At 34.9% G+C, this 41,408-nt stretch carries 39 protein-coding genes; 27 read left to right on the top strand and 12 right to left on the bottom strand.

The features are described from left to right. From ACKI3D_RS02345 to argS, 9 genes are all read left to right on the top strand, one after another. The coding region (locus tag ACKI3D_RS02345) for a Cna B-type domain-containing protein (protein WP_407391978.1) at positions 1-3,836 on the top strand (3,836 nt) is incomplete at its 5' end. Between the two features lie 283 nt (positions 3,837-4,119). Beyond that, positions 4,120-5,769: a dihydroxy-acid dehydratase gene (gene ilvD, locus ACKI3D_RS02340; RefSeq protein ID WP_407391976.1), complete on the top strand. Its 1,650-nt coding sequence runs from the start codon at positions 4,120-4,122 to the stop codon at positions 5,767-5,769. 7 nt (positions 5,770-5,776) lie between these two features. After that, positions 5,777-7,048: a histidinol dehydrogenase gene (hisD, locus tag ACKI3D_RS02335; protein ID WP_407391974.1), complete on the top strand. Its 1,272-nt coding sequence runs from the start codon at positions 5,777-5,779 to the stop codon at positions 7,046-7,048. 823 nt (positions 7,049-7,871) lie between these two features. Next, entirely contained in the window at positions 7,872-9,191 is a 1,320-nt protein-coding gene (gene aspS, locus ACKI3D_RS02330; RefSeq protein ID WP_407391972.1) for an aspartate--tRNA(Asn) ligase, read from the top strand. A gap of 22 nt (positions 9,192-9,213) precedes the next feature. Next, a complete protein-coding gene (locus ACKI3D_RS02325) occupies positions 9,214-10,407 on the top strand; it encodes an NAD(P)/FAD-dependent oxidoreductase (protein WP_407391970.1) in 1,194 nt (397 codons plus the stop codon). 81 nt (positions 10,408-10,488) lie between these two features. After that, positions 10,489-11,118 carry a cobalt-precorrin-8 methylmutase gene (locus ACKI3D_RS02320; RefSeq protein ID WP_407391969.1) on the top strand — a complete coding sequence of 210 codons (630 nt, stop codon included), beginning with the start codon at positions 10,489-10,491 and terminating at the stop codon, positions 11,116-11,118. 9 nt (positions 11,119-11,127) lie between these two features. Continuing rightward, positions 11,128-12,402: a glutamate-1-semialdehyde 2,1-aminomutase gene (gene hemL / locus ACKI3D_RS02315; RefSeq protein WP_407391967.1), complete on the top strand. Its 1,275-nt coding sequence runs from the start codon at positions 11,128-11,130 to the stop codon at positions 12,400-12,402. Positions 12,403-12,407: 5 nt separating this feature from the next. Further along, on the top strand, positions 12,408-12,833 hold the full coding sequence (locus ACKI3D_RS02310; protein WP_407391965.1) for a signal peptidase I: 426 nt from the start codon (positions 12,408-12,410) through the stop codon (positions 12,831-12,833). Between the two features lie 19 nt (positions 12,834-12,852). Further along, positions 12,853-14,553, top strand: a complete 1,701-nt coding sequence (argS, locus tag ACKI3D_RS02305; RefSeq protein ID WP_407391963.1) for an arginine--tRNA ligase — start codon at positions 12,853-12,855, stop codon at positions 14,551-14,553. Positions 14,554-14,629: 76 nt separating this feature from the next. Here the strand turns inward: argS and ACKI3D_RS02300 are convergent, their stop codons facing one another. The 3 genes from ACKI3D_RS02300 to ACKI3D_RS02290 all read right to left on the bottom strand — a co-directional run bounded on the left by ACKI3D_RS02300 (position 14,630) and on the right by ACKI3D_RS02290 (position 17,227). After that, the gene (locus ACKI3D_RS02300; RefSeq protein WP_407391962.1) at positions 14,630-15,163 is read right to left on the bottom strand and encodes a nitroreductase family protein; all 534 of its coding nucleotides are present in this window, start codon (positions 15,161-15,163) and stop codon (positions 14,630-14,632) included. Positions 15,164-15,199: 36 nt separating this feature from the next. Continuing rightward, positions 15,200-16,570, bottom strand: a complete 1,371-nt coding sequence (locus tag ACKI3D_RS02295; protein ID WP_407391960.1) for an MATE family efflux transporter — start codon at positions 16,568-16,570, stop codon at positions 15,200-15,202. Positions 16,571-16,639: 69 nt separating this feature from the next. Next, entirely contained in the window at positions 16,640-17,227 is a 588-nt protein-coding gene (locus ACKI3D_RS02290) for an Ig-like domain-containing protein (RefSeq protein ID WP_407391958.1), read from the bottom strand. A gap of 108 nt (positions 17,228-17,335) precedes the next feature. Here ACKI3D_RS02290 and purD point away from each other — a divergent pair, with 108 nt between their 5' ends. The 3 genes from purD (at position 17,336) to argF (ending at position 20,492) form a co-directional block, all read left to right on the top strand. Then, the gene (gene purD, locus ACKI3D_RS02285) at positions 17,336-18,646 is read left to right on the top strand and encodes a phosphoribosylamine--glycine ligase (RefSeq protein WP_407391956.1); all 1,311 of its coding nucleotides are present in this window, start codon (positions 17,336-17,338) and stop codon (positions 18,644-18,646) included. A gap of 27 nt (positions 18,647-18,673) precedes the next feature. Continuing rightward, a complete protein-coding gene (locus ACKI3D_RS02280) occupies positions 18,674-19,519 on the top strand; it encodes a TMEM175 family protein (protein ID WP_407391954.1) in 846 nt (281 codons plus the stop codon). Between the two features lie 64 nt (positions 19,520-19,583). Beyond that, positions 19,584-20,492 carry an ornithine carbamoyltransferase gene (gene argF, locus ACKI3D_RS02275; protein WP_407391952.1) on the top strand — a complete coding sequence of 303 codons (909 nt, stop codon included), beginning with the start codon at positions 19,584-19,586 and terminating at the stop codon, positions 20,490-20,492. A gap of 26 nt (positions 20,493-20,518) precedes the next feature. Here argF and ACKI3D_RS02270 read toward each other — a convergent pair whose 3' ends face one another. Together ACKI3D_RS02270 and ACKI3D_RS02265 are read right to left on the bottom strand one after the other, a co-directional pair. Next, the gene (locus ACKI3D_RS02270; protein ID WP_407391950.1) at positions 20,519-20,764 is read right to left on the bottom strand and encodes a zinc-ribbon domain-containing protein; all 246 of its coding nucleotides are present in this window, start codon (positions 20,762-20,764) and stop codon (positions 20,519-20,521) included. Further along, on the bottom strand, positions 20,754-21,056 hold the full coding sequence (locus tag ACKI3D_RS02265) for a DUF2085 domain-containing protein (protein ID WP_407391948.1): 303 nt from the start codon (positions 21,054-21,056) through the stop codon (positions 20,754-20,756). The genes ACKI3D_RS02270 and ACKI3D_RS02265 overlap by 11 nt, the downstream gene beginning before the upstream one ends. Before the next feature lie 121 nt (positions 21,057-21,177). Here ACKI3D_RS02265 and ACKI3D_RS02260 point away from each other — a divergent pair, with 121 nt between their 5' ends. The 3 genes from ACKI3D_RS02260 to ACKI3D_RS02250 are packed head-to-tail and all read left to right on the top strand — an operon-like array spanning position 21,178 to position 23,888. Beyond that, positions 21,178-22,872 (top strand): acetolactate synthase large subunit, encoded by a 1,695-nt coding sequence (locus tag ACKI3D_RS02260; RefSeq protein ID WP_407391946.1) that lies wholly within the window; start codon positions 21,178-21,180, stop codon positions 22,870-22,872. After that, complete coding sequence (ilvN, locus tag ACKI3D_RS02255; RefSeq protein WP_407391944.1) at positions 22,873-23,358, top strand: acetolactate synthase small subunit; 486 nt, start codon at positions 22,873-22,875, stop codon at positions 23,356-23,358. Between the two features lie 2 nt (positions 23,359-23,360). Further along, positions 23,361-23,888, top strand: coding sequence for a beta-class carbonic anhydrase (locus ACKI3D_RS02250; protein ID WP_407391942.1), 528 nt, complete (start codon positions 23,361-23,363; stop codon positions 23,886-23,888). Between the two features lie 41 nt (positions 23,889-23,929). Here ACKI3D_RS02250 and ACKI3D_RS02245 read toward each other — a convergent pair whose 3' ends face one another. Beyond that, positions 23,930-25,798 carry a hypothetical protein gene (locus ACKI3D_RS02245; RefSeq protein WP_407391940.1) on the bottom strand — a complete coding sequence of 623 codons (1,869 nt, stop codon included), beginning with the start codon at positions 25,796-25,798 and terminating at the stop codon, positions 23,930-23,932. 169 nt (positions 25,799-25,967) lie between these two features. On the opposite strand from ACKI3D_RS02245, the gene ilvC reads away from it, so the two are divergent. Beyond that, positions 25,968-26,960, top strand: a complete 993-nt coding sequence (gene ilvC, locus ACKI3D_RS02240) for a ketol-acid reductoisomerase (RefSeq protein ID WP_407391938.1) — start codon at positions 25,968-25,970, stop codon at positions 26,958-26,960. Between the two features lie 48 nt (positions 26,961-27,008). Beyond that, the gene (locus tag ACKI3D_RS02235; protein WP_407391936.1) at positions 27,009-28,013 is read left to right on the top strand and encodes a methanogenesis marker 12 protein; all 1,005 of its coding nucleotides are present in this window, start codon (positions 27,009-27,011) and stop codon (positions 28,011-28,013) included. Here ACKI3D_RS02235 and ACKI3D_RS02230 read toward each other — a convergent pair. Beyond that, positions 28,010-28,213 (bottom strand): LSM domain-containing protein, encoded by a 204-nt coding sequence (locus ACKI3D_RS02230; protein ID WP_407391934.1) that lies wholly within the window; start codon positions 28,211-28,213, stop codon positions 28,010-28,012. The two genes, ACKI3D_RS02235 and ACKI3D_RS02230, sit on opposite strands and share 4 nt — an antisense overlap. Positions 28,214-28,289: 76 nt before the next feature. On the opposite strand from ACKI3D_RS02230, the gene ACKI3D_RS02225 reads away from it, so the two are divergent. Further along, positions 28,290-28,433 carry a hypothetical protein gene (locus ACKI3D_RS02225; protein WP_407391932.1) on the top strand — a complete coding sequence of 48 codons (144 nt, stop codon included), beginning with the start codon at positions 28,290-28,292 and terminating at the stop codon, positions 28,431-28,433. Between the two features lie 4 nt (positions 28,434-28,437). Here the strand turns inward: ACKI3D_RS02225 and surE are convergent, their stop codons facing one another. Further along, entirely contained in the window at positions 28,438-29,214 is a 777-nt protein-coding gene (surE, locus tag ACKI3D_RS02220) for a 5'/3'-nucleotidase SurE (protein ID WP_407391930.1), read from the bottom strand. Positions 29,215-29,340: 126 nt separating this feature from the next. On the opposite strand from surE, the gene ACKI3D_RS02215 reads away from it, so the two are divergent. Continuing rightward, positions 29,341-30,264 (top strand): restriction endonuclease, encoded by a 924-nt coding sequence (locus tag ACKI3D_RS02215; protein ID WP_407391928.1) that lies wholly within the window; start codon positions 29,341-29,343, stop codon positions 30,262-30,264. Here ACKI3D_RS02215 and ACKI3D_RS02210 read toward each other — a convergent pair. Both ACKI3D_RS02210 and cfbB read right to left on the bottom strand, forming a co-directional pair. Next, a complete protein-coding gene (locus ACKI3D_RS02210) occupies positions 30,250-31,311 on the bottom strand; it encodes an oligosaccharide repeat unit polymerase family protein (RefSeq protein WP_407391927.1) in 1,062 nt (353 codons plus the stop codon). The two genes, ACKI3D_RS02215 and ACKI3D_RS02210, sit on opposite strands and share 15 nt — an antisense overlap. 1 nt (position 31,312) lies before the next feature. Continuing rightward, positions 31,313-32,668: a Ni-sirohydrochlorin a,c-diamide synthase gene (gene cfbB / locus ACKI3D_RS02205; RefSeq protein WP_407391925.1), complete on the bottom strand. Its 1,356-nt coding sequence runs from the start codon at positions 32,666-32,668 to the stop codon at positions 31,313-31,315. Positions 32,669-32,783: 115 nt separating this feature from the next. Here cfbB and ACKI3D_RS02200 point away from each other — a divergent pair, with 115 nt between their 5' ends. Genes ACKI3D_RS02200 through ACKI3D_RS02190 form a run of 3 tightly spaced genes read left to right on the top strand, consistent with a single transcriptional unit; the run spans position 32,784 to position 36,235 of the window. Next, positions 32,784-34,607 (top strand): threonine--tRNA ligase, encoded by a 1,824-nt coding sequence (locus ACKI3D_RS02200; RefSeq protein WP_407391923.1) that lies wholly within the window; start codon positions 32,784-32,786, stop codon positions 34,605-34,607. A 52-nt stretch (positions 34,608-34,659) separates the two neighbouring features. Then, the gene (locus tag ACKI3D_RS02195) at positions 34,660-35,901 is read left to right on the top strand and encodes a bifunctional 5,6,7,8-tetrahydromethanopterin hydro-lyase/3-hexulose-6-phosphate synthase (protein ID WP_407391980.1); all 1,242 of its coding nucleotides are present in this window, start codon (positions 34,660-34,662) and stop codon (positions 35,899-35,901) included. Positions 35,902-35,953: 52 nt separating this feature from the next. Next, positions 35,954-36,235, top strand: coding sequence for a zinc ribbon domain-containing protein (locus tag ACKI3D_RS02190; RefSeq protein ID WP_407391921.1), 282 nt, complete (start codon positions 35,954-35,956; stop codon positions 36,233-36,235). Here ACKI3D_RS02190 and ACKI3D_RS02185 read toward each other — a convergent pair. Beyond that, the gene (locus ACKI3D_RS02185; protein ID WP_407391919.1) at positions 36,232-37,074 is read right to left on the bottom strand and encodes a phosphoserine phosphatase; all 843 of its coding nucleotides are present in this window, start codon (positions 37,072-37,074) and stop codon (positions 36,232-36,234) included. The genes ACKI3D_RS02190 and ACKI3D_RS02185 overlap by 4 nt on opposite strands. Before the next feature lie 127 nt (positions 37,075-37,201). On the opposite strand from ACKI3D_RS02185, the gene ACKI3D_RS02180 reads away from it, so the two are divergent. From ACKI3D_RS02180 to hisB, 5 genes are all read left to right on the top strand, one after another. Next, on the top strand, positions 37,202-37,786 hold the full coding sequence (locus tag ACKI3D_RS02180; RefSeq protein WP_407391917.1) for a flavodoxin family protein: 585 nt from the start codon (positions 37,202-37,204) through the stop codon (positions 37,784-37,786). A gap of 48 nt (positions 37,787-37,834) precedes the next feature. Further along, the gene (locus ACKI3D_RS02175) at positions 37,835-39,394 is read left to right on the top strand and encodes a flippase (RefSeq protein ID WP_407391915.1); all 1,560 of its coding nucleotides are present in this window, start codon (positions 37,835-37,837) and stop codon (positions 39,392-39,394) included. 124 nt (positions 39,395-39,518) lie between these two features. Continuing rightward, positions 39,519-40,211 (top strand): TOBE domain-containing protein, encoded by a 693-nt coding sequence (locus tag ACKI3D_RS02170; RefSeq protein ID WP_407391913.1) that lies wholly within the window; start codon positions 39,519-39,521, stop codon positions 40,209-40,211. A 9-nt stretch (positions 40,212-40,220) separates the two neighbouring features. Further along, positions 40,221-40,421: a 4Fe-4S binding protein gene (locus ACKI3D_RS02165; protein WP_407391911.1), complete on the top strand. Its 201-nt coding sequence runs from the start codon at positions 40,221-40,223 to the stop codon at positions 40,419-40,421. 39 nt (positions 40,422-40,460) lie between these two features. Then, positions 40,461-41,039 (top strand): imidazoleglycerol-phosphate dehydratase HisB, encoded by a 579-nt coding sequence (gene hisB / locus ACKI3D_RS02160; RefSeq protein ID WP_407391909.1) that lies wholly within the window; start codon positions 40,461-40,463, stop codon positions 41,037-41,039. Between the two features lie 126 nt (positions 41,040-41,165). Here hisB and ACKI3D_RS02155 read toward each other — a convergent pair. After that, positions 41,166-41,408: F420-dependent methylenetetrahydromethanopterin dehydrogenase (locus ACKI3D_RS02155; protein WP_407391907.1), on the bottom strand; the 243-nt coding region annotated here is incomplete at its 5' end.

Here is a 41,408-nt window from a genome sequence, read left to right as displayed (position 1 = left end):
ATAATGTGACTTATTTCAATGGTACTGCGTATATTTTCACTGTTACCAACACTCGTGTGGTTGAGAATGTTACTGTGAATGTTACTAAAGTTTGGAATGATAATGATAATCAAGATGGTGTCAGACCTTTCAATATTACTGTCAATTTAGTTAATCAGTATGGTCTTGTTGAGTCTGTTGTGCTTACTGGTCCTGATTGGAATTATACATTTGAGAATTTACCTAAGTATCTTAACGGTGCTTTGGTTGTGTATAATGTTACTGAGGATTCTGTTGCTAACTATAATGTGACTTATTTCAATGGTACTGCGTATATTTTCACTGTTACCAACACTCGTGTGGTTGAGAATGTTACTGTGAATGTTACTAAAGTTTGGAATGATAATGATAATCAAGATGGTTTCAGTCCTGTGAATATTACTGTTAATTTGGTTAATCAGTATGGTACTGTTAGGTCTGTTGTGCTTACTGGTCCTGATTGGAATTATACATTTGAGAATTTACCTAAGTATCTTAACGGTGCTTTGGTTGTGTATAATGTTACTGAGGACTCTGTTGCAAACTATAGCGTGACTTATTCCAATGGTAGTGCATATATTTTCACTGTTACCAACGCTCACATTCCTGAACTGATCAATATTACTGTTGAGAAAGTTTGGACTGATAATGGTAATCAGGATGGTGTCAGACCTGAAAATGTCACTGTTAATCTGATTAAAAATCAAACTGTTATTCGTACTGCTGTTTTGAATGATGCTAATAATTGGACTTACACTTTCCTTGATTTAGACAAGTATGAGAACAACGGTACTTTGATTGTTTACAGTATTAACGAAACTGAAGTTATTAATTATACTGCTGAAATTACTGGAGATAATGTTAGCTTTGTGATTAACAATACTCACGTCATTGAATTGATTAACGTTACTGTTGTTAAAGTTTGGAATGATGGCAATAATGTTAGCGGTAATAGACCTGCTAATGTAACTGTCGTTTTACTTGCTGATGGCAACGCTATTAGAAATGCTACTTTAAGTGTTTCCAATGATTGGACTTTCACTTTTGAAGGTTTAGATAAGTTCAAACATAATGGTACATTGATTAAGTATTCCATTGATGAAGTCGATGTTGGAGTTCCTGGATATACTACTGAAATTACCAACAGCACTCCTTACTACTGGATTGTTAACAACACCTTTGTCCCTGATCATAATAAGACTGCTAATGAGACTAAAGTCTTCTATAACGAATCCGTGAAATATAACATTACAATTACTAATATCGGAACTGGTGTTTATAATAAGACTTTGATTATTGTAGATAGCATGCCTTATGGTTTAGAGTATAATAAGACTATTAACATCACTGGCGCCCGCGTTATTCAAGAGGGTGTTTATGATAAAGAAGCAAACAATGTTACTTGGATAATTACTGATATCGATCCTGCTACTCCGGCTATAATCACTATTTTAGTCCGTACTTATGATATTGGTAATTTAACTAACAATGTTACTTTGATTGGTCCTAACGGATATAATAAAACAGTTAATGAAACTATTGAAGTTGAACCTATCGTTGATGTGTCTGTTGTAAAAACTGTTGACGTACCTGAACATTTCATTGGCGATGTCGTTGTCTGGACTGTTAAAGTGTCCAACGCTTTCAATGGTACTGATGCAACCGATGTCAGATTGAATGAAACTTTACCAAGTGAGTTCACTTTAATCAATTACACTGTTACTAAAGGTACTTATGCAAACAATGTTTGGACTATTGGTACTATGGGCAATGGTACTGAAGAGACCTTGACCATCTATACCCGTGCAAAAACCAATGGTACATTTACAAACTACGTAAACGTAACCTGTAACGAAACAGAGTGGAACTACACCAATAACTATGACAATGCTACAGTTAACATTATTAAGAATATTCCTATTAAAGAGGTTAATAATAGCAAACCGTTCTACCATGAGAACGTTACATATTATTTAACCGTTGTTAACCCTGGAAATGTGACCTATGTAAATAATTTAACTGTTGTTGATAGTTTGCCTGATGGTGTAGATTATCTTGAAACTCTTTACATTACCGGTGCGGATGTTGTTGTTGATGCTACTGTCAGCGGCAAAAACATTAGTTGGGTGATTACCAACATTTCAGCAGGAACAACTGCTGTTATTGCGGTAAAAGCTCAAGCAAATGCTGTTGGTATTAAAGTTAACAATGAGACTATCATTTATCCTAATGGTTACAGTCAGAAAGTAAATGCTACTATTGATGTGCAACCTATCGTTGATGTATCTGTTGTAAAAACTGTTGACAAACCTGAGTATTTCGTCGGTGACATTGTTGTATGGACCGTTAAAGTGGCCAACGCTTTCAACGGTACAGCTGCGACTGATGTCAAATTGTATGAAGCTTTACCTGGTCATTTCGCCTTAATTGACTACGTTGCAACCAAAGGTACTTACGCAAACGACGTTTGGACTATTGGCACTATGGCTAACGGTACTGAAGAGACCTTAACTCTCTATACCCGTGCATTACTCGATGGTACATTTACCAATTATGTCAACGTAACCTGTAATGAAACAGAGTGGAACTACACAAACAACTATGATAACGAAACAGTTATTATCAAATGGATTCCGGATATTAACAAGACAGTTAACGATACTACTCCATTCACTCACGAGTTTGTGGAATATTACTTAACTGTTTCAAACACTGTTGATATCGATTTCACCAATAACTTAACCGTTATCGATAGCTTGCCTGATGGTTTAGTATATGCTAATGAGTATAAGGTGGAAGGTGCTAAATTACTCAAATTTGTTGTTGACGGTCAAAAACTCTATTGGACTATTACTGACATTTCCGCTAATTCCAGTGCCGTAATCACTGTTAAAGTATTAGCTGATAAAGCTGGAAATCTAACCAACAATGCAACTCTTGTCCCTCCTTCCGGAAACAACATTACTGTAAACTGTACTATAACTCCAATACCTCGTGCAGATTTAGAAATTACAAAATTAGTTTCTAAAAAAGTTTCCCATTATAACGACAGAGTCGTCTGGACAATCATTGTCAAAAACAATGGACCTGATACTGCTGAAAATGCAGTCGTATCCGATAAACTTCCAAAAGGATTAGTTTATGTTTCAGATGATTCAAAAGGTGCTTATAATCATGAATCTGGTATTTGGAAAGTAGGCAATCTTGCAAAAGGGCAATCCAAAACTTTAAAAATTGTATCCATTGTAAGAACTACTAACGCAACAATCATTAACTTTGCGAATGTTACTTCCGATACTCCTGATCCTAATGAAACTAACAATAAATGTAATAATTCAACAACAGTTCCTCCTGAAGCGGATTTAATGCTTATTAAAGATGTTGATAAGTATAATGTTCGCGTTGGAGAAAACTTCACATTTACTATTGTTGTTATCAATTTAGGACCGGATGTCGCTGTAAACACTCGTGCATTTGATGTATTGCCTGATGGACTAAAATTCATTAGTTATAAAGCTTCCAGAGGTACTTATGATCCTGTAACAGGAGTTTGGGATATTGGTGATTTGGAAGAAGGTGATAGCGTTTCCCTTACAATTGTTGCTCAAGCATTGAGAACTGGTCACTTTATTAACGAGGCTTATGTTGTTAGTGACACTTACGATCCTGATTTAAGTAACAACAACGATTCAGCTGAAGTTATTGCTGTTGAACTAGGACCTCCAGTTTCAACAATGCATCCTACAGGTAATCCAATCGTAATGGTTTTATTATCATTACTTGCAATAGTTGGTGTAACTTTAAAAAGAAAACTTTAAACACGTTATGGGAAATTAACTTTTCCCATATTTTTTATTTTTTACTAAAATTTTTCATACAATTTAATGAAATTTATCTTTTAGAATTTAATATTTTCTCTATAAAAGTATTATTTTAATAAGACTTATTTTTAAATATTTTAATTAATCAATACTTTTTTTCCAAAAAATTATTGCTCATCTACATTACTTTATCGAAGTTTAATAATTTTAACATAATTCCAATATTTTAAAAGTTATGAATGAAATATATAATACTGATTTGATTAGAATGTGTGATTAGATGAAAAGTGATAGTGTAAAAAAAGGAATTCAAAGAGCGCCACATAGGTCACTATTGCGTGCATGTGGTCTTGATGATGAAGATTTCAAAAAACCGTTCATTGGTATAGCAAATAGTTTTACAGATATCGTGCCGGGTCATATTCACTTAAGGGACCTTGTGGAATTTGTAAAGGAAGGAATTATTGCCGCAGGAGGTATTCCATTTGAATTTGATACCATGGCAATCTGTGATGGAATAAGCATGAACCATGAAGGAATGAAATATTCCCTCCCTTCAAGGGAAATCATCGCTGCAACCGTAGAAAGCATGACAAAAGGGCACGCTTTTGATGGATTGGTATTGATCCCAAGCTGTGATAAGGTGGTTCCGGGAATGATTATGGGAGCTTCTAGAGTAAACGTTCCATCAATCGTTGTAACAGGAGGCCCAATGGCTGCCGGTTCTTATAATGGTAAGCCTGCTGATTTAATTACAGTTTTTGAAGCTGTGGGTGCTTATTCTGCAGGAACAATGACTGAAGAAGAAGTTTCAGAACTTGAAAAATGTGCCTGTCCAGGTGCGGGAAGCTGTTCCGGACTGTTCACTGCAAATACAATGGCCTGCATTACAGAAACATTAGGCCTATCCCTTCCAACATGTGCCACAACCCATGCGAGAACCAAGGAAAATGATGAAATAGCATATGAATCAGGTAAACAGATTGTTAAACTTGTCGAAGAAGACATCAAGCCTTCCGACATTTTAACTCAGGAAGCTTTCAACAATGCAATTGCTGTTGACATGGCATTGGGAGGTTCATCCAATACAGCTTTACATATCCCTGCGCTTGCAAGCGAAGTTGAAGGTTTAAGTGTTGATTTGGAATTGTTCGATGAGATTTCAAGAAATGTGCCTCATATTGCACTTATCTCCCCGGCTGGTGAAGATTCAATGATGGATTTACACTTGGCTGGAGGTATTCAGGCAGTACTTAAGACATTAGGAGATAAGATTGATACTAACCAGTTAACTGTAACAGGCAAAACAATTGCTGAGAACTTAGAAAATGTTGAAAACAAAAATACAGATGTTATTCATACATTAGACAATCCTGTTCATGCTGATGGTGGTATTGCAATATTAAAAGGCAATCTCGCCCCAAATGGAAGTGTTGTTAAGAAAGGTGCAGTTGCAGAGCATTTGATGCATCTTAAAGGCCCTGCAAAGGTATATGATTCAGAAGAAGATGTTACAAAAGCAATCTTTGACCATGAAATAGAAGAGGGAGACATTGTTGTAATCAGGTATGAAGGACCGAAAGGCGGTCCTGGAATGCGTGAAATGTTGAACCCGACTTCAGCACTTGCAGGAATGAACATCAAGGATGTAGGTCTGATAACAGACGGAAGATTCTCCGGAGGAACAAGAGGCCCATGTATTGGACACGTATCCCCTGAAGCGATGGAAGACGGTCCGATAGCTGCTATTCAAAACGGTGACATTATCGAAATAGATATTGAAAATAGATTTATCAATGTTGAACTTACAGATGAGGAAATTGAAGCTAGATTAAAAGAAGTTAAACACCCTGAAAGCGATGTTACTGGATGGTTGGCAATATATCAAAAATTGGTTCACTCTGCAGATACCGGTGCTATTTTAAGGTAGTGTTAAAATGGAAATACTCAAATATTCAGAGATTGATTTGGCTGAAACCATCAAAAGATCAGAAGAGGATGTAAATAAGGTCTTGGACATTGTATCTGATATTTTAAATAATGTTAAGGAAAATAAGGATAAGTCTATTAGGGAGTATACAGAGAAATTTGACGGAGTTACAATAGAAAATTTGAAAGTATCCAAAGATGAAATTAAAGAGGCTTATGATACTTTAGATGATGAATTGCTTGTTGCTTTAAAGCAAGCCGCATCAAACATTGAAAAATTTCATAAAAAGCAAATTCCACAAGAGTGGGAAATGGAAGTTAATCCTGGAATTGTTGCAGGCCAAATTGTAAGACCAATCAATTCTGCTGGCTGTTATATCCCAGGAGGTCGTGCCGCTTATCCTTCATCAATATTGATGACAGTAATTCCTGCAAAAATTGCAGGGGTTAAAAAGGTTATTTGTGTCACTCCACCTCAAAAGGACGGTAAAATCCTGGATGCAATTTTGGTTGCAGCTGATATTGCCGGTGCAGATGAGATATATAAGGTTGGTGGAGCGCAGGCAATAGCCGGGCTTGCTTTTGGAACAGAATCAATTCCACGTGTTGAAAAAATTGTCGGTCCTGGAAATATTTTCGTTACTGCCGCCAAAAAATTGGTCTATGGTCAAGTAGATATTGAGTTTCCTGCAGGTCCGTCTGAAGTGCTTATTTTAGCGGATGAAACTGCAAATCCTGAATTTCTGGCAACTGACATATTGGCACAGGCAGAACATGACCCGAATGCGTCATGTTTTTTAGTAACCGATTCAGAAAAATTAGCTGTTGAAACTGATGAATTCGTCAGACAATTGACCGAGATTGCGCCAAGACGTGAAATTATAGAGGAATCATTATCAAAAAGTGGAAAAATCATTATCACAGACACATTCACTGAAGCGATTCATGTTACAAATGAATACGCTCCTGAACATTTAATCATATCCACCAAAGATGATGATGAGACTCTATCACACATAAACAATGCCGGTTCAATATTCTTGGGTGCATACTCACCTGTTGCGGCAGGGGATTATGGATCCGGAACAAACCATGTTCTTCCGACAGGAGGAGGGGCTAAAATGTATTCAGGTCTTTCAACCGAAGCCTTTATTAAAAAACCTACTGTTCAAAGACTTACAAAAGAAGGTCTTAATGAATTGTCAAAGACCTCTGTTCCGATTGCCGAATATGAGGGATTCTTTGCACATGCAAACTCATTTAAAAAGCGTTTAGAATAATAGTTAATCATTAACTATTATTTTTTATTTTAAATCAATTCTCTATTTTTATAAAAAAGTTCTTAAAGCATTTCAATTTTATTTTTTGACTTTCTAAGCTCTTTATATAGGATATTAACTAATTATATTTTGTAATAGATAAATTAATAACTTAACTGATAAATAGGGGTTGTAATTTATTTTTAAGTTATAATTTAATTCTCCTATTTCTTAATAGGAGGTGAGGATTTTGAGCATGATATTAATCGTGCTCGATTTAGTCTTGATTATTCTTGACGTTATTGTAATTTATTACCATTTCAATAATTAATGAAATAATCTCGTATGATAGTCGAATATTGTAAGGTTGGTTCGTGATTTTTCAAAGCCCACCATCTGGAAGTTTTGCGTAACTCTTCCCAACCTTATTTTCATTATTTCTTTAAAAAAAGTATTTTTCTATCTTTCTAGTTAACTTTATATATCATGTTAATCTATATTTTATTCAAGAATATGATTTTTCATATTCATCACTTCCTATTAAATTAGGAACTCTATTTATTGGTAAAACAGTTGTCTAATCTGGTGGTAGTTTATAGGTTTTGCCTATAAACTTAGACAACATTAATTTAATGTTTTTATTTAATTTTAATAATTATTTATCTTTATTTTTTAAAAATAAGTATTTTTCTATCTTTTTAGTTAACTTTATATATTATGTTACTTAACATTATAATCAAGAATATGTTTAATTCATATTCAACACTTTCATTAATAGAAAGACACTTTTTTTAAAGTTTAAATTAATTAATTAATTATTTTTACAAACCTCGAGGTGAATAATTTGCAAGGTTTATTAAAAGACTGGAGAAGAACTCATTATTCTAACCAATGCACTCCTGAAATCGCAGGAAGTGACATTACAATCATGGGCTGGATACATGAAATCCGTGATTTCGGTGGAATCATGTTTGTAATCATCCGTGATGTAACCGGTAGAATTCAAGTAACCGCTCCAAGCAAAAAAGTAGATGAAGATATTTTAAAACAATTAAGAGAATTCAGAAAAGAATCCGTTGTAGCTATTAAAGGTGCTGTACAGGAATCAGCAAAAGCACCAAACGGTGTCGAAATCATTCCTAAAGAAGTTAAAGTCCTAAACTTGGCTGACCAACCTTTACCGATGGATCCTACAGAAAAGGTTAAAGCTGGAATTGATACTAGATTAGATTCAAGATTTTTAGATATCAGAAAAGAAAACGTTTCAGCGATTTTTAAAATCAAAGGCCAAATGTTCCACACTATCAGGGACTTTTTCTATGAAAATGGCTTTTATGAAATTAACACTCCTAAACTCGTAGCTTCCGCTACCGAAGGAGGAACAGAATTATTCCCAATCGCTTACTTTGATAAGGAAGCATTCCTTGGCCAATCCCCGCAATTGTACAAACAGATGATGATGGGTGCTGGAATGGACAAGGTATTTGAAATCGGTCAAATTTTCAGAGCAGAAGAGCATGATACCTTAAGACACTTGAATGAAGCGGTTTCCATCGATGCTGAAGCTTCATTTATGGACGATGATGATGTAATGAAAGTCTTAAACGACATGCTTATTCAAGTCTTGAATGATGTTAATGACAACTGTGCTCATGAACTTGAAATCTTAGGTCACGAATTGGAAATTCCTAGTGAAGATTTCCCTAAGGTCGCTTATGACGATGCTGTTGACATGATTAACGCTAAAGGTGTTGAAATGGAATGGGGAGAAGACCTATCCCGTGAAGCTGAAAAGGCTTTAGGTGATGAAATGGGAGGTTTCTACTTCTTGACAGAATGGCCTACAGCAATCAAACCGTTCTATGTAATGCCTAAAGATGGTGATGAAATTCACTCTCATGCATTCGATTTAATGTACAATAACTTGGAGTTATCATCTGGTGCTACACGTGTTCACCAATATGACTTGCTCGTAAAGCAGATTGAAGAAAGAGGATTAAACCCTGATGGGTTTGGAAGCTACTTGACTGCATTTAAATATGGTATGCCTCCTCACGCAGGTTGGGGTTTAGGTGCTGATAGGTTAACCATGGTACTTACAGGCGCTGAAAACATCCGTGAATGTGTACTCTTCCCAAGAGACAGACACAGATTAACCCCTTAATTCTTTTCTTTTTTAGATTGATATGGAAGAATATGATATAGCTATTATTGGCGGAGGTCCCGCTGGAATCATGGCTGCAATTGCAGCCGGTAAAAACTCTTCCAGCGTAATATTGCTTGAGAAAAATTCCTCACTAGGACGTAAATTATTGCTGACCGGTGGAGGAAGGTGCAATATTACAAACAATAAGCCACTAAAAAAGCTATTGAATATTTATCCTCAAAAAAACTTTTTAAAACACTCTTTTTTTACATTTACAAATGAGGACTTATTTTCATTGTTTGATTTTGATTTTATTGAGGAAGAGGACAATAGAATCTTTCCCGAAACAGAGAAATCCATTGATGTTTTGGAAGGATTAATTAATTGTTTGGATGATGTTGTTATAAGTTATAACTTTGAAGCAACATCAATAAGTGATGATTTTGTTATAAATAACAGGATAAAAGCTAATAAGATTATAATCGCTACAGGGGGCATTACATATCCACAAACTGGATGCAGTATCAAAAACTATTCACTGACTTCACAGCCCCTAACAGACATCAAGTATGGTCTCACTCCATTGATTACTAAAAAAGATCTTTCAAGCATTGCTGGTGTAACCTTATATGATGTTGTTATAATCTATAAGAAAACAAAAGTTAAAGGAAATGCTTTATTCTCTCATGTGGGTCTGACCGGTCCGGGAATTATCAATCTGAGCAATGAGATTTCTAAAAGTTTAAGCTATAACTTGTTAGAATCAAATCCTGAAGTCGACCTGGAAATAGCTATTGATTTATGCCCGAAATTTAGTCGTGAAGACCTGCAGGATAAATTCAGCAAAGATTTCCAGGCTAAAGGAAAGACGATGATTAAGAATTACCTTAAGCAATTTTTGACTAACAGTTTCATAGACTTCTTTTTGGATGAAATTAACCTAGATGGCCAGACACAACTGTCTCGAATCAATAAAAAAAGTAAAAATCGTTTGATTGAAAATTTAAAAAGGTTCACCTTTGAAATAACTGGTTTTAATAAAGATTTAGCTAAAATTACAATTGGTGGTATTGATTTAGCCAATGTTAATCCTAAGACAATGGAATCTACAATAATGCCTGGTTTATACTTTGCAGGGGAAGCTCTGGATTTGGATGGGCCTACCGGAGGATACAATTTAAAGATTGCATTTTCAACCGGTTACCTTGCAGGACTTTCAGCCAGTGAAAAATAATTTACTAAATTATCTATTTTTTCAAAATTGCTTTTAAAGATAACAAAATATTTAACTTATATATTTACCAATAGTTATATTATGACAGACAAAATGTTCATGGGTGCATCAACTAAGCAAGGTTTGGATATTGCTAATAAAAGTAGAGAAATTATCCGTGGCCTTATTGGAGATGATGTCAAAGATTTAAATCCTGCTGAAAGAGACATTGTTGAGAGGATTGTTCACTCAACAGCTGATCCTGAATATGCAAAATTGGTAAAAATCAGTCCTGATTTTGTAGATGCAGCTATGGCCTCCCTTAGAAATAAGGAAACCATTTTAACTGATATTAACATGGTTAAATATGGTATTACTAGATATGAAGGGGAAGTTGAGTGTTATATTAAAAATGAAGAAGTAATTGAAATTGCAAAAGAAAATCAAATTACAAGAGCTGCTGCTGCAATGAGATATGCGGCCAGCAATGATTTTGAAGGAATTGTAGTTTCTGGTAATGCTCCAACTGCTGTTTTTGAAGCTATGGATTTATACCAAAAAGGTGAAATGAATCTTAAAGCTATTGTAGGAGTTCCGGTTGGTTTTGTGGGAGCTGCGGATTCTAAAGAAGCGCTCCATAATTCTGATATTCCTAACATAATTGTTGAAGGACCAAAAGGCGGAACACCGATTGCTGTAGCTTGCGTAAACTCATTAATCCAACATTTATAGAGTGATAAAATGTTTTCTGAAGAACTGTTCAATGAATCTAAAAAATATTTCCCGGGTGGAGTAAACTCTCCAGTACGTGCTTTTAAACCTTATCCATTTTTTGTTAAAAGTGCTGGAGGATGCCGCCTAACAGATGCTGATGGAAAAACTTATATTGACCATTGTTTAGCTTATGGTCCATTAATATTGGGTCATGCAGATCCTAAAGTTGTAAGGGAAGTTTCTAATCAATTGACTATGGGTACTGCTTACGGCACTCCTACTGAAAATGAAATAACTCTTGCAAAGGAAGTTGTTGATAGAATTCCTTCAGCTGAAATGGTAAGATTTTGTAATAGTGGAACTGAAGCAACCATGAGTGCAATCAGGCTTGCAAGAGGTTTCACAGGTCGTGACAAGATTGTTAAATTTGAAGGTGCATATCACGGTGCACATGATTATGTATTGGTTAAGGGCGGTTCTGGTGCTGCGACATTGCCGGATTCTCCGGGAATTCCTGAAGATACCACTAAAAATACCTTATCCGTTCCATTCAATGATGAGGAAGCTTTATCTGAGTTAATTGAAAAGGAAGGCGAAAACATTGCATGCATTATTATGGAAGTGGTCATGGGTAATGTTGGTTGTATTGAACCTAAACCAGGATTTTTAGAGTTTATCAGAAAAATCACTGAAGAAAATGGTATTGTTTTAATATTTGATGAAGTCATCACTGGTTTTAGAGCATCACGCGGTGGAGCTCAAGAATATTATGGTGTAACTCCTGATTTGACAACCCTCGGTAAGATTGTAGGCGGAGGACTTCCTATGGGAGCATTCTGTGGAAAAAGAGAGATTATGGAATTGATTGCTCCAAACGGTCCGGTTTATCAGGCAGGTACCTTTTCAGGAAATCCTGTATCCGTTCAGGCAGGTATTTCTACACTAACTCAACTTGATGATGCATTCTATAAGGAGTTAGAGAGAAAAGGTAATTTCTTAAGGGGCAATATTCAATCAATAATAGATGATGAGGAATACAATATTCAACCAGTTGGACTTGCTTCAATGTTTCAAATTTATTTCAATCCTGCACCGGTTTACAATTATGCTGATGCACAGGAGTCTGATAGAAGAAAATTCTTAAGATATTTCAAGGCCTTATTAAAAGAAGGCGTATTTATCCCGCCATCTCAATTTGAATGTAACTTTATTTCAAATGCACATAGCATGGCAGATTTACAAAAGACTTCTGAAGCTATTGAAATTGCTTTGGAAGCTGCATTTAAAAAAAGAAGAAGGTAATTTGAATGGAAATTGACTTTAAGGAAATTGCAACTTATGCAATTATTCTGATAATTGTTTTGATTGCTGCACAACACCTGAATGTTGTTGTTTCAGGGAGTATGGAACCGGCATTTTACAGAGGGGACATCGTCCTCGTTGAAAAAGCGGATTTCTTCGGAATACATGAATTCAATCCCGAAGATGTTCAAGTCGGTGATGTAGTCGTTTACGATGCAGCATGGTATAACCAACCTGTAATCCATAGAATTATAGGCACTGCGGATATTAATGGAACTACGATGTATGTAATTAAGGGAGACAATAATGATAAACCCGACCCATATTATGTTTCTCCAGGCCAAATCAAAGAAAAAGTAGTAACATTTGGCGATAATTTGGTCGTTATTCCAAAAATTGGTTATCTTTCCCTTTGGTTAAGAGGGTTATAATTATTATTAAGGTGAGTTAATGTATTTTGAAATTGAAAAACAAGCGATTGATGCTATTAACAAGGCATTAGATCAATATGATGTAGAGATTGATAGGAATTTCAAATTGGAATTTCCTCCAAACCCGGAGTTAGGTGATTTGGCAAGCACTATTGCATTTGCACTTACTAAAAAATTAAGGACTTCCCCTCCGGAAGTTGCCAAGGATTTGGTTGACAAGATTGAAGTTCCGGAAATTTTCACCAAAGTTCAAAACTTCGGACCTTATGTAAATTTCTTCATTGATTATGATAAATTTTCCAAACTGCTATTGGAAAAAGTCGATGAAAATTACGGACAGCTTCCTGAATATGGTGAAAAAATAATCTTAGAGCACACTTCAGCCAATCCTAATGGTCCGTTACATATTGGACATATCAGAAACTCCATTTTTGGAGATTCCCTTGCAAGACTTTTACGCTTGGCTGGAAGGGATGTTGAAACTCAATATTATGTTAATGATATGGGCCGTCAAATAGCTATTATTGTATGCGGCATAACAGAATGTGGGCTCAACATTGACGATTATGAAGGAGACAAGCTTGACCACAAGATTGGAAAGTTATACTTTGATGCAAATAAGGCAGTTGATGAAGATGAAGCCTTGAATGCTAAAGTCGATGAATTAATCCAAAAATACGAAGAAGGTTCGGATGAAGAGTTAAACAAAGTATTTGAAGATGTTGTCTCTAAATGCATTAGTGGAATGAAGGAATCACTATTGAGAATGAACATTGTCCATGACGATTTCGTATGGGAAGGCCAGTTTGTAAGAAGCGGTGAAGTTGATGATTTAGTCACATACATTCAAAGAGAAGGATTTACAAGAGAAGATGATGTATTGTACATTGACTTGACTGACTTTAACATTGAAAAAGAGTTTGTTTTAAGAAGGTCTAATGGTACTTCACTTTACTCTACACGTGATTTGGCATATCACAAATATAAAGCCACTCTAGGAGATACTGTACTTGACATATTAGGTTCAGACCACAAATTGGCAGCCAAACAAATCAAGGTGATATTTGAAGAAATATTCAGACAAACTCCGCCTGAAGTAATCTTTTATGAATTTATTACATTGCCTGAAGGTTCAATGTCAACAAGAAAAGGCAAATTCGTATCTGTTGATGACCTCATTGATGAAGCGGTTAAAAGGGCAACCGACGAAATCAAATCAAGAAATCCTGATTTGTCAGATGATGAAATTGCACCGATGGCTGAAGATATCGGTGTTGGAGCAGTAAGATTCTTCATTGCTAAATTGTCTCCAGAAAAGCACTTGACATTCAAATGGGATGAAGCTTTAAGCTTTGAGAGAGGATGTGCATCTATTCAATATGCACATGCAAGAGCATGCAAGCTACTTGCCAAATCAGGCAAGGATATTAGTTCCTTAAGTGTTAGTGAGGAATGGAGTCCTAATGAAGCGGAACAGGATTTAATCAGGCAAATCGCTAAATTCCCACAGGTTGTAGAGGATTGTGCAAATAAAAAGAGAGTTCACAATATCACACAATATTCACAGGATTTAGCTAGCTCATTCAATAAGTTCTATAAGTCAGAACAAGTAATAGGTTCTGATGTTGAGGATACTAGACTAGTTTTAGTTGACAGAGCTAAGATAACCATTAAAAATGCTTTAGATATTTTAGGTGTTGCGGCACCTGAAAAAATGTAGATGAGTATAATTTAACTCATCTTTTAATTTCTTTTTTTGAGATAGGTTATTCTTTAAAACACATAAAAAATTAGAATTAATCCACATAGTGGATATAATCTTCTTTTCTTGGCAATGGCTCAGGAGCTTCCATATCAGGATATCCTAAAACCACATGGCCGATTCCTTCGTATGTTTCAGGTATTCCCCATTCTTTTAATAGTGCTTTTCCCTTTTCAGATGCAAATTCATCACGTGCTCTGTGAATCCAACAAGAACCAACACCAACTGCATGAGCCGCATTGACTAGAACTGCCAGCACACTTGCCCCATCTTCAACATATGTTGGAAACTCGCTATTGGCTAAAACGATTAAAAGTGTTTTTGCGCCATATAATGGATCCATATCCTCTGGAACATCGACTGGGAAAAAGCTTCTGTTCCATGCTGAAAATTCCTTGATGGTTTCAGGATTTTGAATTACAACAATTTTAGGTGATTGCGCACCACGTCCTGTTGGGGCGTAAGTTCCTGTTTCTAAGATTATTTTTAAATCTTCATCTGAGATTTGTTCGTCTTTAAACTTTCTGATACTTCTTCTTGTTTTTAAATCTTTGATAGTTTGGTTCATATTAAATCTCCACTAATTTATCATTGCTTCAATTCATCACTCACTGGGCTCTTGACTCCTTATCAGCTTGTTAATGTAAAGCTCTATACATGCATAACATATCAGGGAGCCTATTCCTCCTCCAAGAAGCATTCCACAGTATATTCCAAATTCTCCCAGGTTGAATGTAAATCCTAGAAGATATGCAAAGATTAACACTAGTATGAATTCCCTAAATGTTGTCAATATAAAGGATATTGTTCCTTTTCCGACCCCTTGGAAGACATTACCTGCACTCGCTCCAAATGGAACATATAAGATGAATAGGCTCATTATCTGCAGGAAACTTGCAATTAACGGCTCTAATTGTGCGCTGCTTTCGGAATATGAAAAGATGAATGCAATTTGGTTTGCAAATACATTTAGAATTATACATACTATAATTGAAGCTATTAATGCAACTTTTACAGCATATCTTGCTGTTACTCTTAAATTTTCATATTTTCTAGCTCCATATGCAACTCCAGCTACTGATATTGCTGCGGTCCCAACTCCTATTGCAGGAAGCATTCCGATGTTTACTATTCTCCAACCTGCGGTATAGACAGCTACGGCAACCGGGCCTGACACGATTGTAAGCATGTAGTTTACAAATATTGTCAAGACTGACAATACCAATTGCTCCAGGCTTGCCGGAATACCAACAACTAAAATGTCCTTATAGATTTTAAGGTCATTATGGAAGTCTTTGAAGTTATATGATAGATAGGTGTCTTTTTTAACGAAAATCCAATATAGCATTACTCCTAAGCTTATAAGTGGACCAAGTACGGTTGCCCATGCGGCTCCTTTGATTCCCATTCCTAAAGTGTAGATGAATATTGGATCTAGAATCATGTTGATTATTGCCGCAAGTGCAATTGGGACGGTAGCTCTTTTGATATCTCCTTCCGCTCTAAATGCTCCCCCAACTATCGGAGGAATTAAAATTGCGAATGTACATGAAAATATAATGAATCCGTAGTCTGTAGCATAGTTTATCACGCTACTTGCACCCATCATATTAAGCATCGGTTCCATTACAATAACAAAAATGATTGAAATAATAACAGACACAACAATACTTAAGATAAGATTGTGTATTGCTGCATTATTGGCTGAATTCTTGTCTTCGGCTCCGATATATCTTGATATTAAAGAGTTACCACCGGCTCCCAGACCATTTCCAAATCCGACAATAATCATAAATAATGGGGTGATATATCCAAGTGCAGCTAGTGGTTCTGCACCAAGCCCCGCTACCCATATGCTGTCAATAATGTTATTTGCAAATATTAAAAACATACTTGCTATAATAGGTAGGGATAGTTTGTTTATTGCCTTTTTTGGGTCTCCTGTAATCATTTCAATGTTTTTGTTTTTTTCCATAATCTTCCCATTTCATTAATAAGTAGTGTTAAAAAATAAGTTCAAAATAAAAAAAGAATAAGAAGAGGGTTATACTAAATTACCTTCTTCATCAACTTCAGGCGGGTTATTTTTGATATAATCGTAGCTAGCGCCGTCGTTTTGACCTCCAACTATTTTACCATCTGAATCATAATATACATTTAGTTCACTATCATAGTTTAAGTCTGAAGATGAGTCGGATGATGTGTCGCTGCTGGATTGTGAAGGGGTGTCGGAATAGGAATCGGTACTTTCTGAGTAAACCTCACCGACAGTTACTGTCTGGCTGGCGGAACATCCGTTGTGTTTGTCATCACCGGCATAGGTAACGGTTATGTTATAGCTTCCATATTCTTCATTTTCCAAAAGCAATCCGCCTTTACCTTCTGAATCGGTTACAATTGTGTAATTCTGATTTTCACCGTTAGCTCCGAATGTAATGGTAACTTCTTGATTTGCAAGAACATTACCTTGAGCATCTTTAAGTTCAAATTGGATTTGGTCTCCATTATTCAAAGTACTATTGCTTAAAAAATTTATTTGAGTATCTGATTTAATGCCGTTCGAGAATGCAAGAATTCCTCCAAGAGCTATTAAAACAATCACGATAAGAGCAATTATAATTTTTTTATCCATTAAGTATCACCACTATTTTAAAGTTTGTGTTAAATGATATATTATACTATGTAAATATAGTTTTAAATATTTTTAATTACATAATTTTAATCAATAGGAGAATTTATCATGAAGGTTTTAGTTGTTGGAACTGGTGCTCGTGAACATGCTATTGCTGATGCCCTTAAGGATGATGTAGAATTATACTGTTACATGAGTAAAATAAATCCTGGAATGTCAAAAATTGCTGAATATAAGCAAGGTGACGAAGGAGAAGTTGAAAAAGTAGCGGAATATGCTGTTGAAAATGACATTGACATTGCATTTATTGGTCCTGAAGCTCCCCTTGGAAAAGGAATTGTAGATGAGCTTCAAAAAAATGGAATAAGCTGTGTTGGACCAACTCAAAGTGCAGCAAGAATCGAAACTGACAAGTCATTTATGAGAAAACTGTTTGAAGATTACGAAATTGAAGGATCTTTAGTCTACAAAGTATTTGATAACTCAGAAGACGTATCTGCATTCTTGGATGAATTTGACCGTGATGTTGTTGTAAAGCCGGTTGGATTAACTGGTGGTAAAGGAGTTAAAATTGTAGGTGACCACCTTAAAGATAATGAAGAAGCAAAAGAATACTCATGTGAAGTAATTGACAATGAAATGGGTGGTTTTGCTCAAGTAATTATTGAAGAAAGATTAATTGGTGAAGAATTCACTATACAGGCATTCTGTGATGGAGAACACTTGGCTCCAATGCCTGCCGCACAAGACCATCCTCATGCATTTGAAGGGGATGTAGGTGCAATTACTGGTGGTATGGGTTCATACTCTGATGTAGGAGGATTATTACCATTCTTAAGTCAAGAAGATTATGATAAGGCAGTAGATATAATGCAAACAACTTTAAAAGCTATTGCCGAAGAGGCAGAGCCATACAAAGGAATTCTTTATGGCCAGTTCATGTTGACCGCTGATGGCCCTAAATTAATCGAGTATAATGCAAGATTTGGTGACCCTGAAGCAATGAACGTTTTGCCTTTACTTAAAACTCCATTAGTTGATGTCTGTCAATCTATTGTAGACGGCAATCTAGATTCAGTGGAATTTGAAGATAAAGCTAGCGTATGCAAATACATCGTACCTGACGGATATCCGGAAACTCAATATGCCGGTGAATTAATTGAAGTTGATGAGGAAGCTATTGAAAAATTGGGCGCTAAAGTATTTTATGCAGCTGTCTCAGCCGAAGATGATGGGATTCACCTATCTGGTTCAAGGGCATTAGGCATTGTAGCTAGTGGCGAAAGCATTGAAGAAGCTGAAAAAATAGCTGAAAAAGCATGCGAGTTTGTTAAAGGTAATGTCTACCACAGAAGAGATGTGGGAACAACCGAACTTGTGAACAAACGTATTGAACATATGAAAGAAATTTTAAATTAAATTTCTTTTAAAATTTTTTTGATGTTTATGAGTGATGAAGAAATCGATGAAAAATATGAAAAACTTATAAGAATCAAAAATCATCTTGATGCAATTAAAAATGATTGGGATGATGAGACTTTGGAAGAATTAAGAGAGTTCATGCAGGAGAAATACTCTGGAACAAATCTTCAGGGTAATACTCTTCTTATTAATTCTACTGATGGTGAAAATAGTCAAGGAAACTCTAATAATAGCTTTTTCAGTCGTATTTGGGATGCATTTGATAAGAATGTCGGTATTGACCCTGGAAGGTTGGTAGGTCTTTCCGATGGTATTTTCAGTATCGTAATGACCCTTCTTATATTCGGCATTACCATTCCCGAATTGGCGGAGTATACTTATGAAAATTTTCTATCAACTTTTTTATCATTGCTTCCTACAATTGGAGTCACTTTGGTAAGTTTTGTCATAATAAGCTCTTTTTGGATCTATCACCATGAATATATAAAACTTAAAAATCTGAATATTCTATATCTATGGTTAAATATCATATTCTTAATCTGCATATCATTTATTCCTTTTTCAACCAGTTTAATAGGAAACTATGCTGAATTTTTCGCATCTGAGGTTGTATTTGGAATAAACATTTTGCTGGCAATAATTTCATTTTTATTAATGTATGTTTATGCATATAAAAAAGACTTTTTAGAAAATAAACCTTCAAAAACAGAAAAGAACCATGTTTTACTCACATTAGGAAGTATAATGGGCTTAACAATTATCGTAAATCTCCTGGATTTTAATATTTCAAACAAGTATATATATCTATTCCTATTGATTCCAGTGTTATCCACTATTTTAGATACTTGGTACCAATATAAAAATTCATAGAAAACTTTAATATATATAAATAAAAAATATTTATTTTTCTATATTATATATAAAGGGGATTTGAATGGGTAGTTTATTGTCAGTAAAAGACATCAAAGATGATGTTAAATACATTTTAGATTTAGCTAGCAAAATCAAAGCGGGCAAAATGGAAGAAAGACCTCTTGAAGGAAAAACATTAGCGATGATTTTTGAAAAGTCTTCTACAAGAACTAGACTTTCTTTCGATGTTGGAATGTACCAATTGGGTGGAAGAGCAATCTTTTTGTCTTCCAACGATTTGCAGATGGGTAGAGGCGAACCGATTTATGATACTGCAAAGGTTTTAAGCCGTTTTGTTGATGGAATAATGATTCGCGCTAAAAAGCATTCCGATGTTGAAGAGCTTGCTGAACATGCTGACATACCTGTTATCAGTGGATTGACCGATTTGGAACATCCTTGCCAAGCGTTGGCTGACATGTTAACAATCAAAGAACATTTGGGTGATTGGGAAGGTAAGAAAATCTGTTTTGTCGGTGATGGAAATAATGTATGCAACTCCCTTTTATTGATTGCTCCTCTTTTAGGAATGGACATGTCTGTAGCTTGCCCTAAAGGTTATGAACCTGCTGAAGATATTTTAGAGACTGCAAAAGAATATGCCTCCGAAAACAACACTGAAATTATTGTCAGTGATGATATTGGCGTTGCATTGGAAAATGTTGATGTTGTTTATACTGATGTTTGGGTCAGTATGGGCGATGAGGCTGAAGCGGAACAAAGAGAAATGGACTTTGCACCATTCCAGGTTAATTCCGATTTGATGAATTTGGCTAATGATGGAGCTATTTTCATGCACTGTTTACCTGCAATCAGAGGCCAAGAAGTTACTGCCGATGTAATTGACGGCCCGCAATCCGTTATTTTTGATGAAGCGGAAAACAGAATGCATGCACAAAAAGCTGTTCTATATTATTATATGAAAGATTAGGGTTTTAAACTCTCAATCCCTTTTTTTTAAAATGATCCTATAATTGCAAATACAATAAATATTCCAATTAGGCATAAACAGCAACTTACCCAGTCAGAGTTTCCCTTGTTGGATGAACTGCTTGTGGTAGTGCTTTTGCCTGTATTTTGATTATTGTTTTTAGGTGTTTCAATCACTTCTGTTCTGATAACCTCTTCTTCTAATTTTTTTCCGCAATTTCTGCAATATATAGCTTCTTCAGGGTTTTCTTCACCACAATATCTACAGAACATAAGAAATCCACCTTAAAATTATTTTAAAAAATATTATTAAACCAATCCCACCAATAAAGCCTGTAACAAATCGTAATGGATTTGTACTTTCTCTCGGGCCGAAATATTGTGTTAAACCGTCAACCGCCACCGGAATGATTAAGATTATTGAAATAAAAAACATGGTCAGGTCATAGCTATGGGTGTAAAAACAGCAATATATTAGATATGCAAGTAAACCTGCATAAAATCCGGTACATCTGGCGCAGACTGGGAATTGATGGCCTTTAATGAAAAAACTCCTCTCCGGCATTCTGTGGCAAATAAATTTTGGAATCTCCATATTATCAACTTAAGTACATAATATTATTTCAATAATTATATATATTTTTTTATACATATGTAAATGCATAATAAATTAAAAGGTTTTTACAATGAGAGGCGGAGAAGCGATAATTGAATCCCTTAAAAATATGGGGGTTAAAACTATATTTGGTTATCCTGGTGGACAAACCATACCATTCTATGACATGTTGTATGATTCCGACATGGATCATATATTAGTTAGACACGAACAATGCGCAGCTCATGCAGCTGACGGTTATGCAAGAGCATCTGGTCGTGTGGGTGTGTGTTTGGCAACTTCAGGTCCCGGTGCAACAAACCTTGTAACCGGTATAGCCACTGCATATATGGATTCTTCTCCAATTATAGCTATAACCGGACAGGTTCCTACTCATTTAATTGGAAATGATGCTTTTCAGGAAGCAGACATTATTGGAATAACCATGCCTATTGTTAAACATAGTTATCAACCAAAAAATCCGGATTTAATACCTTCAATGGTCAAATCCAGTTTTGAAATTGCTGCTAGTGGAAGGCCAGGCCCGGTTTTGATTGATGTTCCTAAAGAAGTTCAAGAAGGGGAATTGACAGATTTCGATGATTCTTTGATTGAAACTCCAGGTTATAACCCTACTATTAAAGGGAACATTAGACAAATCAAGAAGGCACGTGATTTAATAAAAGAAGCTAAAAGACCATTGATTTTAGCAGGTGCCGGTGTTATTATATCAAATGCATGCTGTGAATTGAAAAAACTTGCATATACAATTAATGCTCCTGTAATGACTTCACTTTTAGGTAAGGGAGCTATTGATGAAACCGATGATTTATCATTGGGTATGCTAGGTATGCATGGAAGAAAGGTTTCAAACGATTCAGTTAATGAAGCTGATTTATTAATAGCTATTGGAGTTAGATTTTCAGATAGGACTACTGGAAGATTAGACAGTTTTGTTCCAGATACAAAAGTGATTCATATTGATATTGATCCTGCAGAAATCGGCAAGAATGTACCTGTCGATTTGCCGATTGTAGGTGATGCTCGAAATATTTTAACTTCATTAAATAAACTTTTAAACGATTATGAGGTTTCAAATGAAGTAAATGATTGGGCTAACAAAATAAAACAAAGAAAACAAGATTTGCTTCCAAGAGTAACCTACAGCGATGTTCCATTAAAGCCACAGACAGTAATTAAAGAGATTTCTGAAGTCTTAACTCCTGAATCAATTTTAACAACTGATGTTGGCCAAAATCAGATGTGGGCAGCACATTTCTATGACACACAAAAGCCACGCAAATTCATTTCCTCTGGAGGACTTGGAACAATGGGATTCGGTTTCCCATCAGCTATTGGTGCAAAGGTAGCCTGTCCTGATAATCCGGTTGTATCCATTAACGGAGATGGTGGATTTTTAATGGTTTGTCAAGAATTAGCTACTGTTCATGAATATGACATACCGGTCATTGCTGTTGTTTTAGAAAATAGGACATTAGGAATGGTATACCAATGGCAAAGTTTGTTATATAATAATAGACATTCTCAAACCTTACTTGGAAACAGTCCAGACTTTGTTAAATTAGCAGAAAGTTTCGGTGTAAATGCAGTTAGAATTACAAAACCTGGTGAAACTAAAGATGAATTGGCGAAAGCAATTAAAGATAATGAACCAATTTTATTAAATGTCGTAATTGACTCTGAAGAAGCTTTGCCTATGCTTCCTCCTGGAGCAGGAATTAATGAAATGATTGGTGAATATAAACTTGAAAAGGATGTGATTTAAATGGATAGAAAATACCATGTTATTTCTACATTAGTTGAGGACAAACCAGGGGTTCTGCAAAAAGTAGCAGGATTGTTTAATAGAAGAGGATTCAATATTGACGGCATTACAGTTGGAAACTCAGAAGTAGAAGGATTATCCCGTATGGTAATTTCTGTACATGCTGACCAAAAAGGTTTAGAACAAGTCATAAAGCAATTAAATAAATTAGTTGATGTTATCAAGATTAAAGATATTACTAAAAATGCTGTTAAAAGGGAATTATGCCTTATTAAGGTCAATATCCCTAATGCAAATGCAAGAGCAGAGATTTTGCAGTATACTAATATTTTCAGAGCAAATATTGTTGATGTTTCTGAAGAGACATTGATTATTGAGTTAACTGGAGATAAAGAGAAAATTAATGCATTTATATCTTTAGTAGAAAATTATGGAATTAAAAAAATAGCCCGTACTGGCCTTACAGCAATGGCAAGGGGAGTTTAAAAATGACTATATTGGAAAATGTTTTAGAAGATAATAAGAAATTTGTAGAAAACTTTGAAGGCGAAGAGATGTCTCACCATGCAGCTAAAAAATTAGCTATTTTAACTTGTATGGATTGCAGATTAATTGATTTCTTTGAACCTGCATTAGGTCTTGAAAGAGGAGACGCAAAAATTGTTAGAAATGCAGGAAACTCCATTGTTGGTGAAGATGCAATTAGATCCATTGGAGCTGCTCTTTACAATTTAGGTTGTGAAGAGGTATTGGTTGTTGGTCACACAGAATGTGGTATGGCCGGTGCAGATGCTGAAGCTTTAAAAGAAAAAATGCTTGCTAGAGGCATTAAAGAGGAAGACATTGCTAAATATGATTTGGCAGAATGGATTGGCGGATTTGAAGACGAAGAAGAAAACGTTAAAAACGTTGTAGAAAAAATCAAAAACCATCCATTAATCCCAGACGTACCAGTGCACGGTCTTATCATTGATATTGTAACTGGTGAGTTGAAAGTTTTAGTAGATGGCTACTAATATTTGAAAAAAAGTTAAAGAGAATATTATTTAAATAATATTCACTTTTTTATTTTTATAACTGATTTTGCGGAAATTTTAATGTTCTTATTTCCAGAAGAGATTGCAACCTTATGCTTACCTATTTTTAAGGATTTTGTGTTTAATTTAGCTATTCCCTTTTTATTTGTTTTGACAGTAAATGTTTTGTATTTTTTGCCAGTATAAACTTTGATTTTAACTTTAACATTGGAAATGGCTTTTTTGGTTACTTTATTTTTGACACTAACTTTGAAATATTTGGATTTTTTGAATTTATTGTTCACTTTTTTTGCTTTCACTGTTGTTTTGATTTTCTTTATTTTTAAATCTACAGTCATGCCATGTTCAATATCCCTATATGTGAATCCAGGTGTTTTATAAGAGATATCGAATGATCTTTTTCCGGTGACTTTAAGTTTATAGGTAGCAATTCCCTTTTTATTTGTTTTTACTTCATGGGTATCGTAGCTGTGCAGGTCTAGAATATATAATGTTTCATCTGCAACAGGGTTTCCCTTATAGTCTTTTAACTCAATAATCAGCTTATCCCCATAATTATAGACTTTTTTATTTGAGACTATAATTTCATTAAGGGTGTCTATTTCGATATCTTCATCATTGATTAAATATTTCCCGGTTGAATTTACCAGATATGTGTTTGTGCTTGTATAATTTGTTTTGACAAGACATGGGACTGTTGTAGGTTCCTCTTCATAAACGAAATGCTTTTCAGTATAATTTTTTGTTTTGATTATGTCTTCAAGACTTCCAGAATCATAAAATGTGGAGTTGTTTAGGGCCAGATCTGAAAAGAAAAGGAGCATCTGTGCATTTTTCAATTCGCTATTGTCAAGTGAAACGATAGTGTCTGTTGTATTTATTTCAGCATTTTCTATTGTTGAGTCTATGGAGGTAAATATTGATTTTTGGGAGTATATTGAATTTGGAAGCATGGTGATGTTAGTGTTGTTCAATATGGATTCTTTTAGATAAACTGTTGAACCTAGTGAGAAGTAACCTGCATAGGTTTGGATATTGGAATTGTTGATGGTGGAATTGTCAACAGCCATTTTTGACATTCCCAATTCAATGTTTGGATTGTATAGCTCACAGTTCTCAATTCCAATTAAATTAGAATAGAAGTATAAATCAGTATCCTTCAGTTCTGATTCTGCAATGACTATCTTATTGCTGCTCAGTTCCATTTTTGAATCATATAACTTTGAATTTATTAGATTAAGGTAATTGATGATTTCAAAACGGCTACCGCCGATAAGTGCAATATATGTTGAGGTGTAGATGGATTTTGATTTGAGAACTGAGTTGTAGAAAACACATTCGCTGATATTGAATCCTCGTGAAACGCTGCTTCCGTATAGTACGCAGGATTCCAGTTGGGTGTTGTTAAAGATGCAGTCGTCGAAAGAATTGTTGAGTTCATAGTTTGTATAGTTTGCATTGATGAATGTACAGTTATTAAAGACCATTTCATGCCATGTAATCATGTTGATGTCTTTGAATGTAATGTCCTTAAAAGCAAGGGTTTTGCCTGTATCCTTAACATTGTATCCGTCTCTCCAACCAATATAGATAATGTTTCCATCGTCTTTTTTGGGTTCCTCGCAGTCAAGATATAGTGTATTGTTTTTCCCATCGATTGTTGTTTTCCCGTTAATTCCTTCAAATGTTAATGACTTGTTGATTAGGATATGTGTTTCGTTGCTTTGCTCTTTTGGAACAATATCATAGGTTTTTTCATCTAATTGGATGTTATCGTTTTCATCGGCATTATTAATCAGTATTTCAAGGTCATCATTGGAATCTGTTGAATTTTCACTGGCAGATGCCGCACCAACGATTAAAAATAAGATAAATAACATTATTGTCATTTTAATTAATCTTTTCTTAATAATATCACCTTATACTAATGTTGTATATTATAAGTTAAATAGATTTAATCTTTTAAGTTACTTTTATTAATATAGAAATTCATAAGTATTATGTGATATTTTATTAGATATCTTAATATTTACAAAATTATTTAAGAGATGATTTTAAATGAAAATGTATTACGACGACGATGTAAATACAGACGCTCTTGAAGGAAAAACCATTGCTGTAATCGGTTATGGTTCTCAAGGAAGAGCACAATCAAGAAACATGGCTGATAGTGGAGCTAATGTTATTGTTGGTGTAAGAGAAAACGGTAGTTCTTGGAACTTAGTTCAAGAAGATGGAATGACTGTAAAAACTATTGAAGATGCGGCTGCTGAAGCTGATATTATTCACATTTTGCTTCCTGACGAAATCCAAGAAAAAGTGTACAACGAACAGATTGCACCATATGTTGAAGCTGGAAACACTATTTCATTCTCTCACGGTTACAACATACACTTTGGATTAATCCAACCTGGCGAAGATGTAAACATCGTAATGTTTGCACCAAAAGGACCTGGATCCATGGTAAGAAGAACTTTCGAAGAAGGATTCGGTATTCCAGGTTTAGTAGCGATAGAACAAGACGCAACCGGTGATGCAATGCAACTTGCATTAGGCATGGCAAAAGCATGCGGTTTAACCAAAGCGGGTGTTTTAGAAACTACTTTCCAAGAGGAAACAGAAACTGATTTATTCGGGGAACAAACAGTTTTATGTGGAGGTATCACTGAATTAATCAATGCCGGATTCACCACTTTGGTTGAAGCAGGATACCAACCTGAAATCGCTTACTTTGAAACCTGCCACGAAGTAAAACTTATCGTTGATTTAATCTACGAAAAAGGTTTTGCTGGAATGTGGACTGACGTAAGTAACACTGCTGAATATGGTGGATTGACTAGAGGAAAAAGAATCATTACTCAAGAAGCTAAAGATGGTATGAAAGCAGTTTTAAAAGAAATCCAAGATGGAACCTTCAAAAAACAATGGGCAGATGAAAACGCTACTGATGGAGCTAACTTAAAAGAAATGAGAGCTGCTGAAGGTCAAAAAGAAATTGAAATTGTTGGTGAAAGGTTAAGAAAAGCTTGCGGATTACAAAAAGACGATTAAGTCTTTTTGTTCTTTTTTTTATTTTATTTTATTTAATTAGTGATAATCATGGTATTTATTGGAATGGACCATGGGACTACTGGAATCTCTTTTTGCATATTGTCCGATGAAGGGGATGTTGTTGAAGTTTTCAAAATCGGAAGGGAGGAAAGTAAACAGGGTTTGGTTTCTGCAGCTGAAGAGATAACTAAACGTGTTGACTTGGAAGATATTAACTTAATGGCCATCACTTATGCTATGGGTGATGGAATAAACCAAATTTTACCAACCTCTAAAGTTAAGGATAGGGGAATTCTATCCATCAGCGGAGCAGGTAAAGTTACTGGTGGCGGAACATCTGTTTTTAGTGAATTGGAAGAATTGAATATCAATTCAGTCATGATTCCAGGGCTTCACAAAAATTCAGAATCTCTAGACAAGCTGTTTAGAGCGGCTTACTCTCATCAAGCCAGCCCAGAAAAGGTCAGTATTTCATACAATGCAGTTAAGGAAACCGGATGGTCAAATTTTATTGTAGCGGATATTTCATCAAACAGTGTAGATATCCTAATTGAAGACGGCAAAATCAAAGGTGCAATCGATGCATGCCTAGGCGCAATGGGCATTGTACATGGGCCGCTAGATTTGGAAATGATTAGAAAAATCGATGAAAACAATGCTTCTGCAAACGATTGTTTTTCACATGCAGGCGCCATAAAAATTGCTGGAATTGATGGCAAGGTAGCTAACATGAAAGATCAGCTACTGGAAAACTACAGAAACGGCGATGAAAAGGCAAAACTTGCCATTGATACTTTAGTCATGACTGTTGCAATGGAAATTGCCGGTTTGGATGTTGTATGCAAAAACGATATTGAAGGCATTGTCCTTACAGGATCTGTTGGAAGTGCAACAGAACCGTTCAACTTTGAAGAGGAAATAAACAAATATTTCAAAAACAAGTACCCTTTAAAAGTTATATCTAAAGAATCAGGAGCTATTGGTGCAGCTCAAATAGCGATGGATGTTTATAATGGTGAAAAAGAAATATTAGGTATTAAAGTAAATATCTAATCTTCTTTTAAACTTATAAATATAATATTTCCGCCTTTTACGGTTTCTAAACCATTTTCATTTTCTAAAACTAGATTTAAATAGTTATCAATAGCAACAACTTTTCCTTCGCTTTGATAGTCGCCCCTTAAATCTACAGTTACATATTTATTTTTAAATTGTCTAAAAAGTTTATTTACATTATCTTTATCTTGACTCATTTTTTCAAATCCTTGAGTAATTCTATTTCTATTTTGAAATTTCAACTTTAAATACTTTAACATTCTATATAATATTATGGCAATCAATCAATTAGAAAGTAATTTAGCGGCTATTACCCGTACAATAGATCAGTTAAAAAAAGACGGATGTACTGATGAAAAGATTTTAAATGAATTAAGACAAGAAAGGGATAAGATACTTAAGGATTTAAACCTATAACCATCTATTTTAACCATTCCTTTAATGAGCTCATATCACTAGTCAAATCAATTGTAAGTGGTGTTATTGTAGTTTTCTGAGCTCTTCGCAGTTCATAACCGTCAGTTCCAGGTTTGTCTGACTCGTAAAGTTCGCCGCCAATCCAGTAATATGGCTTGCCGCGCGGATCCAATCTCTTGTCGATAACCGGAACATACATTCTTTTTCCTAATTTTACAACTTCAAATTCTTCATTTATTGGATTTTCAGGGATATTGACATTCAACAGGTCAACTCCTTCAGGTAATCCTTTTTTCAGCACAATTTTAGCCAGTTTGTGCAGCATCTTTCCTGCAAAACTAAAGTCTATTTCTATTTCACCGTTATCAAACTTAACCTCGTCTCTTGTCACTTCCAGTGAAATTGCGATTGACGGTATTCCAAAGCTTGCAGCTTCAATTGCCGCTCCCAAGGTTCCTGATGTTGTAAGTTCGGCCTGTCCAATATTAAAACCGGTATTTATTCCTGAAATCATTATGTCCGGATTTTCATCTAATATTTCAAATAATCCTAATGTCACGGCATCAGTGGGTGTTCCATTTACACCATAGCCTAGACTTCCATCTTTCAAAGTAAATGTATCTATTCTTAATGGTTCATATAATGTTAAAGCATGACCTATTCCACTTTGCTGTCTTTCAGGAGCAACCACATAGGTATCGCATAAATTATCCACTGCCTTTTTTGCAGCCAGGATTCCTGAAGCAGTTATTCCATCATCATTACTTATTAATGCTTTCATAGTATAATTAAGTGATTTTATTATTTAATAATTTTATGTTTTTTCAATGTTATAACAAACTTTAATAATAATTTAATTTATAAAATATATTATTAATATTTGAAAAAACACACGTGGGTGGGAACTTTGGAAAAACCACAATTGATTAATTTTATAGCTAAAGTAATGGAAGACTCTGGGTTTAAGGTTTACAAGAATTTTAAGACCTCCCAAAAAGTAATAGATATATATGCTATTTTACCCACAACAATTGGGGATTTTGGGGTAGTAGTAGCATGTAAAAATTATGATAAGGATTTTCAAATCGGTGTAGATGTATTAAAAGAAATGGAAGAAGTCCAGGAAAGTTTAAAAGCTTCCAAAGTAACTATTGTTTCATCTTCTTACTTCTCCGAGCAGGCAAAAAACTATGCTTTGAGAAAAAACATCAAACTGGTCGATAGGGACAATTTGCTGGAGCTTGCTAAGAAATATCAGGACAGGACTTCACAAACTACTTTGGATAATACTCCATATGATGGCGGAGCTTCCGCATATATTGAAGAGGAATACCCTGAATATTATGAGTATGATGCTTCAGACATGGAATATATTATGCAGAGAAGAAATGCAAATCCTAACATCTATAAAAATACTTTGTACCGCCAAATCGATGAGGACAGACCTAAGGGAATATCCTCTCTTTTAAGCAATGTCACAGGTCTTTTGAATGGTGGAAATGGAAGAAGATCTTCCAATAACTATACTAACTTATATAATTATCAATCTCGCCAATCCTCATTTGGCCCTGGAACTTTAGCATTTAAATTAATAAGCAATCCAATCGTTTTAATTCTATTGGTAGTCATTGTTTCCTACTTGCTTTCATTCATTGCAGGAAATCTTTTAGGAATCGATGCTGGAATTTGTGGATTAATAGAGATGGTTGTGGCATTACTTTTAGCTTATGGTCTTTCTTTATACACTGATAGAAATCGCGATTTTGTTGTAAAAGGAACATTCGTGTTCTTCATTTCATTAATTATCTTAATTATATTAATTTTTGTTTAAATTAATATAATTAAAATTCATTATTATTAAAATTAATCCTATAAAGTATAAAAACCAAATCATTATGTCTGTTGGTCCGGTTTCTATCCAAATCAATGTGTGTGTTAAGATAATGGAGTAAATTCCCACTCCAATTCCTTTTTTTAATTTGTATACTAGTTCTAAAAACAGTCCCATAAACAGCATCTGAATTGTAAGGCCGATTAGTCCAAAATCAAGATAAACGGGTCCGAATAGTGTTGAAGTAGCACAGAAACTGTATTTCATTACATATTCTCCAACAAATGTCCTTGGACTTCCGGATGAAAAAATCATGCTTAAGATATGTCCATGTGTAGTTCCACCTAATGGAATAATCTTTTCGAATAATTCTAATGTGAAAGCTGATCTGTAGAATATTAATTCCAATGGATTCAGTGTCCAGTGCTGTGTTGCAATGGATTGGGATGCGATATAGCCCACGGCCATTATTCCGATAGCTATCACTGCAACAAAAATGATGCCTATTTTTTTGGAAATTTTATCCAAGTAATAAAGGGTAATGAACGCACTTCCCAGAATTCCCAATACGGAGGTTCTATAACCGTTCAAACCAAAAATCAGAGCTCCTAAAAGAACCAAAATCAGATATTTTCTGTCATAATATTTTGCAAGCAAGATATTAATCATTATTAGGAACAGGGGATAGGCTATTCTCCAAATGTTTGTGGTTGCCTTTGCTTTAAGTTCACTATTGAAAAGCGGAATCCCTCCAAGAAGAATAATGTTTGATGTTTGAAGGATTAAAGCTATTATAACAAGTATCAAAAGCAGTCTTTCGGATAAAAAGCTTATTTCTTTTGTGTTTTCCACATTTACCTTGTATTTTACGATTATCATACCGATTGCAAATATTATGCAGGAAAAAAGAATTAGCGCGATTACTTCCATGTCAAGGGGGTCATCAAATCTGTAATTAAACGAACCGATATATCCCATTGCCAAAAAGGCTAGTATCGCAACGATTAGTATGTAAGGATTGAAAAAGTCAATTTCTTTGAGATTCATGTCATCCTCCAAGTTCCTTTGCAGAAATTGCCAGATTTCCTCCAAAGTTAGGCATTGCCGCAACATGGGTGTGAACGTAACTTGCAAGGGTATTTCTTTCCATAAATCCATCCTGGTTATTATATGAGCCTTTTCCTCTTAATATGTTGAATGCAAGCTTGTGTTTTAGATTGTTTTCATCTACAAGAACTTTTGAATAGTGGAATTCATGCCCATGGAACTTTTCACCTTTTTTGGAGATGATGTTGTCTTCAGTCACTTCAGCTATTGTATATTTGAGAGCCTGCACCCTATCTGTCAGGATTGCCTTGTAGGGATATACATCAACGACTCTGTCTTCATGGATGGAATTCATAAGATACATTAAACCGCCACATTCGGCAAATATAGGTCGGTCTTCAAGGTGGAAGGTCTTGATTTCACGAAGCATATTTTCATTTGCGCTGAGTTCTTTTGAAAAGAGTTCTGGATATCCTCCGCCGATGTACAATCCATCAACGTCAGGAAGTCCTTCATCGCTTAATGGTGAGAAATATTCTATTTTAGCATTGTTTGCTTCCAGTGATTCAATGTTTTCCTTATAGTAGAAGTTGAATACCTCATCATATGCCACTCCGATTTTAACGGGCTGTTTGTTTAGCTTGTTCCAAATCGGAATGATTTCGGAAGTTATTTTTGGGGCGGATTTGGCTATTTCAACCAGCCTGTCCAAGTCAATTGATTCCTTGATTGTCTTTGACCAGATGTCAATGAATTTAAGTGAGTTTTCCCTTTCACGTGCAGGAACAAGGCCCAAGTGTCTTTGCTCAATTGAAATGCTGTCATCACGAATTATTCCTCCGATAACTTCGGTTTTTGTTATCTCTTCAATTGATCTTTTTGTTTTTTCGTAGTGCGCCTTGTTTTTGACCTTGTTTAGAATAACTCCTGCAATATTGATTTCAGGATCTAATGCTTTGAAACCTAGAACTAGTGCAGCGGCACTTTTGACCAGGCTTCTTGAGTTGATAATTAATATTACTGGTGCTTTAAGGGATTTGGCAACCGAAGCCGTACTTCCAATATCATTAATGGAATCAATTCCTTCATATAGTCCTCTAACGCCTTCAATAATAGCAATGTCTTTGCCCTCCATTCCCTTAATGAATGAATCTCTAACCTGTCCCTCTTTCATGAAGAATGAATCTAGGTTTCTTGAGACATTTCCTGTAGCTAAGGTATGATAAGAAGGGTCAATATAGTCTGGTCCGACTTTAAAAGGTTGAACATTATATTTTTCACTTAAGGCTTTCATTATTCCGGTAGCTATTGTAGTCTTTCCCACTGCACTACCTGTTCCTGCTAAAATAATTCTCATAATATTAAATTGTATTTACATCATATTAATTAATTTGTTTTTTGTATTAATTTTTAATTAACATATTTTATATAACATTAAAAATAAAATTTAAATCATAATATATGGTGATATAATGAGAATTTTATTAATTCATTCTGATTATTTAAATTATAATGTAAAGAATAAAACACCTGTAGCTGAAGATATTGAGGAAGCTAAAATGGAAGGCTCCTTCGATGACTCTTTAGTAGTGTTTACAGCTGTTGAAAAAGATGATGAGAATAATCCAGAAGGCGTAGTTAAAAATTTAGTTAGTGAAGTTAAGAAAACCAATGATCAAGTTAAAGCTGAAAATATTGTTTTGTATCCATATGCTCACTTATCTTCATCATTAAGCTCTCCAAAAGTTGCTGTACAAATATTGAAAGATGCTGAGGAAGCTTTGCTCGCTGAAGACTTTAATGTAAAAAGAGTGCCTTTCGGATGGTATAAGGCATTTGAGATTTCATGTAAAGGACACCCATTAAGTGAACTTTCAAGATCTATAACTGCTGATGAAGAGGAAAAGAAAGTTGAAAGAAAACCTTCCAAATGGCAAATCCTTGAAGGGGACAAAATCACACAGATTGAAGACTTTAACTTTGAAAACAGAGCTTTCAAACAGCTTGTTGATTATGAACTTGGACAGGGGGCATCTGATGAAGGCGAACCTCCACACGTCAAATTGATGAGGGAAAAGGAAATTTGTGATTACGAACCGGCATCTGATGTTGGAAACCTCAGATGGTATCCTAAGGGACGCTTAATTAGAGATTTACTTGCAGATTATGTTTACAACCTTACAGTAGAACGTGGAGCAATGCCTGTTGAAACTCCAATCTTCTATGACCTTGACAATGAAGCAATCTACCAGCATGCCTACAAATTTGGTGAAAGACAATACAGAACTGACACCAAAAAGAATCTTATGCTTAGATTTGCATGCTGTTTCGGCGCATTCAGATTAATGGCAGATTCATACTTGACCTGGAAAAACTTGCCTGCAAAAGTCTATGAATTGTCCACCTACAGTTTCCGTTATGAGAAAAAAGGGGAAGTTGTTGGTCTTAAAAGATTAAGAGCATTCACAATGCCGGATTGTCATTCTTTCTGTACTGATGTACCTGCATCCTTAGAAGAATTCTCAAACCAAACTGACATGTGTATGCAAACAGGTAAGGATTTGGATTTGGACTTTGAAGTAATTTTCAGAGCAACCCAAGACTTCTTTGAAGAAAACGAAGAGTGGATGTATGAAATTGCCAATAAATTTGGAAAACCAATTCTTTTAGAAATCTTGCCTGAAAGACACCATTACTGGGTATGTAAAATCGACTTAGCTAATATTGACGCTTTAGGCCGTCCAATCGAAAATCCTACCGTTCAAATCGATGTTGAAAGCGGTAAAAGGTTTGGAATTACCTACTTGGGAGAAGATGGCGAACAGCACAACCCAACAATCCTGCACACTTCACCAACCGGTAGTATTGAAAGGGTTTTATGCGCAATGCTTGAGAAAACTGCATTGGAAATCAATGAAAAGGCTCCAATGTTGCCGACTTGGTTAAGTCCGATTCAAGCAAGAATATTGACTGTTGGTGAAAATCATAAGGAATTCGCAGAAGAATTATATGCAAAAATCAATGCTTCAAATATCCGTGTAGACATTGACGATAGGGATGAAAGCGTAGGTAAGAAAATCAGAAATGCGGCTCAAGAATGGATTCCTTATATTTTTGTTGTTGGAGATAATGAAGTTGAATCCGGTAAATTCCAGGTAACTGTTCGTGAAACCGGTGATAAAGTCGACATGACAGTTGATGAATTAATAGCTGAAATTAATGCTAAATGTGAAGGAAAACCTTTCAGAAGATTGCCTTTGCCTAAGGATATCTCAAGAAGGATTAACTTCCAATAGTTTATTATGAATAAAAATTATATTATTATATGGAGGAAATTTAATGGACCCAATGTATAAAATAGGAGAAGCTCTTATTGGAGACGGCCCTGAATTAGCACATATTGATTTATTAATTGGAGATAAGTTTGGCCCTGTAGGTCAAGCTTTCGCTAATGGTTTATCTAACCTTTCCGTAGGCCACACTCCATTGACAAGTGTAATCAGACCTAATTTAATGACTAAACCAGCTACTTTAATTATTCCTAAAGTAAGTGTTGGTGATTTAGATGACGCAAGCAAAATATTTGGACCTGCACAAACTGCTGTTGCAAGAGCAGTAGCTGATGCGGTAGAAGATGGATACATCCCAAAAGAAATTGTGGAAGATATTGTAATCAATGTAAGCGTATTCATTGACCCTTCTGCAAAAGATTATAGGAAAATCTATCAATACAACTATGGAGCAACCAAATTAGCTATTAGAAGAGCAATGAGCGGATATCCGGACATAGAAAAAGTACTTGCAGAAAAAGATCGTGGAACTCACCCAATCATGGGATTCAAAGTCAAAAAGCTTTGGTCACCACCATACTTGCAAGTTGCACTTGACCTTGATAATGAAGCTGCAATGGAAAGAATCATTTCCGAATTGCCGGACAATGACAGGATTCTTCTCGAAGCAGGTACTCCACTTGTTAAAAAATTCGGTGTTGGAATTATTGGAAAAATCAGAGCTTTACGTCCAGATGCATTCATTATTGCTGATTTGAAAACTTTAGATGTAGGCCGTGTGGAAGTTAAGATGGCAGCTGATGAAACCGCTGATGCAGTCGCAATTTCAGGTCTCGGTACCATTGAATCAATTGCAAAAGCAATCCATGAAACTCAAAAACAAGGTATCTACTCTATCCTTGATATGATGAATGTAAAAGGATTTGCTGAAAAGTTAGCTTTACTTCCTGATGATTTAAAACCAGACATTGTTTTATTACACAGAAATGTTGATATGGAATCATATAAGGCTGAACATGGTGAGGATGTAAGCGACATGACCGAATGGGGTAACATTAAAGACATTAAGAAAACCCTCGGTGATAAAGGTCTTGTTGCTGTTGCTGGTGGTATCAAACCTAACAATGTTGCGGAAGCTATTGAAAAAGGCGCAAACATCATTATCGCAGGCAGATACATTATCGGTTCAAGAGACGTAAGAAGAGCTGCTCAAGACTTCTTGGAACATTTCGAACCAGATCCAGACAACATGAGACTTGCCATGGATGAAGACGAAAACATTGAAGTAAAAGACAAATAGTAAATTAGATTCATTCTAATTTACAACTATTTTTTTTTAAAGGAGTTTTTTTATGGGATTTTGCAATTCATGTGGAAGACCAATTGTAAAAGAAGATTACGGAACAAATAAGGACGGCAGTCTTAACGATGAATTCTGTAAGGATTGCTATCAGAATGGCGAATATACAGAACCTGACATAACTTTAGAAGAAATGATTGTCAGAAAAACAAAAGAAATGATGGCAAAAAATGATAGATTGCCTGAAACTCATGCGACTGCCATAACCGCTACTTTTATTCCAGGACTTAAGAGATGGAATCCAGAGTTTCAAGAGGATTATAAAACTCTTTAGTTTCCTCTTCTTAAAATAAATTCTTTAACTTTATTAGCTATATACTCATCATGACTTTTGTTAATTTTGATATTATATAGCTGTTCTTGTAATTCGTTGTATTTATCAACCAAATCATTATATTCGACACGAAGTGTGTCATAATCTTTTTCTAAACCTTCGTTAACTTCAAAGATTTCAGCATAACTGGTTTTTGTGTTGAGGGTTTCTTGTTTCAATTGATCATATTTTGAGGTCACTTGGTTATAGCTTTCTCTTATTGAAGCCTGTTCCTCTCTTAAAGTGGTACATTTTGTTTTGAGGTTTTTATTTTCTTCTTTGATACTTGAATATTTGGTTTTGAGATTTTCATTTTCAGTTTTGATGTTGACAAATTTGTTTTTAAGGTTTTCATTTTCGATAATCAATTTTGAATGCTTATCTTTGATTGTATTGTTCTCTTGTTTTAATTCGTCAATATTGCTCTTTTGAAGATTATTGTATTTGTCTTCAATATCTTTTAAACTGAGAATTTTCGCTTTTAGCTCTTCAATTTCTTTTTCATATTCTAAAGAAGATGAGCTTTGATTTCCATTAATTCTTTCCCTCAACAGTTTCACTTCCTCAACATATAAGTAGTTTGCGATTTTTAAAGTATCGTTTTCCTCTTCTCTACTTAAAAAATTTTCAATTTCGCAATTTGGGATAATTAAAACCTCTTCTTTATTGCTGTAGATGTCTTCATTTTTAGGCACTGTAATTTGGATTTGTTCTGTGGTGTATTTTTTCCTTTCACCATTTTTCAGAGTCCTAATATACTCTCTCGAATATTTTTTAACAATACCCTTACCGAATTTCATATATATCCCTAATATTATAGTATTATTATATTAGTTTTTACTTATTATAAATATTATGCAGTTTCGTTATTATTTTAAGTATTCATAATTCAAAAGTTTTTTTAATTAATTTTTATATACTATTTTTATGAAAGTTTTTGGTATTTGCGCTAGTCCTCGCAATAATACAACCGATTATGTATTGTCGCATGCTTTAGATAGGCTTGAAAAAGATGGTTTTGACACGGAAAAGTTTACCTGCATGGGCAAATCCATTAAGCCATGCATGCACTGCGATTATTGTCTGGAAAATAAGAAATGCATCATTGAAGATGATATGAAAGACATCTATAATGGACTTCAAAATGCGGATGGCATTATACTGGCCACCCCTATCCAAAGCGGAAGCATCAGCAGCAATTTGTCTGCCATCATGGATAGGACTAGAGCACTTGAAGCCATTGACTATAATCTGCTTAGAGGCAAAATTGGCATGAGCATTGCGGTTGGTGGAGATCGTACAGGCGGGCAAGATTTTGCTCATTTGGCTAATATTAGTTATTTCATGATACATGGCATTATTCCAGTTAGTGGAGGACCGTTTGGTTCTAATTTGGGAGCTTCATTTTGGTCTAATGACTCTTTAGAGGATATTAAGAAGGATGTTTATGGAATGGAGTCTTTGGATAGAACCTTGCACGAATTTGAAAATTTCTTAAATAAGTATATTTAAATAGTTAGATTAATTTATATTACATTAGTATATTTTTAAGGTTAAATTATGGCAAATAAGTTAATTCGGGGTAGTTTGATAATTTTAATCGGTAATGTAATTTTCCGTATCGGAGGTTACATCTATCGTTTTCTAATGGCGATTCTACTTGGGCCGACTGCCTATGGTATTCTAGGAATTACCTTACCATTTCAAGGAATTTTCCAGACCTTATCTGCTGGGGGACTTCCTCCTGCAATAGCCAAGTATGTTGCGGAATACGAGGCCGTTGATGAAAAGGACATGGCTCGCCAGACCATTTATACGGCCTTGAAAATCATGGTTTTTTTAGGTTTGTTCTTTGGAGCATTAATGATTTTTGTTGTAGCTCCATATCTTGCTTATGGCTATTTGGAAAAACCGGCAGCCCTCGTTCCTTTACAGATTGTAGGGCTTATCACTCCATTCAGTGTAATTGTTGGTGCTTTTAGAGGAGCATTCCAGGGTGCCTATAAGATGGAGTATATCGTCTATACTCGTGCCGTAGAGCAAATTGGTATGATTTTATTTGCAACCGCATTTGTTTTGATTGGACTGTCCACAATCGGTGCATTGTGGGGTACCGTTTTAGGGTATTCACTTTCAGTCGTTGCTGCAGTTTATATTTTTAAGTATCATATGGGAGATTTGATTCCGAAACCTAGTGAGGATTTTGTTTTTACCAGAAAGGATGAGTTGAAACTGGCAACAACCCTGGTCAAATTTTCTATTCCTGTTATCATTACTGCTATTGCCGAAATGCTTATTTATAATATCTGTACAATTGTCATGGGAAGATTCCTGACATTTGACGACATAGGATTTTTTGCAGCGGCAGATCCTATTGCCAGATTGCCTTTAATCATTTCAATTTCCATTGCAACTACAATTTTGCCAGCGTCTTCCGAAGCGTTTAAGCTGAAAGATGTAAGCATGCTTCAGAAATATGTTTCAGAAGCCTATAAATATTCCTTGTTGTTCGTTGTTCCGATGTGCGTTGGCCTTGCATTGTTTGCAGCTCCTACATTGAGGGTACTTTACTTTAAGAACCCTGCTTATGTGGCAGGTGCTATGGCATTGTCAATTTTATCATTGGGTATGACTTTCTATTCTATTTTTGCCATCTCAACAAGTATCATTCAGGGAATCGGAAACCCTAGAATTCCAATGTATATCTTGGTCGGTGGTGCAGTCGTAACTGGTGTTTTAAACTGGTATATGGTTCCATTTTTAGGAATTGCCGGTGGGGCATTGGCTACCAGTATTGCATGCTTTTTGATGATGCTTCCATGTGTTTATATGGTATTCAGATTAACAAATACAAAAGCCCCAACAAAATCTGTTGTTAAAATATTGGCCGCTTCAGCTATTATGGGCGCTTTTGCATGTATTATTCCAAAAACTACAATGTGGCTATTCCCTGGAATATTTGCATGTATTATTGTTTATTTTGTTGCATTAATTCTAGTTAAATTCTTCCAAAAAGAGGACATTGAAAGTTTAAGGCACTTTTCATCTAAATTTGGGCCATTATCTAAGATTGCAAATAAAATGTTGGATTTCGTTGAGAAACTTGAATTTAGAAATTAATTTTAGCGATATGAAAATGCCCTTGTAAATTATTTTCGAATAACAATTATTTTTTTCGATATAGAAAAGTTATTAAATAATAAAAAATATATATAACCTTATTATAATTCGGGGGATTTATAATATGGCTGATGTAAAGGCAGGTGTGGAATATAAGATTAATGTAGATGGTAATTCTTTCCTGTTGGATAGTAAGAAATACCAACTATTGGAATCTATCTTAAATACTGGTTCTCTAACTAGTGCTGCAAAGGAGATTAAGGTTTCATATAGGACTGCATTAAACTATATTGAAAAAATAGAATCAACACTAAACGTTAAAATTGTTAATACAACTAAAGGCGGAAAAGGTGGAGGTGGGGGAACCACTCTAACCGAAGAAGGTTACTCTATCTTGAAAGAATGTAAAAAGATTAATGCTATTATGGAGCTTCATAAGGATGTAAATGAAATTGAAGCCGAAATTGTTGACATCAATGTTAAGAAAGGCGTTATGACAATTAAAATGAACGAATTTGAAATCAATGCTCCATTGAATAGGAATTATGAGTTGGGAGATAAGATTTTAGCTTTAATTAGTTATGATAATATCTTTTTAATGTTGGAACCTCAAACTTCAAGTATACGTAACATACTTAAAGGCCAAATCATCGAAATGAAATTGAACAATGAAATCATTCGTGTCAAAGTCGATGTTGGCGGAGTTGTTTTATGTTCTGACATCACCGTCTCTGCTGAAAAGGAACTAAATCTGAATATAGGCAAGGAAGTCTATCTTGGATTTAAGGCAATGTCAGTTGCGACTTTAAAATTATGAGGTGTTTTTATGTTACAGATTTTAGTTGATGAAGATAAATGCATTGGCTGTGGAAACTGTTATGATATTTGTCCAAAAGCAGCTAAAATTTGGAAAGTTGATAAAGTTGCACATATATTAGATTTAAGATATTGTCATGTTTGTACACTATGTGCCATGGAATGCCCTACAGACTGTATTAAAATCATACGTCCGGGGGAAGAAGATTAAATAATTGAAGGTAAAATTAATTATTTTGTAGGTTAAATTATGACTAGAATTGCAAATGTTTCAAGAAAAACATCTGAAACTGATATTACTATTAAAATGAATCTTGATGGAACCGGTGCTTATGATATTTCAACTGGTGTAAACTTCTTTAATCACATGTTGGAATCATTTTCTAATCATAGTATGATTGATTTGGAAGTAAATGCAGTAGGAGATGTAGAAATAGATGATCACCATACCATTGAGGATATTGGAATATTATTGGGTGAAGCTTTTAGCCAAGCTATTGGTGATAAGAAAGGCATTAAAAGAATGGCTCATGCCATTGTTCCTATGGATGATTCAGTTGCAACTGTGGCAATTGATATTGGTGGTCGTAGCTATTGCAATATGAGTCTCGATTTTAAAAATGAAAAGATTGGGGACATGACTTCTGATGTCGTAATTCATTTCTTCGAATCCTTTTCTGGTTCTGCAAAGGTTAACATTTACGGAACTGTTGAAGGGGCAAATGACCATCACAAGGCAGAAGCTATTTTCAAAGCATTTGCTAAATCATTAAAAGAAGCTGTTAAAGTGGAACATAATCAAATTCCATCCACTAAAGGTGTATTATAGCTAATTAATTTAGCTATCTTTTTTTATTTTTTAATATTTTTTATATTGCTTTTAAAAAGTTTAGTAAAAAATATATTACATTATGGTCTTAAAAAAAAGAAAAAAATGAAAGTAGCAGAATGCTACTTATTGTGGTTTTGAGATTAATTCTGTTTTACAACCAGGGTTTCCTTCTTTCATGTGAGGGGTTCTTAAAACAGTATCATTGGATTTTTCGATTTCTCTTGCTTCTTGTGCTAATTTAGCAGCACATGCAGCAATTTCGTGAGCAGCAGCTACTAATGGGATGAAGTTTTCGAAACCTTTAGTCATGAAACAACCTTTCATGTCTAAGTTAGCAACAGATCCAGCCATTTCGTATGCAGCAAT

Source organism: Methanobrevibacter sp. (assembly GCF_045586545.1).
Classification (GTDB): Archaea; Methanobacteriota; Methanobacteria; order Methanobacteriales; family Methanobacteriaceae; genus Methanocatella.
Note: the sequence above shows the minus strand (reverse complement) of the source record. Positions and strands in the feature narration are given on the sequence as shown.

What these genes read in the sequence shown, in the direction of transcription:
- ACKI3D_RS02225 (WP_407391932.1), top strand. Translation starts at nt 28,290, where the DNA reads ATGGCAATCAATCAATTAGAAAGTAATTTAGCGGCTATTACCCGTACA.
- hisB (WP_407391909.1), top strand. Translation starts at nt 40,461, where the DNA reads ATGACTAGAATTGCAAATGTTTCAAGAAAAACATCTGAAACTGATATT.
- surE (WP_407391930.1), bottom strand. Translation starts at nt 29,214, where the DNA reads ATGAAAGCATTAATAAGTAATGATGATGGAATAACTGCTTCAGGAATC.
- ACKI3D_RS02185 (WP_407391919.1), bottom strand. Translation starts at nt 37,074, where the DNA reads ATGAAATTCGGTAAGGGTATTGTTAAAAAATATTCGAGAGAGTATATT.
- hemL (WP_407391967.1), top strand. Translation starts at nt 11,128, where the DNA reads ATGTTTTCTGAAGAACTGTTCAATGAATCTAAAAAATATTTCCCGGGT.
- ACKI3D_RS02325 (WP_407391970.1), top strand. Translation starts at nt 9,214, where the DNA reads ATGGAAGAATATGATATAGCTATTATTGGCGGAGGTCCCGCTGGAATC.
- ACKI3D_RS02170 (WP_407391913.1), top strand. Translation starts at nt 39,519, where the DNA reads ATGGCTGATGTAAAGGCAGGTGTGGAATATAAGATTAATGTAGATGGT.
- ACKI3D_RS02235 (WP_407391936.1), top strand. Translation starts at nt 27,009, where the DNA reads ATGGTATTTATTGGAATGGACCATGGGACTACTGGAATCTCTTTTTGC.
- ACKI3D_RS02245 (WP_407391940.1), bottom strand. Translation starts at nt 25,798, where the DNA reads ATGACAATAATGTTATTTATCTTATTTTTAATCGTTGGTGCGGCATCT.
- ilvD (WP_407391976.1), top strand. Translation starts at nt 4,120, where the DNA reads ATGAAAAGTGATAGTGTAAAAAAAGGAATTCAAAGAGCGCCACATAGG.
- ACKI3D_RS02270 (WP_407391950.1), bottom strand. Translation starts at nt 20,764, where the DNA reads ATGTTCTGTAGATATTGTGGTGAAGAAAACCCTGAAGAAGCTATATAT.
- ACKI3D_RS02250 (WP_407391942.1), top strand. Translation starts at nt 23,361, where the DNA reads ATGACTATATTGGAAAATGTTTTAGAAGATAATAAGAAATTTGTAGAA.
- ACKI3D_RS02265 (WP_407391948.1), bottom strand. Translation starts at nt 21,056, where the DNA reads ATGCCGGAGAGGAGTTTTTTCATTAAAGGCCATCAATTCCCAGTCTGC.
- argS (WP_407391963.1), top strand. Translation starts at nt 12,853, where the DNA reads ATGTATTTTGAAATTGAAAAACAAGCGATTGATGCTATTAACAAGGCA.
- ACKI3D_RS02200 (WP_407391923.1), top strand. Translation starts at nt 32,784, where the DNA reads ATGAGAATTTTATTAATTCATTCTGATTATTTAAATTATAATGTAAAG.
- ACKI3D_RS02290 (WP_407391958.1), bottom strand. Translation starts at nt 17,227, where the DNA reads ATGGATAAAAAAATTATAATTGCTCTTATCGTGATTGTTTTAATAGCT.
- ACKI3D_RS02320 (WP_407391969.1), top strand. Translation starts at nt 10,489, where the DNA reads ATGACAGACAAAATGTTCATGGGTGCATCAACTAAGCAAGGTTTGGAT.
- ACKI3D_RS02300 (WP_407391962.1), bottom strand. Translation starts at nt 15,163, where the DNA reads ATGAACCAAACTATCAAAGATTTAAAAACAAGAAGAAGTATCAGAAAG.
- ACKI3D_RS02260 (WP_407391946.1), top strand. Translation starts at nt 21,178, where the DNA reads ATGAGAGGCGGAGAAGCGATAATTGAATCCCTTAAAAATATGGGGGTT.
- ACKI3D_RS02175 (WP_407391915.1), top strand. Translation starts at nt 37,835, where the DNA reads ATGGCAAATAAGTTAATTCGGGGTAGTTTGATAATTTTAATCGGTAAT.
- ACKI3D_RS02195 (WP_407391980.1), top strand. Translation starts at nt 34,660, where the DNA reads ATGTATAAAATAGGAGAAGCTCTTATTGGAGACGGCCCTGAATTAGCA.
- hisD (WP_407391974.1), top strand. Translation starts at nt 5,777, where the DNA reads ATGGAAATACTCAAATATTCAGAGATTGATTTGGCTGAAACCATCAAA.
- ACKI3D_RS02295 (WP_407391960.1), bottom strand. Translation starts at nt 16,570, where the DNA reads ATGGAAAAAAACAAAAACATTGAAATGATTACAGGAGACCCAAAAAAG.
- ACKI3D_RS02310 (WP_407391965.1), top strand. Translation starts at nt 12,408, where the DNA reads ATGGAAATTGACTTTAAGGAAATTGCAACTTATGCAATTATTCTGATA.
- ilvC (WP_407391938.1), top strand. Translation starts at nt 25,968, where the DNA reads ATGAAAATGTATTACGACGACGATGTAAATACAGACGCTCTTGAAGGA.
- ACKI3D_RS02230 (WP_407391934.1), bottom strand. Translation starts at nt 28,213, where the DNA reads ATGAGTCAAGATAAAGATAATGTAAATAAACTTTTTAGACAATTTAAA.
- purD (WP_407391956.1), top strand. Translation starts at nt 17,336, where the DNA reads ATGAAGGTTTTAGTTGTTGGAACTGGTGCTCGTGAACATGCTATTGCT.
- argF (WP_407391952.1), top strand. Translation starts at nt 19,584, where the DNA reads ATGGGTAGTTTATTGTCAGTAAAAGACATCAAAGATGATGTTAAATAC.
- ACKI3D_RS02180 (WP_407391917.1), top strand. Translation starts at nt 37,202, where the DNA reads ATGAAAGTTTTTGGTATTTGCGCTAGTCCTCGCAATAATACAACCGAT.
- ACKI3D_RS02165 (WP_407391911.1), top strand. Translation starts at nt 40,221, where the DNA reads ATGTTACAGATTTTAGTTGATGAAGATAAATGCATTGGCTGTGGAAAC.
- ACKI3D_RS02210 (WP_407391927.1), bottom strand. Translation starts at nt 31,311, where the DNA reads ATGAATCTCAAAGAAATTGACTTTTTCAATCCTTACATACTAATCGTT.
- cfbB (WP_407391925.1), bottom strand. Translation starts at nt 32,668, where the DNA reads ATGAGAATTATTTTAGCAGGAACAGGTAGTGCAGTGGGAAAGACTACA.
- ACKI3D_RS02280 (WP_407391954.1), top strand. Translation starts at nt 18,674, where the DNA reads ATGAGTGATGAAGAAATCGATGAAAAATATGAAAAACTTATAAGAATC.
- ACKI3D_RS02190 (WP_407391921.1), top strand. Translation starts at nt 35,954, where the DNA reads ATGGGATTTTGCAATTCATGTGGAAGACCAATTGTAAAAGAAGATTAC.
- ilvN (WP_407391944.1), top strand. Translation starts at nt 22,873, where the DNA reads ATGGATAGAAAATACCATGTTATTTCTACATTAGTTGAGGACAAACCA.